This window comes from Faecalicatena contorta, assembly GCF_001404335.1.
GTDB classification, from domain to species: Bacteria; Bacillota; Clostridia; order Lachnospirales; family Lachnospiraceae; genus Faecalicatena; species Faecalicatena contortus_B.
Genome location: NZ_CYZU01000005.1, coordinates 1 through 57,671, shown reverse-complemented (window position 1 = coordinate 57,671; position 57,671 = coordinate 1). Strand labels below are relative to the sequence as shown.

Below are 57,671 nucleotides of genomic sequence, written 5' to 3'. Positions count from 1 at the left end.
TACAGGGAGCTGATCATGGTGAAGGTTCGTGCCAGCGCAGCACAGCGGCCGGAAGTGATTTCCATCGCAGATATATTCAGGGCCAAGATCGTTGATGTTGAGAAGGAATCTATGATGATCGAGCTGACAGGGAACCAGTCCAAGCTGGAAGCGTTTCTGAACCTGCTCGACGGCTATGAGATACTGGAGCTGGCAAGGACGGGGATCACGGGGCTTGCGCGTGGGATCAAGGATGTCACATTTATAGACTGACATGCAGTACATAGGGACGGGAAGCTAGAGGCTGACAGCCTTTAACTCATATAAAAAGCAATTTATCATCAGTTAATGCACACGAAAGCACATTGATGAAAGAGGAATTAGGAGGAATATCAAGATGGCAGCAAAAATTTATTATCAGGAAGACTGCAACCTTTCGATGCTGGAAGGAAAAACAATCGCAATTATCGGTTACGGAAGCCAGGGCCATGCACATGCACTGAATCTAAAAGAATCAGGCTGCAATGTGATCATCGGTCTGTATGAAGGAAGTAAGTCCTGGGCAAAAGCAGAGGCACAGGGATTTGAAGTATTTACAGCCGCTGAGGCAGCTAAAAAAGCGGATATCATCATGATTCTGATCAACGATGAGAAGCAGGCTGCAATGTATAAGAAAGATATCGAGCCAAATCTGGAAGAGGGCAATATGCTGATGTTCGCACACGGTTTTGCAATCCACTTCGGCCAGATTGTACCTCCTCCGTATGTAGATGTTACTATGATTGCACCGAAGGGACCGGGACACACAGTACGAAGTGAGTATCAGGTTGGCAAGGGTGTACCTTGTTTGGTGGCTGTACAGCAGGATGCAACGGGCAAGGCTTTGGATAAAGCGCTTGCATATGCGCTGGGAATCGGCGGTGCCAGAGCCGGCGTACTGGAGACTACGTTCAGAACAGAGACGGAGACAGACCTGTTCGGCGAGCAGGCAGTACTCTGCGGCGGCGTATGCGCATTGATGCAGGCAGGCTTCGAGACTCTGACCGAGGCCGGATATGATCCGAGAAACGCATACTTCGAGTGTATTCATGAGATGAAGCTGATTGTAGATCTGATCTATCAGTCAGGCTTTGCAGGAATGAGATATTCTATCTCCAATACGGCTGAATTCGGCGATTACATAACAGGACCAAAGATTATCACGGAAGATACCAAGAAAGCAATGAAGAAGATTCTTAGCGATATCCAGGACGGATCTTTTGCAAAGGAATTCTTGCTTGATATGTCCGACGCAGGCGGCCAGGCTCACTTCAGAGCAATGAGAAAGCTTGCAGCAGAACATCCGGCAGAGAAGATCGGTGAGGAAGTAAGAAAACTTTACAGCTGGAGCGATGAAGATAAGTTGATCAATAACTAATCAAAGAGACAGCATAGTAATCATAGGATATAGACCCCGGCGTTTCTAAAGACGTGCCGGGGTTTTCCGTTACTGTAATTTGGCGAGGAGAGATTTTTTTGACTGATAAGAATGATTTCAGCCAGGGCAGTATTGCGCGTAATATTATGGGCCTGGCACTGCCCATGACGCTGGCCCAGCTGATTAATGTGCTGTACAGTATTGTGGACAGAATCTACATTGGCCATATCCCGCATACCTCGGCGGAGGCGCTCACGGGAATCGGCCTGGCGCTGCCAGTGATCACAATTATTATGGCTTTTGCCAATCTGTTTGGAATGGGCGGGGCGCCGCTGTGCTCGATTGCGCGGGGCGGCCATGAGGAGGAGAAGGCCAGAAAAGTAATGGGCAATTCTTTTTCCATGCTCCTGCTTTCGGGAGTGGTTTTAATGGCTGGGTGCCTGCTGTTTAAAAAGCCTTTGTTGTATCTGTTTGGTGCAAGTGAAGTTACATTTCCCTATGCAGATGCTTATATTACCATTTATTTGTGCGGAACATTGTTTGTGATGATCAGCCTGGGGATGAACAATTTCATCAATGCACAGGGGTTTGGTAAGATCGGGATGCTGACAGTCACTCTGGGTGCAATCACGAATATTATCCTGGATCCTATTCTGATCTTTGTATTCCAGATGGGTGTCCGGGGAGCCGCCATTGCAACTGTGATATCCCAGGGGCTTTCTGCCTTTTGGGTGATGCGTTTTCTGACGGGTAAAAAAACAATTTTGAAGCTGAACCGTGACTCCATGCGTCTGGATAAAAAACTGGTAAAGGAGATTACGGCGCTGGGAACATCGGGATTTGTGATGTCTGTGACGAACGGGGCCGTACAGATCGTATGCAATGCTACGCTGCATCGCTATGGCGGGGATCTGTATGTGGGAATTATGACGGTAATCAATTCCGTCCGGGAGATTATTACAATGCCCATCATGGGACTTACTTCCGGGGCTCAGCCTGTGATCGGATATAATTATGGGGCAGAGTGTTATGACAGAGTGAAGTCGGCTATCAAGTTCATGTCCTGGTGCGGGATTGTATTTACTTTTTTGATGTGGGCGGTTCTCTTTTTCGAGCCTGCATTTTTCCTGCGGCTTTTTACAAAAGAGGAGGAACTGATCAGAGCCGGTATACCTGCTATGCGGATCTATTTCTGCGGAATCTTCATGATGTCACTGCAATTTGCAGGGCAGTCCACTTATGTGGCTTTGAACAGGGCAAAGCAGGCGGTCTTCTTTTCCCTGTTCAGGAAAGTAATCATTGTAATTCCGCTGACCCTACTGTTGCCGCTGATAGGAAATCTGGGAACAGCGGGAGTATTTTGGGCGGAGCCAGTGTCCAATGTCATTGGCGGAACGGCCAGTTTCGTGACAATGCTGATTACCGTGTGGCCTTCCTTAAAGAAAAAGGAAACGAAGTTATAACAGTTTCGGACTGGCCGAACGGTTATGTGCTATTTTGTTATCATGCGCGGCACATAGGCCGTGCATAGCGATAATATTTTCAGAAAATTACCTGAAATACAACCATTATACTGCATATTTTGGGCCGGTGTGGTAAAATAAAAACAACAATAACACGGATGTTTTCTATTTTATCAGAAAGGAGATGACAGTATGGATGAAAGACTATCCAATCTTCGGTCAACGAAGAATCCCAAAGCCCGCATTAAAATAATGAGCGGCCATTTTGCGACGAGACATTCCCATGTGAATACATATATTGATATGTCCACGGTAAAGACCCGTCACAACAATGCACGGGAGACGGCCAGGACGCTGGCGGCAGAATACATGACGAATACTTTGATAGACACGATTGTCTGCCTCAAGAATACCGAAGTGATCGGCGCATTTATGGCGGAGGCTTTGTCGGACAGCGTGCATGCATCCCTGAGCGGCGGCAATAATATCTCTGTCGTAACGCCGGAATTTGATTCCTCAGGGCAGATCCTGTTTCGGGATAACAATCAGAGAATGATTGAGGCAAAGCAGGTGCTGATTCTCACGGATTCCCTGGCAACCGGGGCGCTTGCCTATCAGGCGATAGAGTCGGTGCTTTATTATGGGGGCACGGTCTGCGGGATCTGTGCGGTATTCAGTGCGATCTCAAAGGTGGCGGGATTGGAAGTAAAGACCATCTTTACCAGCTCTGATCTGCCGGACTATCATGTGTATAGGTCCTATGAATGCCCGATGTGCAAGGCCGGTCAAAAGTTGGAAGGCATTATTAATAGTTTTGGGTATTCGAAGCTTTAAAGGCGGCTGGAAGCCTGTCCGGGGCGGAGAACAGCGATATTGAATAAATCTGAACGAAAATCTTTTTGAGAGTGAAATATTGACGCAGAAAGGAGACGCCCATGATTGTATGGGCGCCTCCTTTATTAATACATGCGTATCCCCCGGAGGGTTTTTGTGATATAGGAAATTCCTTTGGGATTTCCTATATCACAAAAAACACCCGCCTGACGGGAGCGGATGTCTTGCTTTTATCTATTAAGCAATGTCGTTAACTGCTTTGGTTAAGCGGGAAATTTTTCTTCCAACTGTGTTTTTGTGATAAACACCTTTGCTTCCTGCCTTAGAAATCTCAGCGATTGCAGCCTGTAATGCTGTCTTAGCAGCCGCTGCATCTTTCTGTGCCACTGCAGTCTCAACTTTCTTTACGGATGTCTTTACTTTAGATTTGATTGATTTGTTTCTTGCAGCTTTTGTTTCGTTAACTAAAATTCTTTTTTTAGCAGATTTAATGTTAGCCAATCTGTACACCTCCAAATATGTGAAATTTTCAAATAGTGAATTCATAATTCCGTTAAAATCGGACACGGACGTTTAAACGGAACATACTCATTTATTTTATGCTAAGGAACAAGGGTTGTCAATACATATTTCTCAAAATATTGCAAAAACTACCTGTAAATTCAAATGATGTTATGGAAAAGTGAGGACTTGAAGATGGTGGAAAAGTATAGTATTAGGACTGACCTTGCGCTTGAGGAGAAAGAACGGTTTGAATCAGACAACGTGGAGGTCCAGGGGGTTGTTCTCGAGGAGGAATTTGATGAGGAACGTGAAATACGTATTTCACGGGTACGCATTGAGACAGAAAAGGGCGCCAAGGTCATGGGCAAGCCGGTCGGTACTTACCTTACTGTGGAGGCGCCGAATCTGGGTGTGCCGGATGAAGGGTATCACAGGGAGATCTCGGAAGAACTTTCGGGTTACATTAAGGAACTGATAGAGAAACTGGGACTGCTTGACAAAGAAGACTTATCCGTTCTGATCGTAGGGCTTGGAAACCGTCAGGTGACGCCGGACGCGCTTGGACCATATGTCGTGGAGAACTTATGTGTGACGAGGCATATCGTGAAAGAATACGGGAAATATGCTATGGGAATGGAACATGCCAATCTGGTTAGCGCCATAATACCGGGTGTCATGGGGCAGACCGGGATGGAGACAGTAGAGATTGTCAAAGGAGTCGTGGACGAGACCAGCCCCGATCTGGTAATAGCCATAGACGCGTTGGCGGCCAGAAACAGCAGAAGGCTGAACCGAACCGTGCAGATCGCGGATACGGGGATCCATCCGGGCTCCGGGGTGGGCAACCACCGCAATGGACTGACGAAGGAATCACTGGGAGTTCCTGTAATTGGTATTGGTGTTCCGACGGTTGTTGCTGCGGCAACTATCGTGAATGACACGATGGAGAATCTGATCAACGCGCTGGAGACCTCTGAAATGTTGAAGGGCGTGGGAGATGTGCTGCGCACTTACAGCGCCGCGGAGAAGTATGAGCTGGTAAAAGAATTGATTTCCCCTCATCTGAACGGAATGTTTATGACCCCGAAAGACGTAGATGAAATGGTAAAGCAGATCAGTTATACCATCTCGGAGGGGCTGAACATATTGTTTACCAATGCAGGGCAGGCATAATAAGGAAACAAGGCTCATATATATGAAAGTGTGCAAGGGGGTCAGACCCCTCCGACGGAGGGGTCTGACCCCCTTGCATCTGTCACTGGAGTTTTACTTTTGAAAGAAGGCGGTTTATGAAGCAATCGGCATTCATACGGGTGGTGCTTACTGCCATCGGAGGGATAGCATGTATCTGCCTGCTCTGCATGAGCGGAAAAGGTATTATGAAGGAATGGAGATACGACAGCCAGGAGGCTGTTTTGAAATATACGGAGGAAATGTACATGCCAGGCCTGGCTTATCTGAAAGAGGATCCGGGACCCACGGCCGTTCAGTGGATCAAGAAAAATGCGATGTCATGGCTCCCGCTGATACAATATGTGGAGCAGAAGCAGCCCTATGATTCTGTGATGGAGGATGAGGAGACGATCGCAAAGATTCTGGAAAATCAAGCCAATGACGAGAACATGATCGATGAAAACGGTAATCTGATAGGGAACAAAACGGCGGCAGTTCAGGAACCTTCCGTGGAGCAGGGGCAGTCCCCAATCGACATGTCGATTGAAAGGCTGCGGGATTTTGATTATCTGATCAGCAATTTTTATATCGTGGACAGTACCACGATGATCGGGCCGGAGCAGCTGAATGTGGATGATCTTCTGGGAAGAAGCATGAAGATAGACCAGAGTACGGGCGGCCCCAAAGTTCTGATATTCCATACACATTCCCAGGAAACGTTTGTTGACTCCACGCCTGGGGACACGAATACGAGTATCGTGGGAGTGGGCGAGTATCTGACAAAACTTTTAAATGAAAAAGGAATTGAGACGATCCATGATACCGGTGTTTATGATATTATCAATGGACAGCTCGACAGGAGCAATGCCTATGAAAATGCGGAGGCATCCATACGTCCGATTCTGGAGGCAAATCCGTCGGTTGAGGTAGTCATAGACCTTCACCGGGACGGTGTAGCGGAAGACACCCATCTGGTCACGGAGATAAACGGAAAACAGACGGCGAAAATCATGTATTTTAATGGGCTGAGCCGAACCAGGACAAATGGAGACATCGCCTACCTTTATAATCCTTATATACAGGATAATCTGGCGTTCTCCCTGCAGATGGAGCTTGCTTCCGAGAGCAATTATCCGGGATTCGCGAGACATATCTATCTGGGGGGCTACAGATACAACCTTCATCTGGTACCGAAATCCCTTTTGGTTGAAGCGGGAGCACAGACAAATACGGTGGAAGAAATGATGAATGCCATGGAAGTTCTGGCAGATACACTACATCATGTACTGACGGAATAACTTTTATTTGAATAACCCTACATTTTGTGATAATATGAAATGAATGTAAAAAGGAGAGAGACACATGGGAAATAAAAATACATATGATGCGGACAGTATTGCCGTATTGGAGGGACTTGAAGCGGTCAGAAAAAGACCCGGTATGTATATAGGAAGCGTTTCAACAAAAGGTCTGAATCATCTGATTTACGAGATTGTTGATAACGCTGTTGATGAACATCTTGTCGGTTACTGTACACAGATTCATGTCACACTGGAAAAGGACGGCTCGGCCACTATTGAGGATAATGGCCGGGGCGTCCCTGTCGGTATGCACAAAAAAGGGGTGTCTGCGGAGCGGATTGTATACACCACACTGCATGCAGGGGGCAAGTTTGACGATTCTGCCTATAAGACAAGCGGCGGCCTCCACGGTGTGGGGTCTTCCGTAGTAAATGCATTGTCCGCCTATATGGACGTACAGGTCAGCAGGGAGGGCCAGATCCACCATGACAGATATGAGAGGGGGATTCCGGTAATCGAACTGAAGGATGGTCTGCTTCCGGTCATCGGGAAATCAAGAAAGACCGGCACCAAGATTAATTTCCTGCCGGATGATACGATCTTTGAAAAGACCAGGTTCCGGGCCGAGGAGGTTAAGAGCCGTCTGCACGAGACGGCTTACCTGAATCCGGAACTGACGATTATATTTGACGATAAAAGGCAGGAATCACCGGAGCACATCGTCTATCATGAGCCGGACGGAATCCTCGGATTCATAAAGGACCTGAACCAGAAAAAGGAAACCCTCCATGAGCCGATTTATTATAAAGGAGAATCAGAAGGAATTGAGGTCGAAGTCGCACTGCAGTATGTGAACGAATTCCACGAAAATGTTCTGGGATTCTGCAACAATATCTATAATGCAGAAGGCGGAACGCATCTCACTGGATTTAAGACCACGTTTACGACGGTTATGAATCAGTATGCTCGGGAATTAGGCATTCTTAAGGAGAAGGATGCCAACTTTACAGGTGCAGATATCCGTAACGGGATGACTGCCATCGTATCCATTAAACATCCGGATCCGAGATTTGAGGGGCAGACCAAGACAAAGCTGGACAACCCCGATGCTGCCAAAGCCACCGGCAAAGTAACCGGAGACGAGATTGTTCTGTACTTCGACAGAAATCTGGAAACCTTAAAGTCGGTACTTTCCTGTGCAGAAAAAGCGGCTAAGATTCGCAAAACAGAGGAAAAGGCAAAGACAAATCTTCTGACTAAGCAGAAATACTCCTTTGACAGCAACGGAAAGCTGGCGAACTGTGAAAGCAGGGATGCTAAAAAGTGCGAGATATTTATTGTGGAGGGAGATTCCGCCGGAGGATCTGCAAAGACGGCCAGGGACAGGAATTACCAGGCTATCCTGCCGATCCGGGGCAAGATTCTGAATGTGGAAAAGGCAAGCATCGATAAGGTGCTGGCAAATGCGGAGATAAAAACGATGATCAACGCATTTGGCTGTGGGTTTTCCGAAGGATACGGCAATGATTTTGATATCTCCAAACTGCGCTACGATAAGATCATTATCATGGCCGATGCCGACGTGGACGGCGCGCATATATCCACGCTGCTTCTGACGCTGTTCTACCGTTTTATGCCGGAACTGATCTATGAGGGACATGTTTATATTGCAATGCCGCCCCTCTATAAGGTCATGCCGAAGAAAGGCGACGAAGAGTATCTGTACGACGATAAGGCGTTGGAGAAATACAGAAAGACACATGAAGGCCCATTTACCCTGCAGAGATACAAAGGTCTGGGAGAGATGGATGCGCAGCAGCTCTGGGAGACCACACTGGATCCGGAGACAAGGCTCCTCAAACTTGTCGAGATCGAGGATGCGCGGATGGCATCCAGTGTGACGGAGATGCTGATGGGCACGGAAGTGCCGCCGCGCCGCATGTTTATCTACGAAAATGCTGCGGATGCAGAGCTTGATATATAGGTAAGAGGAGATAGAGAATGAGCAGTAGTGAATCACAGATTATCAGAACCGAATATTCCGAGGTTATGAAAAAATCTTATATCGATTACGCCATGAGCGTGATCATTGCCAGAGCCCTGCCGGATGTGAGGGACGGACTGAAGCCGGTGCAGCGCAGAACCCTGTACGACATGTATGAACTTGGGATCCGTTATGACAAACCGTACAGGAAGTGTGCCCGAATCGTAGGCGATACCATGGGTAAGTACCACCCCCACGGAGACAGTTCCATATACGAATCTCTTGTGGTCATGGCACAGGATTTTAAAAAAGGGATGATTCTTGTAGACGGACACGGGAACTTCGGTTCCATCGAGGGGGATGGGGCTGCCGCCATGCGTTATACAGAGGCCAGGCTGGCCAAGTTTACCCAGGAGGCCTATCTGGGCGATCTGGACAAGAATATTATCGATTTTGGGCCAAACTTTGATGAGACCGAAAAAGAGCCGCTTGTGCTCCCGGTGCGCGTACCAAACCTCCTGATTAACGGTGCGGAGGGAATTGCAGTGGGAATGGCAACCAGTATTCCCACCCACAACCTCTGTGAGGTGCTGGATGCTGTTAAAGCATACATGAAGAACGACCAGATCAGCACAAAACAGTTAATGAAATACATTAAGGGGCCTGATTTTCCGACCGGAGGCATTGTCGTCAACAAAGATGACCTGCTGAACATCTATGAGACAGGGCAGGGAAAGATCAAAGTCCGGGGAAAAGTAGAGGTAGAGGAACAAAAAGGCGGTAAAAAGCTGCTGGTAATAACAGAGATCCCATATACCATGATCGGAAGCGGTATCGGAAAGTTCCTGAATGATGTCTGCGGGCTGGTGGAGTCCAAGAAAACCAGTGATATTGTGGACATTTCAAATCAGTCTTCGAAAGAAGGTATCCGGATTGTACTGGAGCTGAAAAAAGGGGCGGATGTTGAGAACCTGAAAAACATGCTCTACAGGAAGACAAGGCTGGAAGATACTTTTGGCGTAAACATGCTGGCGGTAGCCAATGACAGACCTGAGACGCTGGGACTCAAAGCAATCATTGAACACCATGTGGATTTCCAGTTTGAGCTGATGACGAGAAAGTACACCACCATGCTTGCCAAAGAGCAGGAAAAGAGTGAAGTGCAGGAAGGCCTGATCAAAGCCTGCGATGTCATCGACCTGATCATAGAGATCCTGCGTGGAAGTAAATCTGTAAAGGATGCCCGTGCCTGCCTGGTAAGCGGTGTGACCGAGAACATCAAATTCAAGTCCAGTATTTCCAAAAAAATGGCCGCCCTTCTAAGGTTCACCGAGCGTCAGGCGACAGCAATCCTGGAAATGCGTCTCTACAAGCTGATCGGCCTGGAGATCGAGGCCCTTCAGAAAGAGCACGAAGAGACCCTGAAAAATATTATGCTCTATGAGGATATACTGAACAATTACGACTCTATGGCAAATCTGATTATGGAAGAGCTGGATTCTTATAAGAAGGAATATGGCAGAAAACGCCGCACCGCAATCGAGAACGCGGAGGAAGCAGTTTTCGAGGAAAAGAAAATAGAAGAGCAGGAAGTGGTATTTCTGATGGATCGCTTTGGATATGCAAAAACCATAGATGTCACTACTTACGAACGGAACAAAGAGGCGGCTGACAGCGAGAATAAGTACGTAGTCCACTGCATGAACACCGGTAAAATCTGCATTTTCACCGATACGGGCAAAATGCATCAGGCCAAGGTTCTGGACCTGCCCTACGGAAAGTTCAGAGACAAAGGGATACCGATTGATAACCTGACAAACTATTCCAGCAGCGAGGAGCAGATCGTCATGGTCTGTGATGCTGAACAAATGCGTTTCGCAAAACTGCTGTTTGCTACAAAACAGGGCATGATCAAAAAGGTAGAAGGAACGGAGTTCCAGGTGGCAAAGCGGACCATAGCAGCCACAAAACTGCAGGAAGAAGATGCACTGATTCATGTCAGCGTAGTAACCGAAAACCAAAATATCGTCCTCCAGACAAAAGGAGGATATTTCCTGCGATTCCCGGCGGATGAAATCCCGGAGAAAAAGAAGGGTGCGGTTGGCGTTAGAGGAATTAAGCTCCAGAAAAAAGATGAGCTGGAGAACGTGTACTTGTTTGAAGAAGGAACGGAACAGAAGATTGTCTATGGTGAAAAAGAAGTGACACTGAACCGGCTGAGACAGGCCAGAAGAGATACTCAGGGGACAAAGAGCCGTAATTAGAACTTGATTTATACAAACACGTTATAGCGACTGCCATAAAATTGAACTACAAACTGCTTGTCTGTAAATACGGCACATATTATAATTGTTTTATGATCTTGGGATATGATCTGGTAATTGCGTTGGGATGTCAAAACATAGATGGAGTCTAACGGCGTAATTACATAAGATATGTTGGTGTACAAGGTATATTTATCAAACAATATGGCGTATTTAAGGGATAAAATCACGACGAAAGGATGTTATTTTATGGTAGAAAAAGAATTATTAAATGCAATATCGGATATGATGGATGCTAAATTTGATGAATTTAAAATGAATTTAGCAACGAAGGACGACATAGCGAATATGGCGACGAAGGACGACATAGCGAATATGGCGACGAAAGACGACATAGCGAATATGGCGACGAAAGACGACATAGCGAATATGGCGACGAAAGACGACATAGCGAATATGGCAACGAAAGACGACATAGCAAATATGGCGACGAAGGACGATATAGCCTGCATATGGAAAGTGATTTCTAAGCTGCCGACCAAAGCCGACTTAAGGGAAGTTGAGAACAACGTTCTTACCGAAGTAGACAGAGTACAGGAGATTGGTACAAGACATTACCATGAAGTAAAGAGAGAAATGAGCCAGTTGAGAGCAGAAGTCAGGTCATATCAAATAGGCAGCTTAAAGCTTAGAGTTGATAGATTGGAAAGAATGCTCGAACTGTAAGAGTTACTTATTTTATGATGGGCAGCCACTGTTCAGACCGTGGTGTGTACCTGTTGCACGGCATCGGAGCCGTTACTATGCGCGGCCTATGGGCCGTGAATGGTAACTCGGAGCCAATAGGACAGTGTTATTTCTTGAAATCTTCCTTGCATTTACCAAAAAAAGGTGTTATACTCAATGATAGTTACATAAGGAACCCGGCAGAAGAGTGAACGAAAGTTCACTCTTCTTTGTTGCTAAGATGCAGCATTGCAGTTTATACAAAACCGCTTATGACCGGAACGCTTATTATAACAGTTTTGTTGCCTTGTTGAACATAAGCAGTTCAATAAGTATTAAAAACAGTGCAGAGAAAGGAAGTTTAGTGTGTCGAGAAGAGAACAGTATGAACAGCAGACCGAGGAACTTATGATACCGATTGTTACGGAGTTCGGGTTTGAACTGGTGGATGTAGAATATGTAAAAGAGGCCGGAACGTGGTATCTGCGTGCTTATATTGATAAGCCGGGGGGGATTACCGTGGATGACTGTGAGGCAGTTAGCAGGAAGTTCTCGGATATTCTGGATGAAAAGGATTATATTGAAGATACTTATATTTTTGAGGTGAGTTCCCCTGGGCTGGGCAGGCCGCTGAAGAAAGAAAAAGATTTTAAACGCAGTCTGGGTGAAGAGGTCGAGATAAAAACATACCGGGCCATCAACAGACAGAAAGAATTCGTTGGAATATTGAAGGATTACGACAAAGACACTGTGACGATAGAATATGAGGATGAAACGACACAGGTATTTGATAAAAGTGAAATTGCGCTTATCCGTTTGGCTTTGGATTTTTAATTTAGGAGGAAATAATAATGAATACAGAATTATTGGAAGCATTGAATATTCTTGAACAGGAAAAGAACATCAGTAAAGATACAATGATGGATGCAATCGAGAATTCTCTTATCAGTGCGTGTAAGAACCATTTTGGGACGGCTGAGAATATTAAGGTGATCATGGACCGCGAAACCTGTGATTATGCAGTATATGCCGAAAAAGAAGTGGTTGAGGAAGTATTTGACCCGGCATTGGAAATCAGCCTGGAGGATGCGGAACAGATTGATTCGGCTCTCCAGATCGGAGATATCGCGCAGATCCCGATTGAATCAAAGTCTTTCGGGAGAATCGCAACCCAGAATGCAAAGAACCTTATTCTTCAAAAGATCAGGGAAGAAGAACGTAAGGTTGTGTACGATCAGTATTTTGAGAAAGAAAAGGATATTGTGACTGGAATTGTCCAGCGTTATGTGGGAAGAAATATCAGTATCAACCTGGGAAGAGCAGACGCTATGCTGACGGAGAATGAACAGGTAAAAGGCGAGGTATTTAAACCGACTGAAAGAATTAAACTATACGTAGTAGAGGTCAAGAACACACCGAAAGGTCCGAAGATCCTGGTGTCCAGAACCCATCCGGAACTCGTGAAGCGCCTGTTTGAGGCGGAAGTGGCAGAGGTAAAGGATGGCACGGTGGAGATCAAGAGCATTGCCCGTGAAGCCGGATCACGTACAAAGATGGCAGTATGGTCTAACGATGAAAATGTAGATCCTGTGGGAGCATGTGTCGGGATGAACGGGGCAAGAGTCAACGCGGTTGTCAATGAGCTGCGCGGAGAGAAGATCGATATTATCAACTGGAGCGATAACCCGGCTTTATTGATTGAAAATGCACTGAGCCCGGCCAAGGTGATTTCTGTTATGGCGGATCCGGATGAAAAATCGGCAAGTGTAATCGTACCTGATTACCAGTTGTCGCTGGCAATCGGAAAAGAAGGCCAGAATGCAAGGCTTGCTGCACGCCTGACCGGATATAAAATCGATATAAAGAGTGAGACGCAGGCAATTGAGTCAGGAGAACTTCCTGAAGATTATATGGAACAGATGGCGATGATGGAAGAAGGCTACGATGGCGGTTACGAGGAAGCGTATCCGCAGGAGTATGAAGGAAACTATGAAGAACCGTTTGCGGAAGATACAGAAGAACCGTCCGTTGAAGACTATGAGGAAATAGAATTCATTGAGACCGAAGATGAATAATAACCTTATGAGAGGTGGAATAATTGAGCAATAGGAAGATACCGATGCGCAAATGCGTTGGCTGCGGCGAGATGAAGCCGAAGAAAGAGATGCTGCGCGTTCTGCGCACTACGGAAGAAGAATTTGTACTGGATGCTACCGGAAAAAAGAATGGGCGCGGCGCCTATCTGTGCTGCTCAAACGCTTGTTTTTTGAAAGCAGTGAAGAACAAAGGGCTGGAGCGTTCTTTTAAGCAGGCAATTCCTGCGGAAGTGTATGAGCGCCTGGAAAAGGAGATGAATGAGATTGATACAGAGTAAAGCTTTATCTCTGGTCGGGCTTGCTACTAAGGCAGGAAAGACAGTGAGCGGTGAGTTTATGACAGAAAAGGAAGTGAAGTCGGGAAGAGCCGCTCTTGTGATTGTCGCTGACGATGCGTCGGACAACACGAAAAAGAAATTTCGTGATATGTGTGAATTTTATAAGGTTCCAATTTATTTTTACGCAGATAAAGATACCTTAGGGCATGCAATGGGAAAAGAGTTCCGTGCATCTCTGGCGATATTGGACGAAGGATTTGCAAAAGGAATTCGAAAACATTTTGAAACGAAAGACAATACAATTGCATAAGGGAGGTAGTTGAATATGACAAAAATGAGAGTACACGAACTGGCCAAGGAGCTGGGAATGGACAATAAAGAACTGATGGAAATGCTGGAAAAGAAGAATGTAGAGGTGAAGACCCATATGAGTTCGCTGGAAGACAATGTAGTAAATGACATCAGAAAAAATGTAAAGAAAGGCACGGATGCCGGAAAGTCTGTGGAGGCAGATAAGGCAGCCGAGGCGGCAAAACCGGTGGAAGAAGCGCCTAAAAAGAAGAATATCGTGCAGGTGTTCCGTCCGCAAAATTCTAAGAGCGGGAGCCGCATGCAGCAGGGAGGCCGCCAGGGCCAGCGCCCGCAGGGAGGCCATCAGGGGCAGCGTCCGGCAGGTTCCGCACCGGGGCAGCGACCAGCAGGTTCCGCACAAGCACAGCGCCCGGCAGCATCAGGCCAGCGCCCGGCAGGAAATACACCAGGCCAGCGTCCGGCAGGTTCCGCACCAGCGCAGCGCCCGGCAGGAACAACACCAGGCCAGCGTCCGGCGGGAGCAACAGCAGGCCAGCGCCCGTCAGGCACGTCACCGGGACAACGCCCGGCAGGAACAACACCAGGCCAACGTCCATCAGGTTCCGTACCGGCACAACGCCCGTCAGGAACGACTTCTGGCCAGCGACCAGCAGGTTCTGCACCAACACAGCGCCCGGCAGCATCAGGCCAGCGCCCGTCAGGAAATACACAGGGCCAGCGTCCGCAGGGAGGCCAGCGTCCGCCTTATCAGGGCGGTCAGCGTCAGCCGTATCAGGGCAATCAGAGAAATTCTGGTTCCATGTCTTCACAGGAGACAAGACAGAATGGCGGCAATTCTTCTGACCAGAGAAATTCCGGTTACCAAAATCAGAGATACAACAACAACCGCGGTCAGCGGCCGGCCGGTGGACAGGGCGGAAACTTCGGCAGAAACCAGAACGGAGAAAGAAGCTATAATAACCAGGGCGGTGACAGAAACTATGGCGGCCAGGGCGGAAGAAATGCAGGAGGAGGCCAGCGCACAGGCAACGGCCCGTCCAGAGGAACGGAACGCCGTGACAGCAGAAGGGATGACAGAGATGCAATTCCAACACCATTAGTAGAACAGCAGAAGGTGCAGAGGAATAAAGCAAAGGATAAAGAGAAAGACTATAAGAAAAAAGAATATAAAGATGGTGACTTTGACAGCAAGAACAAAAAAGGAAAACGCCAGAAACCTGCTGTGGAGGTTGCAAAACCGCAGCCAAAACCAGTTGAGAAGAAAGAAGAGATCAAACAGATAGTGCTTCCGGAAGTTCTGACAATCAAGGAACTCGCTGATAAGATGAAAATAGTACCTGCCGTAATTATTAAAAAACTTTTCCTTCAGGGTAAAGTTGTTACGGTAAATCAGGAAGTAGACTATGACACGGCAGAAGAAATCGCAATGGAATTTGATGTTCTCTGCGAAAAAGAGGTCGTGATCGATGTAATTGAAGAACTTCTCAAAGAAGAGGAAGAAGACGAAGGCGCTATGGTAAAACGTCCTCCGGTAGTCTGTGTCATGGGTCATGTTGATCATGGTAAGACATCACTTCTGGATGCAATCCGCCATACAAATGTCATTGGCCGCGAGGCAGGCGGAATCACACAGCATATCGGTGCTTATGTAGTAGAGGCAAACGGTGAAAAAATCACATTCCTGGATACACCGGGACACGAGGCATTTACAGCCATGCGTATGAGAGGGGCTAACTCTACAGATATTGCCATTTTGGTGGTAGCTGCCGACGACGGCGTAATGCCGCAGACCGTAGAGGCAATTAACCATGCCAAAGCAGCAGGCATTGAGATTATCGTTGCCATCAATAAGATTGATAAGCCAAGCGCAAATATCGACAGGGTAAAACAAGAACTGGCAGAATACGAGCTCATTCCGGAAGACTGGGGCGGCAGCACTATCTTTGTGCCTGTATCTGCACATACAAAAGAGGGCATCACAGATCTGTTGGAGATGATTCTTCTGACAGCAGAGGTGATGGAACTGAAGGCGAATCCGGACCGCTTTGCAAGAGGTCTTATTATCGAAGCAGAGTTGGATAAAGGAAAAGGATCCGTTGCAACTGTACTTGTACAGAAGGGGACGCTCCATGTAGGAGACGCTATCGCAGCGGGTTCCGCACACGGTAAAGTCAGGGCTATGATGGATGATAAGGGCCGCAGAGTCAAAGAAGCCGGACCTTCCCAGCCGGTTGAGATACTCGGTCTGAACGATGTGCCGAATGCGGGCGAAGTATTTGTGGGATGCGAGACCGAAAAAGAGGCAAGAAATTTTGCAGAAACATTTATTTCCCAGAACAGAGTGAAGCTGTTGGATGATACCAAGGCGAAGATGTCACTGGATGATCTGTTTACGCAGATTAAGGAAGGAAACCTGAAAGAATTGAATATCGTTGTAAAAGCAGACGTACAGGGTTCTGTAGAGGCATTGAAACAGAGCCTGCTGAAGCTTTCCAACGATGAGGTGGTCATCAAAATTATCCATGGCGGAGTAGGCGCCATCAATGAGTCTGATGTAATCCTGTCTTCCGCATCCAATGCAATTATCATTGGCTTCAATGTAAGGCCGGATGCTACCGCAAAAGAGATTGCAGACCGCGAGGGCGTAGACCTGAGACTGTACAGAGTCATCTACAATGCAATCGAAGACGTGGAGGCTGCCATGAAGGGCATGCTGGATCCGATCTTTGAGGAGAAAGTACTCGGCCACGCAGAAGTGCGTCAGACATTCAAGGCTTCCGGAGTAGGAACCATTGCCGGTTCCTACGTGCTGGACGGAACATTTGAGAGAAACTGTTCCGTACGCCTTACACGCGACGGAATCGTAATCTTCGACGGACCGCTGGCATCTCTGAAGCGTTTTAAAGATGATGTGAAGGAAGTAAGGACAGGATACGAGTGCGGCTTTGTATTCGAGAACTTTAATGATATTAAAGAAGGCGATCTTGTAGAGGCATACAAGATGGTGGAAATTGAAAGAAAATAAAACCGTTTCGTTTACGGCGGCTATGTGAAGGAGCAATTATGAGAAAAAACAGCATTAAGAATACACGGATTAATACAGAGGTTCAGCGTGAACTGAGCAACATACTGCGGGGAGGCATCAAGGATCCGCGTGTGGCGCCGATGACTTCCGTTGTAGCAGTAGAAGTGGCTCCTGACCTGAAGACCTGTAAAGCATATATCAGTGTGCTGGGAGACGCGAAGGCACAGGAGGATACAATCAAGGGACTCCAGAGCGCCGAGGGCTATATCAGGCGCGAACTGGCCCGGACTATTAATATGAGAAACACGCCGGAAATCCGGTTTATCATGGATCAGTCTATTGAGTACGGCGTAAATATGAGTAAAAAGATTGATGAGCTGACCAGAGATTTGAAAGACGAGGCTGAATAATATGAGCGTAGATTATTCCACAGTAAAATGCGGATCTGCCGGCGAGGCAGACTCTGCAGACGACTCTTTGGGAGTTGGGTTATCTGAGATACTGAAGGGAAAACAGTCTGTAGCGCTGGGCGGGCATATCCGTCCGGACGGGGACTGTGTGGGCTCCAGTATGGGCCTCTACCTGTATCTTACGGAACAGTATCCTCAAATAGAAACCGACGTATTTCTGGAGGAAATTCCCGAGGCCTACCGCCTGATTCAGAAGACGGAAGAGGCTAGAAATTGCATTCCGGATGGAAAACAATATGATCTGTTCATCTGCCTGGACTGCGGCGATGAAAAACGCCTTGGATTTTCCGCGCCCTTGTTTCAGAATGCAAAACAGACATTTTGCATCGATCATCACGTAAGCAATGCTGCATTTGCGGATATCAACTATATAGTACCGGATGCCAGTTCCACGTCAGAGCTGGTATTTGGACTTCTGGATAAGGAAAAAATTGAAAAATCTGCGGCGGAGGCTCTTTACATGGGAATCGCGCATGATACCGGTGTGTTTCAGTATTCTTGCACCTCACCGGAGACGATGGAAGTTGCGGCAGAATTGCTGCGCAAGGGAATTGACGGGAACAATATTATAGAGAAGACTTTTTATGAAAAGACCTATATTCAGAATCAGATCCTGGGAAGAGCCCTTCTGGAGAGTATTCTGATTTTGGATAAAAGATGTATAGTAAGCGCCGTGAGCAAGAAAGAAATGGAATTTTACGGAGCGAAGCCGAGCGATCTGGAAGGGATTGTCAGCCAGATGAAGCTGACCCAGGGGACCGAGACGGCGCTTTTTATGTATGAACTGGAGACGCAGAATTATAAAGTAAGCCTGCGTTCGAAAGGAAAGGTGGATGTAAGCATAATCGCCCAGTATTTTGGGGGAGGCGGCCACGCAAGAGCGGCGGGATTCACGATGAAAGGCTCATTCCACGATGTGATCAATAACGTCAGCATCCAGATTGCGCGTCAGCTGGATCAGGAAGAGACACAGGTATAACGGTTTATGGTAAACGGTATTATTAACATATATAAAGAAAAGGGTTATACATCCCATGATGTAGTTGCGAAGCTCAGAGGGATCGTGGGCCAGAAAAAAATAGGGCACACCGGCACTCTGGATCCGGATGCAGAAGGGGTTCTCCCGGTATGTCTGGGCAGAGCGACAAAACTCTGTGATATGCTGACAGATAAGAATAAGACCTATGAGGCCGTACTTTTGTTTGGGAAGATGACAGATACACAGGATATTACAGGGAAAATACTGGAAGAACAGGATACATCGTTACTGACAGATGAATTTGCAAAAGAGTGTATACAAAAGTACATTGGGGAATATGAACAGCTTCCGCCGATGTATTCTGCGCTGAAAGTAAACGGGAAAAAGCTGTATGAGCTTGCACGGGAAGGCATCGAAGTAGAACGGAAAACAAGAAGGGTTCATATTTTCGATATAAAGATAAACAAAATTGATCTTCCAAGAGTACATATGGAAGTTAAGTGTTCAAAGGGCACCTACATTCGTACACTATGCCACGACATTGGCAGAAAAGCAGGGACGGGTGCCTGTATGGAAGCCCTTAGAAGGACAAAGGTAAGCTGTTTTGAGATCAAAGACAGCCTGAAGCTCTCTCAGATTGAAGAATATAAAAAAACGGGAAAGCTTATGGATATTGTAACGCCTGTAGATGCCATGTTCCTGAATCTGCCTGAATTAGTGGTGGCAAAGGAGTATGAGGCACTGGCCTATAACGGAAATCCGCTGCGCCGGGAGTTTATGACAAAAGAGAATGTTTTTACGGACGGGCAATCTGTAAGAGTATACGACCGAAACAAACAGTTTATAGGTGTTTACCGTTACTTTACTGAAAAACAGGAATACCGGCTTGAGAAGATGTTCCTCATATCGGATTAATAAGCAGGCATATCCATGCAAGTGATAAAGGAAGAATTACGGGGAAAGACATGCGGTACTATACAGATATTAATTCTTATCAGGAAACTGAAAAAACAGCCGTTACTCTGGGCAAATTCGACAGCCTTCACAGAGGCCATCAGAAACTGATCAGCAGGGTAAGGGATTGCGCGGAGAAAGAAAAATTAAAAAGCGTTGTATTTGCATTTGACATGAAAAAAGAGACGCTGCTTACAAACAAGGAGCGCAGACAGCATCTGGAAGAGCAGGTAGATTGTATGATACAGTGCCCCTTTACGAAGGAAATCAGGGAGATGGAAGCGGAGACATTCATTGAGAAAATATTGGTGAATACGCTTCACGCCTCCCATATTGTCGTGGGTACAGATTTTTACTTTGGACATGGCAAGCGGGGGGATGCCGGCATGCTTGCGGAGTTGGCCCCAAAGTACGGCTACCGGCTGGGTGTTGTGGAGAAAGAGCTGTATGGGGACAGAGAAATCAGCAGCACCTATGTGAGAGAAGCTCTGGAAGAAGGCGATGCCATGCTTGCAAATCAGCTGCTGGGTTACCCTTATCACATGACGGGGATCGTGGAACATGGGAGGCAGCTGGGACGTACACTGGGATTTCCCACGATGAACATTGCGCCCAAAGAACGAAAAATTATGCCCAGATTCGGAGTATATACCTGCAGAATCCTGGTGGACGGCATGTGGTATCACGGTATTGGAAATGTAGGGATCAAGCCGACAGTGACAGATGAGCCAAGGCTCCTGGCGGAGGTGTTTGTATTTGGTTACAAAGGCGATGCCTACGGCAAAGAGATTACGGTGGAATTCTGTTCTTTCGTGCGCCCGGAAACTAAGTTTTGTTCTGTGGAAGAACTGAAACAGCAGGTGGACCGGGATATCCAATCCGGAAAAGCATATTTTCGGGAGAAAAGCTTGACAAACTAGAGAAAGAGTTAGGGGAAATACAAATGAGTGTAACGACAATATTTCTGCTGCTGGGAGGACTGGGATTATTCCTGTTCGGCATGAAGATGATGAGCGACGGCCTGGAACAGGTTGCCGGCGCACGGATGAGGTCAATTCTGGAGTTCTTCACACAAAACAGATTTGTGGGGATGCTGGTCGGTATCTTGTTCACTGCAGTTGTGCAGTCGTCCAGCGCGACGACAGTTATGGTTGTAAGCTTTGTGAATTCCGGGCTTATGAACCTTTATCAGGCTGCCGGGGTAATACTTGGCGCCAATATCGGTACAACAATCACCGGACAGTTGATTGCATTTAATTTGTCAGATGTTGCACCTCTGTTCGTGATCACCGGCGTTGTAATGTTCATGTTCAGCAAAAAACAGAATACCAAGAAAATCGGCGGAGTGATCCTTGGATTTGGTATCCTGTTTATGGGCTTGAGTACAATGGGAGATGCCATGTCTTCCCTGCGTGAATCTCCGCATATCGTAGGCCTGCTCAAATCATTAAGCAATCCCTTTGCGGCGATCCTGGTTGGATTTGCTATAACAGCAATTCTGCAGAGCTCATCGGCTACCGTAGGTATCGTAATCCTGCTGGCGTCCCAGGGATTTCTACAGTTTACGATCTGCTTCTATCTTATTCTGGGATGCAACATGGGCTCCTGTGTCTCTGCGCTGCTTGCCAGCCTGGGAGGCAAAAAAGATGCGAAAAGGGCGGCCTGGATCCATTTCCTATTTAATATCATCGGATCTGTCGCAATTTTCATTGTACTATTGTTTGCGCTGCAGCCAATTGCGGATGCAATTATGAAGGTATCCGGGGGCAATATGGGCAGGGCAGTAGCAAATGCCCATACCCTAATTAAAATATGTGAGGTGATTTTACTCTTCCCGTTTATGAAATGGGTAGTCAGGGTAACTTATTTCATTATACCGGGGAAAGATGCTTCGCCGGATGATGAGTACGAGTTGAAGTATATCGGGAACAGTACGATGATTACACCTACCACGGCGGTTATATCAGGTATCTACGAACTGGAACATATGGGCTGCCTGGCGATTGAGAACCTAAAAAGAGGTATGGATGCGCTTTGTACACTGAATGAGGAAAAGATCGCCGAGGTATACCGGCAGGAGGCGTACATTGATTATCTGAACAGGGAGATTACCGACTACCTGGTCAGGATTAACAGCATGGAGATTCCTACCGCAGATGCGATGCTGGTAGGCGGTCTGTTCCACGTTGTAAACGATATCGAAAGGATCGGGGACCATGCGGAGAACTTTGCGGATTCTGCAAAGATGAGGATCGACAGACATGTTACATTCAGTGAAAAAGGAATCCGGCAGCTCCAGGATATGATGGATCTGGTGGAAAAAACACTGGTATACTCCTTAGAGATGTTTTCCAACCGCAGCCAGGAACACATGCAGGAGGTCATGGCTCTGGAGGATGAGGTCGACGATAGAGAGAAGAAGCTTCAGAAAGCACATATAAAGCGTCTGACAAAGGGCAAGTGTTCGCCAGAGGCAGGCATGATTTTCTCCGATACTATATCCGGGCTGGAACGTGTGGCCGATCATGCGACCAATATTGCATTTGCTATATTAGAACCGCAGAACAATGATGAGTTTGAAGACGAAGAAGAATAGTTAGAAAGAACGGAAAGAATACAATAGTGTACATGGTTGTTTCACGAAGAATAATTCAAACTTTAAAAAAGTATTGCTTTACATAGAATTTGAGTTATGCTATACTATTTAAGTATGAATTCAGCCGGTGTTCGGTAATAGGAACACTCCAACCATTACTTAATGCCAGGCGGTTTTATAAAAGAAAATAAAAGGAGGAAACGTAAGATGATCGCAAAGGAAAAGAAACAGGCAATCATTGCAGAGTATGGCAGAAGTGAAGGGGACACAGGATCTCCGGAAGTACAGATCGCAATTCTTACAGCAAGAATCAACGAACTGACAGATCACTTCAAAGCTAACCCGAAGGATCACCACTCAAGAAGAGGACTTCTTAAGATGGTAGGACAGAGACGTGGTCTGCTGGCATACCTGAAAAAGTCAGATATCGAAAGATACCGTACTTTGATCGAAAGACTTGGATTAAGAAAATAATCTCAAATCCACAAGGATCTTCCCGGGAGGGGGGATCCTTTTTTTATGTTTGAAGGAGGGGCGCCGAGGGGTCTGTAAGCCGCAGGCCTTCCTGCCTGTATGGTCGGTTTAAAATCCTGACCGCTTGACGAAGAAGATCTAATAGAGCCAGAGGCACCCGGAAGGGCACATCCGGCATGCGACGAAAAAATTGATATTTTTTCGTCACAGGCCGGATTGAAACTTGATTTCGGTGAATCAAGTTTCATCCCTTCCGGGTGCCTCTGGCTCTATAAGATCTTCTAATCGTCCGCTATACGGAAGTTTTAAACCGACCATACAGGCAGGAAGGCCTGCGGCTTACAGCCCCCTCGGCTATGCTCATCCGACCAGAATGAAAAAACGACCCGATGCCTCTAAGACGGGGGCAGCGTATGGAATTGGCTTCACGGGATTTGATTGGTAAGGATAGTGAATTCCGTGTTGTTTAAGGGATTTCCATTCATACTAAAAGGCCAAAATGAAACTTGTATGCTTCTGTCTCCAACATACATACTTCTAACATAAATATAGCTCAAGTAAGCCAAGACAAATCCGCTGCCCCCCTTAAGAAGCCCTCCAAGGAATGACGCCTTATCTTCCGCCAGGAGCCGGAAGATCCTTGACTTCAGCGTCCCCCTCCGCGCCAACCCCCAAGCGCATTCCCAGGCGCATTCCCAAAACTTCATTCTTGATTTAAGAGGGCGACTATGCTATAATATTTAAGATTGTGGTCAGGAAAGTAAAACCCGAGACCACTGAAAAGGATATTAGCGGATTCTAATGTGTTTTTCAGTAGTTTCGGAGTCTCCTGCCACGAATTATGTGAATAGAAAAAAAGGAGAATGATATGTTTAAAAAGTTTGAAATGGAACTTGCCGGCAGAACTCTGCGTGTAGACATCGGAAGAGTCGCAAAACAGGCGAATGGAGCTGCTCTGATGCATTATGGGGATACAACAGTGCTTTGTACTGCAACTGCATCCGAGAAGCCGAGAGAAGGGATCGACTTCTTCCCTCTGAGCGTAGAATACAACGAAAGATTATATTCTGTAGGCAAGATTCCTGGAGGATTTAATAAGAGAGAGGGAAAGGCTTCAGAAAATGCCGTACTAACATGCCGTGTCATCGACAGACCGATGAGACCTCTGTTCCCGAAGGATTACAGAAATGATGTGACTCTGGAAAATCTGGTTATGTCCGTAGACCAGGACTGCAGTCCGGAACTGACAGCTATGCTGGGATCCGCAATTGCAACCAGTATTTCAGATATCCCGTTTGACGGCCCGATTTCTACAACACAGGTTGGCCTTGTAAACGGTGAGTTTGTATTTAATCCAACAGCAGAACAGAAAGATATCTCAGATCTGACGCTGACAGTTGCTTCTACCAAGGAAAAGGTGATTATGATTGAGGCTGGCGCCAATGAAGTGCCGGAGGCTCAGATGATTGATGCCATTTTTGCAGCACACGAGCTGAACCAGAAGGTGATCGCATTTATCGAGACTATTGTAGCAGAGTGCGGCAAGCCAAAACACTCTTATGAGAGTTGTGCAGTGCCGGAAGAGCTGTTTGCTGCGATCAAAACGATTGTAACACCGGCAGAGATGGAAGAAGCTGTATTTACAGACGATAAGCAGACCAGAGAAGAGAATATCCGTGTGATCACAGCAAAACTGGAAGAGGCTTTTGCAGAGAACGAAGAATGGCTTGCAGTGCTGAGTGAAGCGGTATACCAGTATCAGAAAAAGACGGTACGAAAGATGATACTGAAAGATCAGAAGCGTCCCGACGGAAGGGCAATCGACCAGATCCGCCACCTGGCTGCAGAGACTGATCTGATCCCGAGAGTCCACGGATCCGCTATGTTTACCCGCGGACAGACACAGATCTGTACCGTGACAACTCTGGCGCCATTGTCTGATGCACAGAGAATCGACGGACTGGACGAGGCTGAGACCTCTAAGAGGTATATGCACCACTACAATTTCCCTTCCTACTCCGTAGGCGAGACAAGACCATCCAGAGGACCCGGACGCCGCGAGATCGGCCATGGTGCTCTTGCTGAGAAGGCACTGATACCGGTACTTCCGGATGCGTCAGAGTTCCCGTACGCAATCCGTACGGTATCCGAGACATTTGAGTCCAACGGTTCCACATCGCAGGCAAGTATCTGCGCCTCCAGTATGTCGCTGATGGCTGCCGGCGTTCCGATCAAAGCAGCAGTAGCCGGTATCTCCGCTGGTCTTGTGACAGGAGATACAGACGACGATTATCTGGTGCTGACAGATATCCAGGGGCTGGAAGACTTCTTCGGCGACATGGACTTCAAGGTTGCCGGAACCCACAAGGGAATTACCGCAATCCAGATGGATATCAAGATTCACGGACTCACAAGGCCAATCATCGAGGAAGCAATCGCTGCGACAAAGAAGGCAAGAACCTATATCCTGGATGAAGTCATGAACAAGACAATTGCAGAGCCAAGGCCGGAGGTAGGCCCATACGCTCCTAAGATCGTACAGATGCAGATCGATCCGCAGAAGATCGGCGATGTAGTCGGCCAGCGCGGAAAGACAATCAATGCGATCATTGAGCAGACAGGCGTAAAAATAGACATTACAGATGACGGCGCAGTATCCGTCTGCGGAACAGACAAAGCAGGCATGGATGCGGCAATGAAGATGATAGCAACCATCACCACAGACTTCGAGGCCGGCCAGGTATTCGAAGGAAAAGTCATCAGCATCAAAGAATTCGGTGCATTCCTCGAATTTGCACCAGGAAAAGAAGGAATGGTACACATTTCCAAAATTTCCAAAGAAAGAATCAACAAAGTAGAAGACGTACTCAAACTGGGCGATGTAGTAAAAGTAGTCTGCTTAGGAAAAGACAAAATGGGCAGATTTAGTTTCAGTATGAGAGATGTAGCGGAGTAGTTCGCTGGTATGGGGCCGCCTTCCCGGATACACCTGACAGTTTCCGGGGGCTGGCCGTTTGCGGGGAAGTACTAACGGTAAAAAAGCAGAAGCGTATAGCCCGGCGGCATTCACTGAGAAATCTTGATGATTTCTCAGCTCAGGCCGCCTTGAGGATTGATTCGGAATCAATCCTCAGCTATACGCTTCTGCTTTTTTACCGTAAGTACTTCCAGCCGCGCACTATGAAGCCCCCGGAAACTGTCAGGTGTATCCGGGAAGGCTGCTCGCATCATGCGTTAAATGATTCGGCTACAAGGGAGCTCTCTGGCGGGAGCGGCGGGTGTGGCCTGCCTGAAGCGGACATTTGTATCAGTGTTAGGCCGCTTTTGGTTAGGAAAGGAAAATTATCAAGACACAACAAAAAAAGCGTTCCTATAAGTCGGACACGCTCCCCAGCCATTTCCGTTCAGAAACCCATCTGATTTGAGTACAAAAGCAGATGCAGGCACACATGGGGCGGAAAGGCTTCTGGATGCGGGTTAGGGGGAGTTAAGGGAAAAAACAGAAAAACCGGGACAAAATGCGTGATTCCGAATCACGCATTTTCCTGTACCCAGCGCGTGAAATCCATCAGGATTTGACGTGATGTGTGCAGGTTGTTCCGGTTTTTCTGTTTTTTCCCTTTACTCCCCCTTACCCGCAAACACAGTCTTTCCGCCCCATGTGTGCCTGCATCTGCGACCCCCCTGCCACTCAACTCCAGATTTTCAAGTCATAAATTTGAGATGGGGACATATATTGTTTAAAGAGGTGGACAAGATGAATACAGCCAACAGAAAACAGCAGGTCCTGCAGGTGCTTGCGAAACCGGTCCGGTCTGCCGTTGAGGCGGAAGGGCTGGATTTTGAAAAGGTACAGGAGATCCGGATGCGGATTGGTAAGCCTCTTATTCTGGTTTATGACAATGAGGAAAGGCTGCTTCCTTCGGGAGAGCCTGCGGGGTACCTGATCACCAAGGAGGAGATACGTGAGACGCTGGAATATATCAGCCACTATTCACTGTATGCATATGAACATGAGATGAGACAGGGATTTATTACAATTGAAGGAGGGCATCGCGTGGGGGTGATGGGAAAGGCAATACTGGAAGGCAATAAAGTGAAGAATCTGCAGTATATTTCTTCTGTAAACATAAGAATGTCCCATGAGATTCTGGGGTGTGCGGACAAGGTCCTGCCCTATATTACGAAGAACCGCCAGGTATGCCATACTCTGGTGATTTCACCGCCCTGCTGTGGGAAAACGACGCTGATACGGGATCTGATCCGGCAGATATCGGACGGAAACAGGTACGTGAAGGGCTGTACGGTGGGTGTTGTGGATGAACGTTCAGAGATCGGGGGCTGCTATCTGGGAGTCGCCCAGAACCAGCTGGGTATGCGCACGGATGTGCTGGACTGTTGTCCGAAGGCGGAGGGGATGATTATGCTGATCCGCTCCATGGCCCCCCAGGTGATTGCGGTAGATGAAATCGGTTCTCCGGAGGATGTACATGCTATCGAGTATGCCATGCAGTGCGGGTGTAAAATGATTGCCAGCGTACACGGCCTGTCAATGGCTGAGGCGGCGGATAAGCCGGTGCTTGGCAGGATGATCAGGGAACGCAGGTTTGAGCGCTATATCATACTCGGCAATGAGAAAAGGCCCGGGGAGGTGCGGGAAGTATATGACGAACGGGGGAGCCTGCTATGCAGAGATTTATAGGATGCCTGCTGATCTTAGGGGCAACAACGGGGGCGGGGATCGCCTACGGAACAGAGCTCCAGCGGTATCTGGAAAAACTCCTCTATATCCGGCATATCGTTTATATGCTCAAAGGAGAACTGGAGTACTCCAATGCACCGCTGGGGGAAATATTCGGAAGAGTAGCGGTAAGAGTAAAAGAGCCTTACCGTAAATGGCTGCGTGTGATGGAGCGGCAGGTAGAAGAGCGCGAGGAGGATGAGTTTGCAAAAATATGGAACCGGTCCGTAGACCGTAACCTGAGTGAACTTCATCTCAAGAGCGTTCATTCTATACAGCTGAAAGAACTGGGAACATTTCTGGGACAGCTGGACGGGGACACATCCAGCAGGACCATGCAGCTTTACCTGAACAGGCTGGAGCTGGAAATCGAAAAAGTAAGAGAAGGGATGGCAGCAAAGAAAAGGATCGGGAACTGTCTTGGCGTGATGGGAGGAATTTTTCTGGTTGTCATACTAATATAACTCACGGGAGGATTCCATGACCATAAATCTGATATTTAAAATTGCGGCTGTCGGAATACTGGTCTCTATTCTGAGCCAGGTGCTCAAGCACAGCGGGCGGGATGAACAGGCATTTCTTACAAGCTTTGCGGGGCTGATACTGGTACTGTCATGGGTACTGCCATACATATACGATTTGTTTACATCCATTAAACAATTGTTTTCTCTGTAACAGCGGCAGTGTATAGGAAAGGGGAGCTTATATGTGAGCATGATTCAGATCGGAATTATCGGCGTAATAGGCGCACTGCTGTCGATTCAGTTTAAAAGCGGCAAATCGGAATATGGAATCTATATGAGTGTGGCCATCAGTATCCTTATTTTCGCCTGTATTGTAGACAGGCTTGAACTGTTTGTAAGGACGGTGGAACAGGTCAATCAGTATATCAAGATAGATACCAGCTATATCGCAACTATGCTGAAAATGATCGGTATCACCTATATAGCCGAATTTTCCTCAAGCGTCTGCAAAGATGCCGGATATCAGACCATTGCGGTTCAGATCGAGATCTTCAGCAAGCTGACCATACTGGCCCTCGGAATGCCGGTATTGCTCGCCCTGCTGGAGACAATCCGGGAGTTTCTGGCATGAAAAGGGGGCAAAGGATATGGCTGGGTGCCCTGGGGTTCTTGATATCAGTACTTCTTTGCGGCCTGGCAGGGGCTGGGAAAGGCTGTATGACGGTATATGCAGCGGAGGATACGGTAGATTATGATGCCGTGGAAAGCGGCGCCGAGAGCAAATTGTTCTCGGAGTTTGATTTTTCAGAGATTGACAACAGCCTGCAGAAAATATTTCCGGAAGAAAAAATGGATTTTAAGAGCCTGGTTACCTCTCTGATTGAAGGAGACGGAAAAAATGCAGGAGAACTGATTATGGAGTTTATATCGGATCAGTTTGCCTATGAATTCAGGTATAACCGCCAGAATCTGGCATATATGCTGCTGATTGCAGTAATTGCCGCAATTTTCACTAATTTTTCAAATGCGTTTCAGAACAGGCAGGTGTCGGAAATCAGCTTTTACGTATTATACATACTGCTGATTACCATGTGCCTGAATGCCTTCCGGATTGCCATGAGCGGCATCGAAGGGCATCTGGAGACGCTTCTGGATTTTATGCGGGTGCTGTGCCCCAGTTATTTTCTGGCAGTCGCCATCGCCTCGGGAAGCAGCAGCTCGCTGATTTTTTATAACATTGTGCTATTTCTAATCTATGTGGTGGAGGTGCTGATTCTAAGATTTTTGCTCCCCGTCATAAATATCTATATTATGGTGCAGGTGCTGAACTACCTGGCAGGGGAGGAGTATCTGTCGCAGTTTGCGGAGCTTCTGAGCAAGATGGTGACTTGGATCTTAAAAACGCTGGTAACCTGCGTGATTGGAATCAATGTAATCCAGGGGATGCTGGCTCCGGCCATTGACGCTTTGAAGCGCAGCGCACTGACAAAGACTGCCGAGGCCATACCCGGAATCGGCAACGCAATCGGAGGGGTAACGGATGTCGTGCTGGGAACGGCCGTGCTGATCAAAAACGGGATCGGAATGGCGGGAGCCGCGGTTATGATCGCCATCTGTGCCATACCGATTGTACAGATGGCGCTGATGACCCTGATGTACAAACTGACCGCCGCACTGGTCCAGCCGGTGTCGGATAAACGGATTACCGGCTGCATCAGCAGTGTCAGCCAGGGGTATGAACTTCTGATGAAGGTCGTATTTTCTACGGGGCTTTTGTTTCTGCTGACCATAGCAGTTGTTACTGCCAGTACATCATAAAATAAAGGACTGCGCTTAAGCCGGATAAAGGAGAGAGGATGTTTGACTTTATATATGAGTGGATACAGAACCTTGCTTTCTATCTGGTGATCGTTACCGCGGTGCTGCAGATCATACCGGGGAAAGGGTATAAGAAATATGTGCAGTTTTTTTCCGGGATGGTGATGATCCTGCTGATGCTGACGCCGATATTGAAGCTGACGGGAATAGAAAACAGGTTTTATGATCTGTACCACAGCCAGGAATACGAGATGGAAAAGGAAGAAATAGAAAAACAGAAAGATTATTTTGAAGGCCTGGATATCCTGGATTTTCTCCCGGAAGAATACGGGCAGGAGGAACAAAAGGCGGAGAATACCAAAAAGGGAATAGAAGTGGAGGAGATACAGGTTGGAGAATAAATGGAAAGATATCCTGGGCAAAATAAAGGGTAAGAAAATGCTTCCACAGAAAAACCAGCTGCTGATCCTTCTTCTGGTCGGGATTCTTCTGGTAGTGATCGCAATTCCTACATCCAATAAAAAGAAAGGAAGCGCGTCGGATGAGAGCAGGGACAGCGGGGAGGGCAGTACGGCCTCCTATGTGAATACAGATGAGGAATACGAACAGTACCTTGAAAAGCGGGTTGCAAGAGCGCTGGAATACGTACAGGGTGTTGGAAAGGCAGAAGTGATGATTACGCTGAAATCTTCCGGTCAGAAGATCGTGGAGAAGGACCAGCAGAGCAGCAGCCAGAATTCGGATGAGGAAGACAGTTCCGGGGGAACCCGAAGCGTGGAAGAGAGGACAACGGATAAGACGAGCATTTATGAGCAGGGATCGGACGGTTCACAGTCACCTTATGTGAGCAAGGAACTGACTCCGGAAATAGCCGGAGTGCTCGTAGTAGCGGAGGGGGGAGACAATGCGGTTGTAGTGCAGAATATAACTGAGGCAATCCAGGCATTATTCGGTGTAGAGGCGCATAAAATAAAAATAATGAAAAGGACTGATACATAAAAGGAGGATTCCAAGTGAAGCGTTTATTTAAGAAGAATCAGATCATCATTACCACACTGGCAGTTATGATTGCCATCGCCGGATACCTGAATTACTCAGGACGGCTGTTTGGACAGTCAGACAAAGGTACGACAGAGGCAAATGCAGAACTGGCAAACAAGGAGCTTCTGGATATTTCGGAGGAAGACCTGGAAACAGGCTCCGGCGACATTGCAAGCAATGATTCCGAAATAGAAGGGACGCCCGGCGAGGCCGTGCTGACAAACAGCGGAGCAGACACCACGGTTGCACAGGCGAAAGTAGCAAGGGAACAGGTGCGTGCACAGAATAAAGAAACGCTGCAGTCGATCATTGATAATACCAATATCAGCGACGAAGAGAAGCAGGATGCAGTGGCGCAGATGGTAAAGATGACGGAGCTGTCTGAGCAGGAGGTGGCAGTGGAGACACTGATGGCTTCCAAAGGATTTTCAGAGGCGGTTGTAAGCCTTACGGCAGATTCCGCGGACATCGTAGTGGACAGTGCAGAGCTGACGGATGCAAACCGTGCCCAGATCGAAGATATCGTTACGAGAAAGACCGATATTGCACCTGAAAATATTGTAATTACGCCGATCCACGAGGGCGGAACACCAGAAGGGGAGTAAGTGCCCCATGCGCAGATACATATGCTGCCTGTAGAGAATAAGATTTTTTGAAACAGGCAGTATTATTCTGAAAATGTGGGAAGAATATTTCCAGTAAACAATTGCAGGCGATACCTTCTTATGGTAAACTTATTTAATGTGCTTAATTGTAAGAAATACATCGGAATAAGATCAGGTTACATAAAAGAGATGAAAACAGGAGATTACAGATATGTCAGAGACTACAAATGAAATAAAAAAGAGAAGGACCTTCGCGATTATTTCCCACCCGGATGCGGGTAAAACGACACTGACCGAGAAGTTCCTGCTGTACGGCGGGGCGATTAACCAGGCTGGTTCCGTCAAGGGAAAAGCAACGGCGAAGCATGCGGTGTCAGACTGGATGGAGATTGAGAAAGAGAGAGGTATCTCGGTTACTTCTTCGGTTCTTCAGTTTAATTACGGGGGATATTGCATCAATATCCTGGATACTCCGGGACATCAGGACTTCTCTGAAGATACCTACCGGACACTGATGGCGGCGGACTCTGCGGTGATGGTGATTGATGCTTCCAAGGGCGTGGAGGCCCAGACGCGGAAGCTTTTCAAGGTCTGCGTTATGAGGCATATCCCGATTTTTACGTTCATCAATAAGATGGACAGAGAAGCCAAGGATACATTTGATCTGCTGGATGATATTGAGAAGGAACTGGGGATTGCAACGTGCCCCGTGAACTGGCCGATTGGCTCGGGAAAAGCATTTAAAGGCGTATATGACAGACAGAAGCAGGAAGTGGAACTATTCTCTGATACACATAAGGGAACAACCGTGGGGGAAGTCAAAAAGATAGAAGCAAACAATCCGGAACTGGACTGGATACTCGGGACAGAGGCGAAGGTTACGCTGGAGGAGGAGATCGAGCTCCTGGATGGCGCTGCAGCGGAATTTGACCAGGAGCTGGTCAGCAAAGGCGAACTTTCACCGGTTTTCTTCGGCTCTGCCCTGACTAATTTTGGAGTAGAGACGTTTTTGAAGCATTTCTTAAAGATGACCAGTTCTCCGTTGCCGAGAATGTCTGACCACGGGGAGATCGACCCGATGAAAGAGGAAGACTTCTCAGCCTTTGTATTTAAGATACAGGCAAATATGAATAAGGCACACAGGGACCGGATCGCCTTTATGCGGATCTGCTCCGGTGAATTCGAGGCAGGCATGTCCGTCTGCCATATCCAGGGGGGAAAGGATGTGCGCCTGTCCCAGCCGCAGCAGATGATGGCCAGCGAGCGGAAGATGATCGAGAAAGCCTATGGCGGAGATATCATAGGCGTATTTGATCCGGGCATATTTTCCATCGGCGATACGCTGACTACCTCCAAAGAAAAGTTTGCTTATGAGGGCATCCCGACGTTCGCACCCGAACATTTTGCAAGAGTGCGCCAGGTGGATACGATGAAAAGGAAGCAGTTTGTAAAAGGGATCAACCAGATCGCCCAGGAAGGCGCCATCCAGATTTTCCAGGAATTCAATACCGGAATGGAAGAGATTATCGTGGGTGTAGTCGGTGTTCTGCAGTTTGACGTCCTGAAATACCGCCTGGAGAATGAATATAAAGTGGAGATCAGACTGGAAAATCTGCCTTACGAACACATCCGGTGGATTGAAAATGAAGAGGTGGATATGGACAGGCTGGTCGGCACCTCCGATATGAAGAAGATCAAAGATTTAAAGGACAGGCCGCTGCTGCTTTTTGTGCACGAATGGAGTATCCGCATGACCCTTGACAGAAACAAAGACCTGAAGCTCTCCGAATTTGGGCGTTCCTGATATTTCCCTTTGCAAACAGGGGGATATTTGTTATAATGTTTTAAGAGATTAAACCAACAGGAGGTTTTTACGATGGCAAAGGACGAAAGAAATACTTATACAATACAGAACGATTCCAGCATGGGAGAAGTCAAGATTGCAGATGAAGTGGTCGCTATTATCGCGGCGCTTGCGGCTACAGAGGTGGAAGGCGTGGCGTCTATGGCGGGTAATATCACCAACGAGCTGGTCAGCAAGCTGGGAATGAAGAATCTGTCCAAGGGTGTAAAGGTGGACGTGCTGGAAGGCGTAGTTACGGTTTCTCTGGCACTGAACCTGAAATATAACTACAGCATCATGGAGATTTCCACTAAGGTGCAGGAAAAGGTCAAGAATGCGGTTGAGAACATGACCGGCCTGGAAGTGGCCGACGTGAACATCAAGGTTGCAGGCGTGGATATGGAGAACCAGGAATAACCTTTTCGTTGCAAAGAATAGCAGATGTGTAGTATAATAAAGGATGTCGCAAGGCATCCTTTTCTTTATGGGAAAACATGGAGTCTGGGAATGCCAATGGAAAGGAGCCAACATGGTAAGAAGAGAACTTAGGGAGCATATCTTTAAGATGCTGTTTCAGATAGAATTTAATGAAATGGAAGATATGCCGGAACATCTGACACTATACTTTGAAAATTTGCCGAGTGCTGCAGAAGAAGATAAAAAATACATAAAGGATAAGTTTGAAGCAATTGTAAAAAAAGTACCGGAGATTGATATAGAATTGAATGAGAAGACCACGGGGTGGAAGACTACAAGAATGAGCAAGGTAGATCTGACGATCCTGCGTCTTGCGGTCTATGAGATGAAATGGGACGCGGATGTACCCGAAGGCGTTGCGATCAACGAGGCCGTCGAGCTGGCGAAGAGATTCAGCGGGGAAGAGGGCCCCTCTTTTGTAAACGGAGTACTTGCAAAACTGACAGACCAGGAGGCTGGACATGCGTAATGTCTACACGGTAAAGCAGGTAAATGCGTATATCAAAAATATGTTTACCCAGGACTTCATGCTGAACAGAATCTACGTGAAGGGTGAGGTTTCCAACTGTAAATATCATACTTCAGGGCATATATATTTTTCTTTGAAAGATGAGTCCGGCACGATGGCCTGTGTTATGTTCGCAGGCTCACGGTCAGGGCTTTCTTTTCGTATGCGGGAAGGCCAGCAGGTGATCGTGCTGGGATCCGTCAGTGTGTATGAAAGAGACGGCAAATACCAGCTCTATGCAAAAGAGATTATTCTGGACGGGGCGGGGCTTCTCTATGAAAAGTTTGAAGCATTGAAGAGAGAGCTGCAGGAGATGGGCATGTTTGCCCAGGAGTATAAGCAGCCCATCCCGGCCTATGTGAAGACGGTTGGGATTGTGACGGCTCCAACAGGAGCGGCGGTTCGGGATATTATCAACATAGCATCCCGCCGGAATCCTTATGTACAGCTGATCCTTTATCCTGCCCAGGTGCAGGGGGAAGGCGCGGCGGCTAGTATTATCCGCGGCATAGAGATGCTGGAGAAGAAGGGCGTTGACGTCATGATTGTGGGACGCGGGGGCGGGTCTATAGAGGATCTGTGGGCGTTCAATGAAGAGGAGGTGGCCCGGGCTGTATTTAACTGCCGTGTGCCGGTGATTTCGGCGGTGGGACACGAGACGGATACGACAATTATAGACTATGTGTCAGATCTGCGCGCACCGACGCCGTCTGCAGCGGCGGAACTTGCCGTTTATGAGTACCTGGGTACGGCCGGCGCCATGAGGGAGTATGAGGCAAGGCTCAGAAGATCCATGATGCAGAGAATAACCCAGGAACGCGTAAAGAGCAGGCAGGCGGCCATGAAGCTGAAGCTTGCACATCCCCGCCAGAAGCTGCTGGAAAAGCGTCAGAGAGCCGCGGATCTGGAGCAAAGGCTCCGTCTTTTGATGGAGGCCTGCCTGGAGAATAGACGACATCGGTTTGCGATCTATGTGGAGCAGATGAAAGGCCTCTCTCCGCTGGCCAAACTGAATCAGGGATATTCCTATGTGGCGGGCGCGACGGGCGCCAATATCAAATCGGTCCGCCAGGTGAAGCCCGGTGACAAAATCAAAGTTTATATGACGGATGGAAGTGTGCAGGCGGAAGTCCGGGAAATCGAGGAGGAACCAGATGGCAGAAAAGAAGAGTAAAAAAGAAGAAAAACAGCCTTCTCTGGAAGAGCTTTTTGAAGGCCTGGACGAAGTGGTTGCCAGACTGGAAGGAGAGGAGATTACCCTGGAAGAGTCTTTTCAGCTTTACCAGAAGGGGATGAACATGCTCAAGCAATGTAATGAGACGATAGATACCGTAGAGAAAAAAGTACAGATTCTGGATGAGGATGGAGATGCCCATGAATTTTAGTGAAACTTATCAGGCTAAGGTAAAAGCAATTGAAGCGATACTCATCGCATACCTTCCCGAGCGGACGGGCTATCAGGCAGTCATTATGGAGGCGATGGAATACGCCCTTATGGGCGGCGGCAAGCGTCTCCGTCCGATGCTGATGCAGGAGACATACTGCCTGTTCGGAGGAAAGGGCAGAATCATTGAGCCGTTTATGGCAGCTATTGAGATGATTCATACCTATTCGCTGGTACACGATGACCTGCCTGCTATGGATAATGATGATTACCGCCGTGGCAGAAAGACGACGCATGTGGTTTATGGAGAAGACATGGGAATCCTGGTTGGGGATGCCCTGCTGAACTGCGCCTTTGAGACTGCGGCCAGGGCTTTTGACGTGGAACCGCAGGAGAGCCTGCGGATTGGGAAGGCATTGCAGATCCTGGCGGGAAAGGCCGGGATATATGGGATGATCGGCGGTCAGGTGGTAGATGTGACATCCACGGGAAAGATGATTTCGGGTGAAAAACTGGACTTTATCTATCAGCTGAAGACAGGTGCGCTGATCGAAGCTTCTATGACCATAGGGGCAGTACTGGCCGGTGCGGCCTCGGATCAGGTGAAAGCAGTGGAGGAGATTGCGGCTAAGGTGGGGCTGGCTTTCCAGATACAGGATGATATACTGGATGTGACGGGTTCAGCAGAAGAGCTGGGCAAGCCGATCCACAGCGATGAAAAAAACGAAAAGACGACCTATGTGACATGGAAGGGCATCGACGGTGCAAAAGCACTGGTTGACAAGCTTTCCCGCGAGGCGCTTCAGCAGATGGAAGGCCTGGGGGCTCCGGACAAGTATCTCGCACAACTGCTGGAGTCTCTGATAAACAGAAGCAGATAGAGAGGGATTCCTAATGATATTAGAAAAGATCCAAAAGGAAAATGATATAAAGGAGTTACAGCCTGAGGACCTGGATCTGCTGGCGGAGGAGATCCGTGAATTCCTGATTGAAAAGATCAGCAGGACAGGCGGTCATCTGGCCTCGAATCTGGGCGTTGTGGAGCTTACAATGGCCCTGCATCTGGCCTTTGACCTGCCTCAGGACAAGCTGATCTGGGACGTGGGGCACCAGGCATATACGCACAAGCTGCTGACCGGGCGCAGGGCAGGATTCGATGACCTGCGTAAATACGGCGGCATGAGCGGATTTCCGAAGCGCAAAGAAAGTGAGTGCGATGCATTTGATACCGGGCACAGCTCAACTTCTATTTCCGCCGGGCTGGGTTATGTTGCGGCCAGAGATATTCTCGGTGAAGAGCACCATGTCGTCTCTATTATCGGGGACGGTGCAATGACAGGCGGGATGGCATATGAGGCGCTCAACAATGCCTCCAGGCTGAAAAGCAATTTTATTATTGTATTAAATGACAACAACATGTCTATCTCGGAGAATGTAGGCGGCATGTCCAGGTATCTGAATGGCCTGCGCACAGCAGAAGCCTATGTGGGGTTGAAAAAGGGCGTGGAAGATACGCTTTTGAAGATTCCGGTTCAGGGCGAGAAAATTGTCAACCAGATGAAAAAGACTAAGAGCGGCATCAAACAGCTCATTGTACCGGGTATGTTTTTTGAGGACATGGGGATCACTTATCTGGGACCGGTTGACGGGCATGATGTGAAAAAATTATATAAGGCGCTGAATGAGGCAAAGCGTGTAGACCATGCGGTGCTCGTCCATGTACTGACAAAAAAAGGAAAAGGATATGAGCCTGCAGAGCGGAATCCGGCGCGATTTCATGGAACCGGGCCTTTTGACATAGAGACCGGGGCCGCCAGGGATGCTTCGGCCAAGGACAGCTACACAGATGTATTTTCCAAGGTGATCTGTGATGTTGCCAGGCATGACAGTAAGGTGGCGGCGATCACGGCGGCCATGGCAGACGGAACCGGGCTGAACCGTTTTCAGAAGTACTATCCGGACCGGTTCTTTGACGTGGGAATTGCGGAAGAGCACGCGCTGACGTTTGCAGCAGGTCTTGCGGCGGGGGGAATGAAGCCGGTAGTGGCGCTTTATTCTTCCTTCCTGCAGAGGGCTTACGACCAGGCGATCCACGACATCTGCCTGCAGAAGCTGCCGGTTGTGCTGGCGGTGGACAGGGGAGGCCTTGTCGGCAGTGACGGAGAGACGCATCAGGGGCTTTTCGATTTGTCTTTTCTTGCTACGATCCCGAATATGACGATCATGTCGCCAAAAAACCGCTGGGAGATGGCAGATATGGTCAGATATGCAGTGGGCTTTGGGTATCCCATAGCCTTGCGGTATCCAAGAGGATCGGCTTATGAGGGGCTGAAGGAATTCCGTGCTCCTATTACCTATGGTAAAAGTGAAGTTCTCTTTGAGGAAGAGGATATTGCCGTTCTGTTTGTAGGACACATGGCAGCGGTTGCTGAGGCCGTACGCCTCAGCCTGAAAGACATAGGATACAGCTGCAGCCTGGTAAACGCACGCTTTGTAAAGCCGCTGGATACGGAAATGCTGGAGCGGATGGCAAAAGAACACCAGCTGTTCGTTACGATTGAGGAGAACGTCCTCTCCGGAGGCTACGGAGAGCGTGTGCTGGAGTATGTGTCACGTGCGCGCCTGGGGGTGCATGTGCTGAATATCGGGATACCGGATGATTATGTGGAACACGGCAACGTGGATGTACTGCGCCATGAGGTCGGGCTGGACTGTGAAACAATCGTAAAACAGGTAATTACAGACTATGTGACGATAAGGAATGAGTAAAATGAAAGAACGATTAGATGTGTTGCTGGTAAAACGGAATCTGGCGGAATCCAGAGAAAAGGCAAAAGCCATTATCATGGCTGGAAGTGTCTTTGTAGACGGGGAGAGAGAGGATAAGGCAGGTTCGTCTTTTCCGGTGGATGTGCGGATCGAGGTAAAAGGACATGCACTGCCCTATGTCAGCCGCGGCGGGCTGAAGCTGGAGAAGGCTCTTGCCAATTTTGATGTCACTGTCGAGGGGAAAGTCTGTACAGATGTGGGATCCTCCACGGGCGGATTTACGGACTGTATGCTGCAGAACGGCGCTGTGAAAGTCTTCGCCATAGACGTGGGACGCGGCCAGCTGGACTGGAAGCTCCGTCAGGATGAACGGGTCGTCTGCATGGAAAAGACGAATATCCGCTACGTGACCCCTGAAGACATTGGGGAGCCTGTTGATTTTTCTTCGATAGACGTATCTTTCATATCTCTGACAAAAGTACTGGGACCAATCCGCGGCTATCTGCGGTCAGAGGGGGAGATCGTGGCGCTGATCAAACCGCAGTTTGAGGCCGGCCGGGAAAAGGTAGGAAAAAAGGGAGTGGTGCGTGAAAAGAGCACCCACCATGAGGTGATCGAAAAGGTGGCGCAGTATGCGAATTCCATTGGATTTGAAGTGTTGAATATTGACTTTTCCCCGATCAAAGGGCCGGAAGGCAATATTGAATACCTGATCCACCTGCGTAAATGTGAAGGGGACGCCCCGGCAATTGCGGTGGATCTGGTGACTGTAGTAGAGAGGGCTTTTGAGACGCTGGCAAAATAAGAGGAAGCACCATGGATAAATTTTACGTTATTACGAATAAGCTAAAAGATGCTGACTACAGCATAACTAATGAAATCCTGGATTATATCGAACAGCATGGTAAAACCGGGATACTCTCCCAGAAGGACCCGGATGGGCATATTATACCGGGAACCGTCCCGGAAGGGATGGAGTGTGCCCTTGTGCTGGGCGGAGACGGAACGCTGATCCGCGCGGCCAGGGAGCTGGAGGGATATAATATCCCTCTGCTCGGAATCAACCTGGGTACACTGGGCTATCTGACTGAGGTGGAACTGCACGACTTCAGGGGCGCTCTGGACAGGCTGTTTGATAAAACACCTGAGATAGAGGAACGCATGATGATGCATGGCTGTGTGGAGGGCCGGCTGAACGACGTGGCGATGAATGATATTGTAGTGACAAGAGAAGGCGGGCTCAGGGTGATTCATTTTAATATTTCGGTAAACGGTGAACTGCTCAACAGCTATCAGGCTGACGGGGTAATCATCTCCACTCCTACCGGGACAACCGGGTACAACCTTTCAGCCGGAGGACCGATTGTGGAGCCCACGGCAAGCATGTTTGTCATAACCCCGATCTGTTCTCATGCTCTCAATACAAGCAGTATTGTGCTGTCCGCGGAAGATATCATTGAAGTGGAGATTTGCGAGGGGCGTTACGGCAAGACGGAGCATGCTGCCGTTACGTTTGACGGCGCCAGTACCGTGCCGCTGGTGACAGGAGATAGAATTACGATCGAAAAGTCGGGTGAGACTACAAAGCTGATTAAGCTCAGCAAGGAAAGCTTTATGAAGACTATGCGCAAGAAAATGAAAGGAAACTAGTAATATGAAAGTCAGTCGTCATGCAAAAATAATCGAATTAATCAGCCAGAATGATATCGAAACCCAGGAGGAACTGGCCGAGCGTCTGAACGATGCGGGTTTTAAAGTGACACAGGCAACGGTATCCAGAGATATCAGGGATCTGAAGCTTACCAAGGTGTCCGTGGACGGCGGCAGGCAGAAGTATGTGGTTCTGAAGCCGGAGGAAGACGGGATGAGCGAGAAGTATATCCGTGTTTTAAGGGACGGTTATATATCCATGGATATGGCCCAGAATATCCTCGTGATCAAAACGGTATCCGGTATGGCTATGGCAGTCGCAGCCGCCGTGGATGCGATGAAGTGGAAAGAAGTTGTGGGATGCATAGCAGGGGATGATACGATTATGTGTGCGGTCCGCAGTGTGGATGAGACAGTTGCTGTAATGGAGAAGATTCGAAAGATTGTGTCTAAAGGGAATTAGGATAAAAATATGTTGCAAAATCTGCATGTGAAAAATTTAGCGTTAATTGATGAAATAGAAGTAGAATTCCAGCCGGGACTCAATATCCTGACTGGTGAGACGGGAGCCGGGAAATCAATTATTCTGGGCTCTGTAGGCCTTGCCCTGGGGGGCCGGTACAGCGCAGATATGCTGCGCAAGGGCGCACAGTTCGGACTGGTGGAGATGACCTTCACCGTAGAGGACCAAGCGCTTCTAAGACAGCTGGAGGCATTGGATATCTACCCGGAAGAAGGCATGCTCATTCTGTCCAGGAAACTGATGGAGGGACGCAGTGTCAGCAAAATTAACGGGGAGACGGTCAGCATGAGTGTACTCAAAGATGTTGCAAGTATGCTGATTGACATCCACGGGCAGCACGAGCATCAGACGCTGCTGCACAAAAAAAACCATCTGGCGCTTCTGGATGTCTATGCCAGGGATAAGGTGGAAGACTTAAAGAAATCTACATCTGCGGCATATAAAGAATATATAGGCTGCCGCAGAGCACTGGAAGAGTCGGGGATGGATGAAGAAAGCCGGAAAAAGGAGATCTCGCTTGCGGAATTTGAAATCGGAGAGATTGAAGAGGCCGGCCTGCAGGACCACGAAGATGAAGAACTGGAGGCGTTATACCAGCGTATGACAGAGAGCCGCCGTTTTACGGAGAGCATAGCGGAGGCGTATCAGTATACGAGTGAATCAGCCCATGGCAATGCCAGCGATCTGCTGAGCCGGGCCATCCGCGCATTTCAGGATGTGGAAGAATGTGATGAGCAGGGAGCGGGTCTTTATGGGCAGCTGCTGGAAATAGACAGTCTTCTGAATGATTTTAACCGGGAATTGGCGGAATATGCGAAAAGCTTTGAATTTTCCGAGGAAGAGTATTATGAAACCGAGAGCAGGCTGAATCTTGTCAATCATTTAAAAGCAAAATATGGTAATACTGTCAAAGATGTCCTGGAATACTGCAGGACAAAAAGAGAGAGACTAAGTGAACTAAAAGATTACGAAAGTTATATTGCTGATCTGGAAGAAAAATACAGCCGGAGCGAAAAAAAGCTAAAGAAGCACTCAGATGCTTTAAGCAAAGCCAGAGCTGAGGCTTCCCGGGCATTCGCGGCGGAGATAAAACAGGGTCTTGCTGACCTGAATTTTCTGGACGTTAAGTTTGAACTGAGATTGGGAAAGACGGAAACTTTTACTGCCAATGGCATGGATGAGGGGGAATTTTATCTCTCCACAAATCCTGGGGAACCTGTAAAACCGCTTGCCAATGTAGCATCCGGCGGTGAATTATCGAGAATTATGCTTGCGGTAAAAGCAGTTTTAGCAGATAAGGAAGATACGCCGACTTTAATTTTTGATGAGATAGATACGGGAATCAGCGGAATCACGGCAGGAAAAGTGGCAGAAAAAATGCATGTTATCGGGCGAAGCAGACAGGTAATCTGTATCACACACCTTCCCCAGATCGCGGCGATGGCTGATGCACATTATCTGATTCAAAAAGATACAACCTCTAACAGTACCAAAACGGAAATACGATGTCTGGATGAGCAGGAATCGGTTAAAGAGCTGGCACGGCTTCTGGGCGGGGCGAAAGTAACCGGAAAAATAATGGAAAGCGCGGCAGAGATGAAAGAAATGGCAAAGCGTGAAATATAATACCAGTGTGAAAAAGAACATGCAGTCACATACTAAAAACGGATACCAAGTTGGTATCTGTTTTTTGTTTAATAGGATCGTATTTTTTGTGAAATAAGAGAAATTTTTGCGGTTTCTATTTCATGAATTCCTAATTAAAAATGAAAGGGTGTGGTTGCATGGAGAAACGCTGGCAGAACAGAGTTCTTGTACTTTTGTCCGCCGTGCTTTTGTCTGCCTGTTCAGGCTATTTTGGCTGGATAGCCGCAGATGCGGTAGAGCAGACGGAAGTAAGTACAGAGACAATCAGCGAAGACACGGTTCTTGTCGGTGGAATGCCGGTGGGAATCTATATGGAGACAGATGGCGTTATGGTACTGGATACGGAACACATAAAAGGAATAGACGGGGTGGAATACGAGCCGGCCAGCCATCTGGTTAAATGCGGGGATTATATAACTGGAATCAACGGAAAAACAGTTGAGAATAAAAAGGAATTGATGGAAGCCCTCGCCCATCTGAATGAAGACGAGGTGGTCCTCAGCCTTCGAAGAGAGGAAGAGACCATAGATGTGAAAATAAAACCAGTGGAATGCGAACCCGATGAATATAAATTGGGCATCTGGGTGAGGGACAATGTGCAGGGACTTGGGACCATTACCTTTCTGACAGGAAGCAGCGAATTCGGCGCGCTGGGACATGGAATTCATGATTCCGATACAAATGTACTTTTGTCCATTGCGGATGGAACACTTTACAAAACCAGTATCCACTCGATTAAAAAGGGCGAGAATGGAATTCCTGGCAGCATGGAGGGCATCATAGTTTATAACGGATACAATAAGCTGGGAAGTATAAAAAAGAATACTGACGCAGGGATTTATGGTACGATAGATAAGATAGACGACTTATTTACAGAACAGATTCCTGTGCAGATTGCAGCCAAAGAAGAGATAGAAATCGGCGACGCGACGATACGTTGCTTTGTCGACAATGAAGTCAAAGAATATAACATAAAGGTGACAGATATCGACTATTCCGGACACGAAGTGAACAAGGGGCTTGTCATACAGGTGACCGACCCCGGACTCCTTGAAAAGACTGGGGGAATCATACAGGGCATGAGCGGAAGCCCCATCCTGCAGAATGGGAAACTGATAGGCGCGGTAACCCATGTTTTCGTACAGGATTCCACAAAAGGTTACGGCATTTTCATCGAAAATATGCTGGAGAATGTTGGAGATCAGACTTTGTCGAATTAGAGCAACAAATTATCCTTGATTATGGTGTGATTCAAAGATATAATAATCGAGTGGCGTTTCTCAGTCCGGGTCCTTTAGAGGAGAGAGGGATTATGGAACATTTAAACGTGGCCATCGCTGATGATAATGAGAGAATTTTAGATCTGCTCGAAGAAATTATCAACATGGACAAAGAACTGAATGTGGTGGGAAAGGCTAAAAATGGTGAGGAGATGTGTCAAATCATCAAGAATCAACAGCCAGACGTGGTTCTTCTTGATCTAATTATGCCGAAAATGGACGGTTTAACCGTCATGGAACGCATAAATCAAGACAAGACCATGACAAAACGCCCTGATTTCATTGTCGTAACAGCGGTAGGACAGGAGAAAATTACAGAAGACGCTTTCAACAAAGGCGCAAATTACTACATCATGAAACCATTTAATAATGAAATGTTGTTGAATCGTATAAAAACTGTAAGAAAAGTGTTCCGAAATCACGAGAAGAAAAATGAAGAATTATCTGGAAATACCTCGATTAGAGAAGAGGACCTGGAAAATCGTGTCACTAACATGCTGCATGAGATTGGGATACCGGCTCATATCAAAGGATACCATTATCTGAGGGATGCCATTATGATGGCAGTGGAAGATATGGATGTCCTGAACGCAATCACGAAGGTATTATACCCAACGGTTGCCAAAAAGTACCAGACGACATCAAGCAGAGTAGAACGGGCAATACGCCATGCAATTGAAGTTGCATGGAACCGCGGTAAATTGGACACTCTGGACGAATTATTCGGCTATACCGTGAGCACCGGCAAAGGAAAGCCGACAAATTCTGAGTTTATAGCACTGATTGCAGATACCATCCAATTAGAATATAAGCACAGATAATTCTTTCCTTTGTTCAGAAAATGAGTTATAATAATCAGTATATAAGGCTTGTAAGAGGACTCAAGGAAAGTGGAGGGTTTGTTTATGAAAAACATTTTATTTGCATCTTCAGAATGCGTTCCATTTATTAAAACTGGCGGATTGGCAGATGTTGTAGGCTCATTGCCCAAATATTTTGATAGAAAAAAGTATGATGTGAAGGTGGTGCTGCCAAAATACACTTGTATGCTGCAAAAATGGAAAGATATGCTGGAATATGTTGATCATTTCTACATGGATATAGCAGGAACTGACCAATATGTCGGAATTTTAAAATGTGTCCATGACAATATTACATTTTATTTTATCGACAACGAACATTATTTCGGCGGTTATGCTCCATATGACGGCGATCCGAAGTGGAACATCGAGAAGTATGCTTTTTTTTCTAAAGCCGTTTTAAGTATACTTCCTGTGATTGGGTTCCGCCCTGACCTGATTCACTGCCATGACTGGCAGACCGGCCTCATACCGGTATATCTGGATAATTTCCGTTATCTCGGCGAGTATTACAGGGGAATCAAAACAATCATGACGATACATAACCTGAAGTTTCAGGGCGTATGGGATACGAAGACCGTACGCAGTATCACAGGGCTGCCGGAGTACTATTTTGTTCCTGACAAGATGGAAGCATACAAAGATGCGAACCTTCTGAAGGGCGGGATCGTATATGCTGACAAGGTAACAACTGTAAGCCAGACTTATGCAGAAGAGATTAAAACACCATTTTACGGAGAGGCCCTTGACGGCCTGATGAGGGCGAGAGAAAATGCACTGTGCGGAATTGTAAACGGACTTGATTATGAGGAATACTGTCCGTTTCTGGATTCCCGGATTGCCAAGAAGTTTACGGTTGATACATTCCGTAAGAATAAAGTGGCAAACAAGCTGGCCCTCCAGGAAGAACTGGGACTGGATAAAGATTCCAGGACCATGATGATCGGCATGGTATCCAGACTTACCGATCAAAAAGGATTTGACCTTGTAGATTACATTATGGATGAATTGTGTCAGGATGCGGTGCAGATTGTCGTACTCGGCACCGGAGATGCCAAATATGAGAACATGTTCCGTCATTTTGCATGGAAATACTCGGGAAAAGTATCAGCGAATATCTTTTATTCCGAGGACTTATCTCATAGGATTTATGCATCCTGCGATGCGTTTCTGATGCCGTCATTGTTTGAGCCGTGCGGATTGAGCCAGCTGATGAGCCTCAGATACGGAACGATTCCTATCGTTAGGGAGACAGGAGGACTGAAGGACACAGTAGAACCGTACAATGAATTTGAAAAAACCGGAACGGGATTCAGCTTTACGAATTATAATGCACATGAGATGCTGAATACCATCCGTTATGCAGAACGGATCTATTACGATAAGAAACGTGACTGGAATAAAATTGTAGAGCGCGCCATGAACAAAGATTTTTCATGGAAGAACTCTGCAAGGCAATACGATGAATTATACAAAAGCCTGATTGGCGAATAAAGATAACCGTCCAGACAGGTCTGCGCATTTACTGCGCAGACCGTACGAAAACATGGTGGTTGCAGGCATCCAGGTCTTCGCCGCAGGCGAATCTCAATGGGCTGGATGCGTAACAGTTCAGGCTTGCCTGAACTGTTACGAATAAAGCGTATGGGCTGCCCTTTTATGAAGGGCGGCCGCAGGCATTCGTATATGGGAGAAGAAGTACAATATGAAAATAAAAGACAGACTGAATGAGAACCGGATACATATATCGTTCGAGGTGTTTCCGCCCAAGACAGACGCGGGATATGAAAAGGTACAGGAAGCAACCGACAGGATAGCCGCCCTGAACCCTGACTTTATAAGCGTTACATACGGAGCGGGCGGGGGAACCAGTAAAAATACCGCAAAGATTGCGGAGCATATCAAAGAGGATCTGGGAATCGAAAGCCTGGCACATCTGACCTGCGCGTCCTCAACGAAAGACGAGGTGAGGAGCGTAATAGGCAGCCTGAAGGAACTTGGAATCGAGAATATTCTGGCTCTTCGGGGAGACATTCCGGCTGATATGCAGTTCCCGTCGGAGGATCGTTTTCACTATGCCTATGAGCTGGTGGAAGAGATCAGGAAGCATGGAGACTTCTGCATCGGCGCTGCCTGTTATCCGGAAGGACATGTAGAGAACGAACATAAAGCAGATGATATAAAGTATCTGAAACAGAAGGTAGACAGCGGTGTGGATTTTTTGACCACGCAGATGTTTTTTGAAAATGACATCCATTACAACTTTCTGTACCGGATTCGGGAAGCTGGCATAACAGTACCAGTTCTGCCGGGGATCATGCCCATTACAAGCGCAAAACAGATGAAACGCAGCTGCGAACTGTCGGGAACCGTGTTTCCGCGGAGATTCCAGGCCATACTGGACAGATTTGGAGACTGTCCGGACGCAATGGAGCAGGCTGGGATTGCATATGCGACGGACCAGATTATTGACCTGCTTGCCAACGGCGTAAGGAATATCCACATTTATTCCATGAATAAACCGGAGGTGGCAGAGGCAATCATGAGTAATTTATCGGAAATTATTAAATGCTAGGAGTAATAACAGATGGATCATATGACAAAAGAAGCCATCCGTTATCTGGGATATGGAAAACATGCGGTAGATGATAAGACGCTGGCAATGGTGGAAGATTCATTCAGGAATCTCGAGGACATAGCAGGCAGAAGATCCATCTACCGCATCTTTGATTTGCAGCAGACGGCGGATGACAGGTTTACGATAGGCAGAGTAGAAATACAGAGCAGAAGTCTTGGGCGGAACCTGAAAGGGTGCCGTAAGATCATATTATTTGGCGCAACGCTGGGAACAGCGGTAGACCGGATGCTTGCCCGCCTTTCCTTAACGGATATGGCGAAGGCGGTGGTTATGCAGGCCTGCGCGGCTGCTCTGCTGGAAGAATACTGTGATGCGTGCCAGGCGGATATCGCTGCGCAGGTCTCAGCGGAAGGACTATATCTGCGGCCAAGGTTTAGTCCCGGATACGGTGATTTTGACATAAGCTGCCAGGCGCCTTTGATGCAGATGCTGGACTGTGCAAAGACGATAGGCCTGACAATGACTGACAGCTGTATGATGACTCCGTCAAAGTCTGTGACAGCGGTGATAGGAGCAGGCACAACAGAAGAAAAATGCCATATCAAAGGCTGTGAGGCCTGCGAAAAAGAAGACTGTATATACAGAAGGGATAAAATATGATTTTAGACAGATTAGGAAAAGAACTGCTGTTTTTTGACGGCGGAATGGGCACATTACTGCAGGCGGGCGGCTTAAAGCCCGGGGAGCTTCCAGAGACATGGAATATCACACATCCGGAACAGATTACGGAGATACACCGGAATTATATCCAGGCAGGGAGCGATATTATACTGACGAATACATTTGGGGCGAATGCATTGAAGTTTCATGACGACAGCTGTTCGCTGCAGGAGATCGTATCTGCCGCGGTAAGGCACGTGAAAGAAGCGTCTGCGCAGGCGGCGGTGCAGGGGCGGAGCGTTTATGCAGCACTGGATATCGGACCTACAGGAAAGCTGTTAAAGCCCATGGGGGATCTGGAGTTTGAGGAAGCGTACGAGGCATTCGGGGAGGTTGTAAGATACGGAACCGAGGCCGGAGCGGATCTGATTCATATTGAGACAATGAGTGATACATATGAGCTGAAAGCTGCCGTGCTTGCTGCGAAGGAGAATACAGACCTTCCGGTATTTGTGACCACCATTTTTGACGAGCGGGGCAAACTCCTAACAGGGGCGGATGTACCGGCGGTGGTGGCGCTTCTGGAGGGCCTGAGGGTGGATGCCCTGGGAATTAACTGCGGGCTTGGGCCAAAACAGATGCTTCCGATTCTGGATCAGATCCTGGAGTATACGTCCCTTCCCGTGATTGTGAAGCCGAATGCAGGGCTTCCAAAACAAGTACAAGGAGAGACGGTCTATGATGTGCTTCCCCGTGATTTTGCGTCTGTCATGCAGATGATTGTGGACCGCGGCGCGTCCGTGGTGGGCGGATGCTGCGGCACGACGCCGGAACACATCAGGGCGATGGCAAATCTGTGCCGGGGAATGGAACTCCGGCCGGTTACGCAGAAGGAGATCACGATCGTATCTTCTTATGGCAGATCGGTCTGCCTGGGTTCAGGATCGAAGATTATCGGAGAGCGGATCAACCCGACGGGGAAAAAGAAGTTCCGGCAGGCACTAAAGGAACATGACATAGATTATATTCTTAGGGAAGGCATCGCGCAGCAGGATAAAGGCGCGCATATACTGGATGTCAATGTGGGGCTGCCGGACATCGATGAGGTGTCTATGATGCGTGATGTTCTGTCTAACCTGCAGAGCGTGACTAACCTGCCGCTGCAGATTGACACCGTGGACACAAAGGCCATGGAAGCCGGACTGCGGATCTACAACGGAAAAGCCATGGTGAATTCCGTCAGCGGCAAACAGGAATCCATGGACGCTGTATTTCCACTGATCCAGAAGTATGGGGGTGTAGTCATCGGTCTTACGCTGGATGAAAGCGGCATTCCGGATACCGCGGATAAAAGAGTGGATATAGCCCGCCGCATCATTGCGGAAGCTGCAAAATACGGAATTCAGAAAAAAGACATTGTCATTGACGTTCTGGCTATGACAATCAGTTCGGATCCCGAAGGGGCCAGGGTGACGCTGGAAGCATTGAAAAAAGTGCGTGACGGACTTGGAGTCAACACGGTGCTGGGAGTATCCAATATCTCTTTTGGCCTGCCGAACCGCCCGGTTATCAATGCTAATTTCTATACAATGGCCATGCACAATGGTTTGAGTGCGGGGATCATCAATCCCTCCTCCGAGGAAATGATGAAGTCCTATTATGCTTTTCATGCGCTTATGAACCTGGACAGTAACTGTGAAGATTACATTGCGAAATATGCCGGACAGGATACCGGCGCCCCGGCGCCTCCTTCTGTTTCCGGGGAGATGTCCCTGGATCAGGCGATCGAAAAGGGGCTGAAAGAAGAGGCGCATCATATTACCGGCCTGCTTGTAAAGGAGCAGAAACCGCTGGATATCATCAATACGTATCTGATTCCTGCGCTGGACAATGTGGGGAAAGGCTTTGAGAAGGGAACTGTATTTTTGCCCCAGCTGCTGATGAGCGCTGAGGCGGCAAAAGCGGCTTTTACAATTCTAAAAGAATCGCTCGCGGCAGCCGGACAGGATCAGGAGAAGAAGGAGAAGGTGGTGCTTGCGACCGTGAAAGGGGATATTCATGATATCGGAAAGAATATAGTGAAGGTTCTTCTTGAAAACTACAGTTTTGATGTGATTGACCTGGGAAAGGACGTGGCGCCGGAACGGATTGTGGAGACGGTGCTGAAGGAGGACGTGCATCTGGCAGGGCTAAGTGCACTTATGACGACTACCGTTGTGAGCATGGAGGAGACAATCAAGCAATTGAAGCAGAAAGCGCCCGGATGCAGGGTCATGGTCGGCGGGGCTGTCCTGAATCAGGAGTATGCGGATATGATCGGAGCGGATTTCTATGGGAAGGATGCGATGCAGTCTGTTTATTATGCGCAGAAGCTGCTTAAGAATCAGTGAGGAATGTACCTTTTTTTATACAAGAAACCATATTGACTAAATTTTAACAAAAGGGTATAGTGGTAATGCAAATGAAACAGAATGGCAGACAGCTGCCTTTTTGGAGAAAATTCAGGAGGAAGAGAACCTATGATGAGAGGACTGCAGACACCGGTCCGTGCAATACGGAGAAGAGTGTTTACGGAAGTTGCAAAACTGGGATTTAAGGCTAACGCGGACACGCTGTTGGCGGATATGGAAGCGATACCCTATGAGATTGTAAATGACGATACGGAAAAATACCGCGAGAGTACCTACCGTTCACGCGCGATCGTGAGAGAGCGTTTGAGGCTGGCTATGGGTCTGTCGCTGCGGCCGGAGAATAAGCCGGTGCACCTGACTTCCGGAGTGGAAGCCAGCAACATTTCAGAAAAGTATTATGAGCCTCCGCTGATGCAGGTGATACCATCGGCCTGCGAGAGCTGCGAGGAGAACAAATATGAAGTGAGTAATATCTGTAAAGGATGCCTTGCCCATCCTTGCCAGGAAGTATGCCCGAAGGGAGCCATTTCTTTCGTGGACGGCAAGTCCTTTATAGACCAGGAAAAATGTATCAAGTGCGGTAAATGCAAATCGGTCTGTCCGTATGATGCGATCGCGAAGAAGGAAAGGCCTTGTAAAAATGCCTGCGGCGTTAATGCGATTGTCTCCGACAAATATGGAAGAGCTTATATTGATACAGAGAAATGTGTGTCCTGCGGTATGTGTATGGTAAGCTGTCCCTTTGGCGCCATTTCAGACAAGTCCCAGATCTTTCAGCTGACGAACGCGCTGCAGGAGGGCGGAGAGATTGTGGCCGAGATTGCCCCTGCATTCGTCGGTCAGTTTGGGGATAATATTACGCCGAGAAACATTAAGGCCGCCCTGCAGGAGCTGGGATTCTCAGAAGTCTATGAAGTGGCGCTGGGAGCAGACATTGGAGCCATAGCTGAGGCGCATCATTATGTGGATAAAGTGGTATCAGGGGAACTTCCGTTCCTGTTGACATCCTGTTGTCCGTCCTGGGCAGTAATGGCAAAGAAATTCTTCCCTGACCTGATCGACCAGATCTCGCAGGAGCTGACCCCTATGGTGGCGACAGCCAGAACCATTAAGCAGGAGCATCCGAACGCGCGAGTGGTATTCATCGGGCCGTGTGCGGCTAAGAAGCTGGAAGCGTCGAGAAGAACCGTGCGCAGTGATGTGGACTTTGTTGTGACTTACGAAGAGGTGCAGGCAATGTTTGACGCGAAAAACATTGACCTGAAGAAGTACGAAGCAGAGTCTTCATTCCACGACGCGACGGGAGCGGGCCGCGGCTATGCCTGTGCCGGCGGCGTGGCAGAGGCCATCGAGAACTGCATCAATGAGTATTATCCGGATGTGGAAGTGAACATTGAGCATGCAGAGGGGCTTGCCGAATGCAAAAAGATACTGACGCTGGCAAAAGCCGGACGTATGAACGGTTGTCTGATCGAGGGAATGGGCTGTCCGGGAGGCTGCATAGCAGGCGCCGGAACGAATATACCGGTCTCAAAAGCAAAGAAAGCTCTTGCCAACTATGTAAAGAATTCTTCCAACAATATTCCGCCGAAAGAACTGGCAGAAATCGAGCTAAAATAATATTTGAAAAACCGTACCAGCTATGGTATGATAGGTTAGAAATACAGAGTGGATCCGCATCCACTCTGTTTCTGTTGACCATATACTCATCGTTCCGGATATCCGGAGCGTATAAGGGCAGAATCATCATGGCTGCCGCAGATAAAGAAACCGGGAGGAATAGGGTTATGCAACCATATGGAGTGAACCAATTAAGAAAGATGTTTTTGGAGTTTTTTGAGAGCAAAGGGCACCTTGCAATGAAGAGCTTTTCATTAGTACCGCACAATGATAAGAGTCTTCTTCTCATCAATTCGGGAATGGCGCCGATGAAGCCATATTTTACAGGACAGGAGAACCCGCCGAGCAAAAGGGTGACAACCTGTCAGAAGTGTATCAGGACAGGAGATATTGAAAATGTCGGTAAGACAGCGCGTCACGGCACATTTTTTGAGATGCTGGGCAACTTTTCTTTTGGTGACTATTTTAAAGATGACGCAATCAAATGGTCATGGGAGTTTCTGACAGAGGTGGTAGGGCTGGATCCCGACAAACTGTACCCGTCTGTATATTTGGACGATGATGAAGCATTTGAGATTTGGAATAAAAAGATGGGGATTCCGGCGGAACGTATTTTCAAGTTCGGTAAGGAAGATAATTTCTGGGAGCATGGTTCAGGTCCCTGCGGTCCTTGTTCGGAGATCTACTATGACAGGGGAGAAGAGTACGGCTGCAGCCGCCCGGACTGTACGGTTGGGTGTGAGTGCGACCGCTATATGGAGATATGGAACAACGTATTTACCCAGTTTGAAAATGACGGCAAGGGAAATTATACAGAGCTCGAGCAGAAGAACATCGATACAGGCATGGGTCTGGAGAGACTTGCTTCGGTTGTTCAGAATGTGGATTCCATATTTGACGTGGATACGATCAAGGAATTGCGCAGCCATGTATGCAGGATGGCGGATGTTGTTTATGGGAAAGAAGAAGGTACGGATATTTCTATCCGCGTTATAACGGATCACGTACGTTCCGTAACATTTATGATATCCGATGGTATTATGCCTTCCAACGAAGGAAGAGGGTATGTGCTGCGACGTCTGCTCAGAAGAGCCTGCCGCCATGGAAGACTGCTGAATATCGAAGGCAATTTCCTTCCGGCGCTGGCCGAGACTGTAATCGAAGGCTCTAAGGACGGTTATCCGGAGCTGGAAGAGAAAAAAGATTTTATCCTGAAAGTGATTGCAAAGGAAGAAGAGCAGTTTAACAAGACGATTGATCAGGGACTTGTTATTTTATCCGATATGATTGACGGGATGGAGAAGCGCGCTGAAAAGACGCTTTCCGGAGAGGAAGCGTTTAAACTGTATGACACATATGGTTTTCCGATCGATTTGACAAAAGAGATTTTGGAAGAAAAGGGACTGGATGTGGATGAAGAGGGATTCCATGCTGCGATGGAAGTCCAGAGAAAGACAGCTCGCGCCGCCCGCGGCGTTACGAACTATATGGGGGCGGATGTGACCGTATACGAATCCATTGATCCGGGTATTACAAGCACATTTTTGGGATATAATAATTTAGTATATGAATCAGAGATTACGGTGCTGACGACGGAGACGGAGGTAGCAGAAGCCCTGTCAGACGGCGAGAGGGGAACTGTATTTGTAAAAGAGACGCCTTTCTATGCCACCAGCGGCGGACAGGAGGCCGATACGGGCGTTATACGCACTCCGGAAGGGGAATTTAAGGTAGAAGACACAATCAAGCTCCTGGGTGGTAAAATCGGCCATGTGGGACAGGTTGTCAAAGGTATGGTCAAGACAGGGGATAAGGCAGAGCTGGCCGTAGATGCCAGAAAGCGTTCTTTATCCGCAAGAAACCACAGCGCGACCCATCTGCTCCAGAAGGCGCTCAGGACAGTGCTGGGCACTCATGTAGAACAGGCAGGCTCCAGTGTGAATGAAGACAGGCTCCGTTTTGACTTCACACATTTTTCTGCGCTGAGCCAGGACGAACTCAAACAGGTAGAGGAAATTGTTAATGAGCATATTGCCGAGGCTCTGCCTGTGGATATTCAGAATATGCCGATCGAAGAGGCCAGAAAGACCGGTGCGCAGGCCTTGTTCGGTGAAAAGTATGGGGACATCGTAAGGGTGGTTAATATAGGCGGATTCTCGATTGAGTTCTGCGGCGGTACCCACGTAAAGAACACGAGCGAAATTATGGCGTTTAAGATTATTTCCGAGACAGGCGTGGCTGCAGGCGTGCGCCGCATTGAGGCACTGACATCGCAGGGACTTTTAGACTATTATGATACTCTGGAGAAGAAGATGAATGAGGCGGCGAAGCTGTTAAAGGCATCGCCGGATAACCTGGCGGAGAAGATCACACATGTGATGTCCGAGAACAAAACTCTTCACTCAGAGGTGGAAAGCCTGAAGAGCAGACTTGCACAGGATGCCATGGGCGATGTGATGGATCAGGTGCAGGAAGTGAAAGGCGTAAAGCTTCTGGCGGCAGAGGTGGACGGCGTTGATATGAATGGACTCCGCGACCTTGGAGACCAGATGAAGGAAAAACTGGGAGAGGGCGTAGTCGTCCTTGCCTCAGGAAATGAGGGGAAAGTCAGTCTTATGGTAACCGCTACAGAAGGTGCGATGAAACAGGGCGCACATGCCGGGAACCTTATCAAAGCGATTGCCGGCCTCGTAGGAGGAGGAGGCGGCGGCCGTCCGAACATGGCGCAGGCAGGCGGAAAGAACCCGGCAGGCATCAAAGATGCGCTTGCAAAGGCTGTTGAAGCACTGGAAGGACAACTTTCTTAGTTTTTTTGCCGGAAACAGTTGACGTTTAGTGAAAATATGATATAATCTTTTGTAGTGCAATAAATATACCCGAACAGTCGTATGATGCACAATACAAGGCTGGAGGGGAGGTTAGGTGTGAGACTATGTCAAATGTAATCGTTAAAGAAAACGAGACGTTAGATAGCGCTTTACGCAGATTCAAAAGAAACTGTGCAAAGGCTGGCATTCAGCAGGAGATTCGTAAAAGAGAACATTACGAAAAGCCAAGCGTAAGACGTAAGAAAAAATCTGAAGCTGCTAGAAAACGTAAATATAATTAATATGTGCAGATAAATAGAGTGTTGAAAAACACTCTATTTTTGTGTTTTGAGGACAGCGGAGGATGCGAATGGCAAGGACGGCCGGAATACGGGTTAGCTTTGTATTTTCTTTATTTATTTAAGATTTGTTTAAGACTTTCCAAAGTTCGTAGTAATGTCTGTGAAGCTGTGATATGATTACCAAAGGAAACTGATGGGACATTAACATAAGATGGAGATGAGAATATGTGGGATAAGGTGATATTTGGAAGAGATTTATATCATGTGGTACTGTGGTTCCTTACGTACAGTATTCTTGGGTGGATAGTGGAATCTATTTACATGTCCATTTGTAATAAAAAGTGGACAAACCGGGGATTTTCAAAAGGACCGTTCTGCCCGATCTATGGAGTGGGGGCTTTGACAGTATATTTTGTACTGAGTCCTTACAGTCACAACAGAGTGCTGCTTTTCTTTCTGGGAGCCATACTGGCTACAACAATCGAATGGGTGACAGCCAGGATTATGGAGCGGATATTCGGTGAGGTCTGGTGGGATTATACGGACAAGCCGTTTAATTATAAAGGAATTCTCTGTCTGGAAAGCACGCTGGCGTGGGGACTGTACACTTTGATCTTGTTTGGGGTTCTGCACGGGTTTGTTGAGCGGATTGTAAATGCGATACCTTTCCATATTGGAAGAATTGCAGGTACATTACTGATCTTGGTTTATATTATTGATTTTACCTCTTCTTTTTATAAAGAGAAGCGGGAGAACCTGCCGGTCTCGTTCAGTAAGATTAAGAACAGCTTTCGGAACTTGATCGGACGTTAGATGGCTGCTGAGGCCGTTACTGTTCCCCCTGCGGGCGCGCGCAGTACTGATACCAGGGTATACGGTTAGAATTTTTACTTGACGTTAGGAAAAAACTGGTATATACTAAATGAGTGAAATGACAAAGGCGTCATAGACATAGGTCTATGGCGTTTTTTTGCACTTTAACAGGAGATATCAGCTATGTTCATCAGGAAAGAATGAAATATTTTGGCGATATCTTTTACAAGGAATGGGAAAATATAAGAAATGAATAATACAAACAGATTTCCTGCAAAAATGTCATTATCACATAAAACAAGGGATGAGACTGTCCGCATAGTTGTCATCGTTTAAACTAAAGCTAATATTGCAGTAAACACGGATGATATTTAAAATGTTATAAAAGCATTTTGCCGTATACTTTGTCGGGTTTAATACTATACAGTTTTAAAGTTGTAAAAATTATGAAATTTATGATTGACAAAGTTGCAGGCAGCTTTTAAAATAAACGAGTAGACAAAGTTGTCATGATGCGGGGCAGGTTGTCACCCCGCCATTTTTATATTATTTCAGGAGGTAGAAAAGGATGTCATACGTTGATGAGGTAATTGAATTAGTTGTGAAAAAGAACCCTGCAGAACCGGAGTTCCACCAGGCGGTAAAGGAAGTGCTGGAGTCTCTGAGAGCCGTTGTTGAGGCAAATGAGGAGAAGTTCCGCAGAGATGCTCTTCTGGAGAGGCTTGTAGAGCCTGAGAGACAGCTGAAGTTCCGTGTACCATGGGTAGATGACAGCGGTCAGGTTCAGGTTAACACAGGGTACAGGGTTCAGTTCAATAGTGCGATTGGGCCATATAAGGGCGGTCTTCGTCTGCATCCTTCAGTAAACCTTGGCATTATCAAATTTCTGGGATTTGAACAGATCTTCAAGAATTCCCTGACGGGGCTTCCGATCGGCGGGGGAAAAGGCGGTTCTGACTTTGATCCGAAAGGAAAATCAGACAGAGAAGTTATGGCTTTTTGCCAGAGCTTTATGACGGAATTATGTAAATATATTGGAGCAGATACAGATGTACCTGCAGGTGATATCGGCACCGGTGCAAGAGAGATTGGATATATGTATGGACAGTACAAGCGTATCCGCGGATTATCAGAAGGTGTACTTACAGGAAAAGGCTTAAGCTACGGCGGATCTCTGGCCCGCACAGAGGCTACCGGATACGGTCTGCTCTATCTGACAGAAGAGATGCTTAAGCTGAATGGAATTGATATTGCTGGTAAGACAGTAGCAGTATCAGGTTCAGGAAATGTTGCTATTTACGCAACACAGAAAGCTCATCAACTGGGGGCTAAAGTAGTGACAGTCAGTGACTCCAACGGATGGGTATACGATCCGGATGGGATTGACGTAGACACGCTGAAGGAAATCAAGGAAGTTAGGCGTGCAAGACTGACAGAATACAAGAACTACCGTCCAAATTCCGAGTACCACGAAGGAAGAGGGGTTTGGTCAGTAAAAGTTGATATCGCGCTGCCATGTGCAACCCAGAACGAACTCTTGCTGGATGATGCAAAGGCACTTGTTGCAAACGGATGTATTGCAGTAGCCGAGGGCGCTAACATGCCGACAACTCTGGAAGCGACAGAATATCTGCAGAAAAACGGTGTATTATTTGCACCTGGAAAGGCTGCAAATGCAGGCGGTGTTGCAACTTCAGCCCTGGAGATGTCCCAGAACAGCGAGCGTCTTAGCTGGACATTCGAGGAAGTAGACACGCAGCTTCAGAGAATTATGGTGGACATCTGTCATAATATGGCAGATGCTGCTGAAAGATATGATGTAAAAGGAAACTATGTGGTAGGTGCAAACATTGCGGGATTTGAAAAAGTAGTAGACGCAATGACGGCGCAGGGCATCATATAAATCGGGATTTAGTTGACAGGCTTCAGTCCTGTCGACGGACGGGGACGCTTCATGACAGGGAGGCCGGGAAGGTGCTGGGGCTGTATATGCCGTTGCGATATGCACCCATGCTGCTAAGTGATTCTAGAACAGCCGATG

Annotated in this window: 52 protein-coding genes (1 of these 52 running past the window's edge); 51 read left to right on the top strand and 1 reads right to left on the bottom strand. The window is 47.6% G+C overall.

Going from position 1 to position 57,671, the window contains the following annotated elements; translation table 11 throughout:
- The 4 genes from ilvN to ARB69_RS03860 all read left to right on the top strand — a co-directional run.
- Positions 1–252, top strand: partial view of an acetolactate synthase small subunit gene (ilvN, locus tag ARB69_RS03875; protein ID WP_050642799.1) — the 3' portion only. 249 nt of this gene lie to the left of the window's left edge; the window shows 252 of its 501 coding nt (coding positions 250–501); the start codon falls outside the window, past its left edge; the stop codon is at positions 250–252.
- Between the two features lie 124 nt (positions 253–376).
- Positions 377–1,396 carry a ketol-acid reductoisomerase gene (ilvC, locus tag ARB69_RS03870; RefSeq protein ID WP_050642427.1) on the top strand — a complete coding sequence of 340 codons (1,020 nt, stop codon included), beginning with the start codon at positions 377–379 and terminating at the stop codon, positions 1,394–1,396.
- A gap of 98 nt (positions 1,397–1,494) precedes the next feature.
- Complete coding sequence (locus ARB69_RS03865; protein WP_087148793.1) at positions 1,495–2,859, top strand: MATE family efflux transporter; 1,365 nt, start codon at positions 1,495–1,497, stop codon at positions 2,857–2,859.
- A 192-nt stretch (positions 2,860–3,051) separates the two neighbouring features.
- Positions 3,052–3,693, top strand: coding sequence for an orotate phosphoribosyltransferase (locus ARB69_RS03860; RefSeq protein ID WP_025657603.1), 642 nt, complete (start codon positions 3,052–3,054; stop codon positions 3,691–3,693).
- Positions 3,694–3,930: 237 nt separating this feature from the next.
- Here ARB69_RS03860 and rpsT read toward each other — a convergent pair whose 3' ends face one another.
- Positions 3,931–4,194 carry a 30S ribosomal protein S20 gene (gene rpsT / locus ARB69_RS03855; RefSeq protein ID WP_025657602.1) on the bottom strand — a complete coding sequence of 88 codons (264 nt, stop codon included), beginning with the start codon at positions 4,192–4,194 and terminating at the stop codon, positions 3,931–3,933.
- 195 nt (positions 4,195–4,389) lie between these two features.
- On the opposite strand from rpsT, the gene gpr reads away from it, so the two are divergent.
- The 47 genes from gpr to gdhA all read left to right on the top strand — a co-directional run bounded on the left by gpr (position 4,390) and on the right by gdhA (position 57,533).
- Entirely contained in the window at positions 4,390–5,370 is a 981-nt protein-coding gene (gene gpr / locus ARB69_RS03850) for a GPR endopeptidase (protein ID WP_055151209.1), read from the top strand.
- A gap of 116 nt (positions 5,371–5,486) precedes the next feature.
- The gene (spoIIP, locus tag ARB69_RS03845) at positions 5,487–6,668 is read left to right on the top strand and encodes a stage II sporulation protein P (protein WP_050642425.1); all 1,182 of its coding nucleotides are present in this window, start codon (positions 5,487–5,489) and stop codon (positions 6,666–6,668) included.
- A gap of 64 nt (positions 6,669–6,732) precedes the next feature.
- Positions 6,733–8,655 (top strand): DNA gyrase/topoisomerase IV subunit B, encoded by a 1,923-nt coding sequence (locus tag ARB69_RS03840; RefSeq protein ID WP_055151203.1) that lies wholly within the window; start codon positions 6,733–6,735, stop codon positions 8,653–8,655.
- A gap of 17 nt (positions 8,656–8,672) precedes the next feature.
- A complete protein-coding gene (locus tag ARB69_RS03835) occupies positions 8,673–10,919 on the top strand; it encodes a DNA gyrase/topoisomerase IV subunit A (protein ID WP_055151200.1) in 2,247 nt (748 codons plus the stop codon).
- Positions 10,920–11,168: 249 nt separating this feature from the next.
- Positions 11,169–11,645, top strand: a complete 477-nt coding sequence (locus ARB69_RS27465) for a hypothetical protein (RefSeq protein WP_055151197.1) — start codon at positions 11,169–11,171, stop codon at positions 11,643–11,645.
- A gap of 366 nt (positions 11,646–12,011) precedes the next feature.
- A complete protein-coding gene (gene rimP, locus ARB69_RS03825) occupies positions 12,012–12,479 on the top strand; it encodes a ribosome maturation factor RimP (protein WP_050642421.1) in 468 nt (155 codons plus the stop codon).
- A gap of 17 nt (positions 12,480–12,496) precedes the next feature.
- Positions 12,497–13,720 carry a transcription termination factor NusA gene (gene nusA, locus ARB69_RS03820; RefSeq protein WP_055151194.1) on the top strand — a complete coding sequence of 408 codons (1,224 nt, stop codon included), beginning with the start codon at positions 12,497–12,499 and terminating at the stop codon, positions 13,718–13,720.
- 44 nt (positions 13,721–13,764) lie between these two features.
- Positions 13,765–14,019 carry an RNase P modulator RnpM gene (gene rnpM, locus ARB69_RS03815; protein ID WP_173020139.1) on the top strand — a complete coding sequence of 85 codons (255 nt, stop codon included), beginning with the start codon at positions 13,765–13,767 and terminating at the stop codon, positions 14,017–14,019.
- Positions 14,000–14,329, top strand: coding sequence for a L7Ae/L30e/S12e/Gadd45 family ribosomal protein (locus ARB69_RS03810; protein ID WP_050642418.1), 330 nt, complete (start codon positions 14,000–14,002; stop codon positions 14,327–14,329). Before rnpM ends, ARB69_RS03810 begins: the two co-directional genes overlap by 20 nt.
- A 15-nt stretch (positions 14,330–14,344) precedes the next feature.
- Positions 14,345–17,356, top strand: coding sequence for a translation initiation factor IF-2 (gene infB / locus ARB69_RS03805; RefSeq protein ID WP_083487011.1), 3,012 nt, complete (start codon positions 14,345–14,347; stop codon positions 17,354–17,356).
- A gap of 38 nt (positions 17,357–17,394) precedes the next feature.
- Entirely contained in the window at positions 17,395–17,766 is a 372-nt protein-coding gene (gene rbfA, locus ARB69_RS03800) for a 30S ribosome-binding factor RbfA (protein ID WP_050642417.1), read from the top strand.
- A gap of 67 nt (positions 17,767–17,833) precedes the next feature.
- A complete protein-coding gene (locus ARB69_RS03795) occupies positions 17,834–18,805 on the top strand; it encodes a DHH family phosphoesterase (protein ID WP_050642796.1) in 972 nt (323 codons plus the stop codon).
- A gap of 6 nt (positions 18,806–18,811) precedes the next feature.
- Entirely contained in the window at positions 18,812–19,720 is a 909-nt protein-coding gene (gene truB / locus ARB69_RS03790; protein WP_050642416.1) for a tRNA pseudouridine(55) synthase TruB, read from the top strand.
- 50 nt (positions 19,721–19,770) lie between these two features.
- Positions 19,771–20,679, top strand: coding sequence for a bifunctional riboflavin kinase/FAD synthetase (locus ARB69_RS03785; RefSeq protein ID WP_050642415.1), 909 nt, complete (start codon positions 19,771–19,773; stop codon positions 20,677–20,679).
- A gap of 23 nt (positions 20,680–20,702) precedes the next feature.
- Positions 20,703–22,355 carry a Na/Pi cotransporter family protein gene (locus ARB69_RS03780; protein WP_050642414.1) on the top strand — a complete coding sequence of 551 codons (1,653 nt, stop codon included), beginning with the start codon at positions 20,703–20,705 and terminating at the stop codon, positions 22,353–22,355.
- 207 nt (positions 22,356–22,562) lie between these two features.
- Positions 22,563–22,829 carry a 30S ribosomal protein S15 gene (gene rpsO / locus ARB69_RS03775; RefSeq protein WP_025657590.1) on the top strand — a complete coding sequence of 89 codons (267 nt, stop codon included), beginning with the start codon at positions 22,563–22,565 and terminating at the stop codon, positions 22,827–22,829.
- 868 nt (positions 22,830–23,697) lie between these two features.
- Positions 23,698–25,785 (top strand): polyribonucleotide nucleotidyltransferase, encoded by a 2,088-nt coding sequence (locus ARB69_RS03770; RefSeq protein ID WP_050642413.1) that lies wholly within the window; start codon positions 23,698–23,700, stop codon positions 25,783–25,785.
- 801 nt (positions 25,786–26,586) lie between these two features.
- Positions 26,587–27,531 (top strand): stage III sporulation protein AA, encoded by a 945-nt coding sequence (spoIIIAA, locus tag ARB69_RS03765; RefSeq protein ID WP_050642412.1) that lies wholly within the window; start codon positions 26,587–26,589, stop codon positions 27,529–27,531.
- Positions 27,516–28,034, top strand: coding sequence for a stage III sporulation protein AB (locus tag ARB69_RS03760; protein ID WP_025657587.1), 519 nt, complete (start codon positions 27,516–27,518; stop codon positions 28,032–28,034). Before spoIIIAA ends, ARB69_RS03760 begins: the two co-directional genes overlap by 16 nt.
- A 16-nt stretch (positions 28,035–28,050) precedes the next feature.
- The gene (gene spoIIIAC, locus ARB69_RS03755; RefSeq protein ID WP_009005678.1) at positions 28,051–28,245 is read left to right on the top strand and encodes a stage III sporulation protein AC; all 195 of its coding nucleotides are present in this window, start codon (positions 28,051–28,053) and stop codon (positions 28,243–28,245) included.
- Positions 28,246–28,278: 33 nt separating this feature from the next.
- Positions 28,279–28,665 carry a SpoIIIAC/SpoIIIAD family protein gene (locus tag ARB69_RS03750; protein WP_009005679.1) on the top strand — a complete coding sequence of 129 codons (387 nt, stop codon included), beginning with the start codon at positions 28,279–28,281 and terminating at the stop codon, positions 28,663–28,665.
- On the top strand, positions 28,662–29,852 hold the full coding sequence (locus ARB69_RS03745; RefSeq protein WP_050642411.1) for a stage III sporulation protein AE: 1,191 nt from the start codon (positions 28,662–28,664) through the stop codon (positions 29,850–29,852). Before ARB69_RS03750 ends, ARB69_RS03745 begins: the two co-directional genes overlap by 4 nt.
- A 38-nt stretch (positions 29,853–29,890) precedes the next feature.
- A complete protein-coding gene (locus ARB69_RS03740; RefSeq protein ID WP_050642410.1) occupies positions 29,891–30,253 on the top strand; it encodes a stage III sporulation protein AF in 363 nt (120 codons plus the stop codon).
- Positions 30,243–30,851 (top strand): stage III sporulation protein AG, encoded by a 609-nt coding sequence (locus ARB69_RS03735; RefSeq protein WP_050642409.1) that lies wholly within the window; start codon positions 30,243–30,245, stop codon positions 30,849–30,851. The genes ARB69_RS03740 and ARB69_RS03735 overlap by 11 nt, the downstream gene beginning before the upstream one ends.
- A gap of 14 nt (positions 30,852–30,865) precedes the next feature.
- A complete protein-coding gene (locus ARB69_RS03730) occupies positions 30,866–31,498 on the top strand; it encodes a SpoIIIAH-like family protein (protein ID WP_050642408.1) in 633 nt (210 codons plus the stop codon).
- Between the two features lie 211 nt (positions 31,499–31,709).
- Positions 31,710–33,302, top strand: a complete 1,593-nt coding sequence (locus ARB69_RS03725) for a peptide chain release factor 3 (RefSeq protein WP_050642407.1) — start codon at positions 31,710–31,712, stop codon at positions 33,300–33,302.
- A 72-nt stretch (positions 33,303–33,374) separates the two neighbouring features.
- Complete coding sequence (locus ARB69_RS03720) at positions 33,375–33,758, top strand: Asp23/Gls24 family envelope stress response protein (RefSeq protein ID WP_050642406.1); 384 nt, start codon at positions 33,375–33,377, stop codon at positions 33,756–33,758.
- A gap of 112 nt (positions 33,759–33,870) precedes the next feature.
- On the top strand, positions 33,871–34,287 hold the full coding sequence (nusB, locus tag ARB69_RS03715) for a transcription antitermination factor NusB (protein WP_050642405.1): 417 nt from the start codon (positions 33,871–33,873) through the stop codon (positions 34,285–34,287).
- Positions 34,280–35,500: an exodeoxyribonuclease VII large subunit gene (gene xseA / locus ARB69_RS03710; RefSeq protein ID WP_050642404.1), complete on the top strand. Its 1,221-nt coding sequence runs from the start codon at positions 34,280–34,282 to the stop codon at positions 35,498–35,500. Before nusB ends, xseA begins: the two co-directional genes overlap by 8 nt.
- Positions 35,481–35,711, top strand: coding sequence for an exodeoxyribonuclease VII small subunit (gene xseB, locus ARB69_RS03705; protein ID WP_050642403.1), 231 nt, complete (start codon positions 35,481–35,483; stop codon positions 35,709–35,711). Before xseA ends, xseB begins: the two co-directional genes overlap by 20 nt.
- Entirely contained in the window at positions 35,701–36,591 is an 891-nt protein-coding gene (locus tag ARB69_RS03700) for a polyprenyl synthetase family protein (protein ID WP_055151190.1), read from the top strand. Before xseB ends, ARB69_RS03700 begins: the two co-directional genes overlap by 11 nt.
- Before the next feature lie 13 nt (positions 36,592–36,604).
- Positions 36,605–38,479 (top strand): 1-deoxy-D-xylulose-5-phosphate synthase, encoded by a 1,875-nt coding sequence (gene dxs, locus ARB69_RS03695; RefSeq protein ID WP_055151187.1) that lies wholly within the window; start codon positions 36,605–36,607, stop codon positions 38,477–38,479.
- A 1-nt stretch (position 38,480) separates the two neighbouring features.
- Entirely contained in the window at positions 38,481–39,284 is an 804-nt protein-coding gene (locus ARB69_RS03690; protein ID WP_055151184.1) for a TlyA family RNA methyltransferase, read from the top strand.
- Positions 39,285–39,295: 11 nt separating this feature from the next.
- Positions 39,296–40,129: an NAD(+)/NADH kinase gene (locus ARB69_RS03685; protein WP_025657575.1), complete on the top strand. Its 834-nt coding sequence runs from the start codon at positions 39,296–39,298 to the stop codon at positions 40,127–40,129.
- Between the two features lie 4 nt (positions 40,130–40,133).
- Positions 40,134–40,592 (top strand): arginine repressor, encoded by a 459-nt coding sequence (gene argR, locus ARB69_RS03680; RefSeq protein WP_050642399.1) that lies wholly within the window; start codon positions 40,134–40,136, stop codon positions 40,590–40,592.
- A 9-nt stretch (positions 40,593–40,601) separates the two neighbouring features.
- Positions 40,602–42,278, top strand: coding sequence for a DNA repair protein RecN (gene recN, locus ARB69_RS03675; protein WP_055151181.1), 1,677 nt, complete (start codon positions 40,602–40,604; stop codon positions 42,276–42,278).
- A 158-nt stretch (positions 42,279–42,436) separates the two neighbouring features.
- Positions 42,437–43,519: a SpoIVB peptidase gene (spoIVB, locus tag ARB69_RS03670; protein ID WP_050642397.1), complete on the top strand. Its 1,083-nt coding sequence runs from the start codon at positions 42,437–42,439 to the stop codon at positions 43,517–43,519.
- A 92-nt stretch (positions 43,520–43,611) separates the two neighbouring features.
- The gene (spo0A, locus tag ARB69_RS03665; RefSeq protein ID WP_025657571.1) at positions 43,612–44,400 is read left to right on the top strand and encodes a sporulation transcription factor Spo0A; all 789 of its coding nucleotides are present in this window, start codon (positions 43,612–43,614) and stop codon (positions 44,398–44,400) included.
- Between the two features lie 84 nt (positions 44,401–44,484).
- Complete coding sequence (glgA, locus tag ARB69_RS03660; RefSeq protein ID WP_050642396.1) at positions 44,485–45,933, top strand: glycogen synthase GlgA; 1,449 nt, start codon at positions 44,485–44,487, stop codon at positions 45,931–45,933.
- A 211-nt stretch (positions 45,934–46,144) separates the two neighbouring features.
- Positions 46,145–47,014, top strand: coding sequence for a methylenetetrahydrofolate reductase [NAD(P)H] (gene metF / locus ARB69_RS03655; protein WP_025657570.1), 870 nt, complete (start codon positions 46,145–46,147; stop codon positions 47,012–47,014).
- A gap of 12 nt (positions 47,015–47,026) precedes the next feature.
- Entirely contained in the window at positions 47,027–47,677 is a 651-nt protein-coding gene (locus ARB69_RS03650; RefSeq protein WP_050642395.1) for a vitamin B12 dependent-methionine synthase activation domain-containing protein, read from the top strand.
- On the top strand, positions 47,674–50,067 hold the full coding sequence (locus tag ARB69_RS03645) for a homocysteine S-methyltransferase family protein (protein ID WP_055151178.1): 2,394 nt from the start codon (positions 47,674–47,676) through the stop codon (positions 50,065–50,067). The genes ARB69_RS03650 and ARB69_RS03645 overlap by 4 nt, the downstream gene beginning before the upstream one ends.
- A gap of 129 nt (positions 50,068–50,196) precedes the next feature.
- Positions 50,197–51,708, top strand: a complete 1,512-nt coding sequence (locus tag ARB69_RS03640; protein WP_050642393.1) for a 4Fe-4S dicluster domain-containing protein — start codon at positions 50,197–50,199, stop codon at positions 51,706–51,708.
- Positions 51,709–51,875: 167 nt separating this feature from the next.
- Positions 51,876–54,515, top strand: coding sequence for an alanine--tRNA ligase (gene alaS, locus ARB69_RS03635; protein ID WP_055151175.1), 2,640 nt, complete (start codon positions 51,876–51,878; stop codon positions 54,513–54,515).
- A 125-nt stretch (positions 54,516–54,640) separates the two neighbouring features.
- Positions 54,641–54,817 (top strand): 30S ribosomal protein S21, encoded by a 177-nt coding sequence (gene rpsU, locus ARB69_RS03630; RefSeq protein ID WP_004054229.1) that lies wholly within the window; start codon positions 54,641–54,643, stop codon positions 54,815–54,817.
- 225 nt (positions 54,818–55,042) lie between these two features.
- Entirely contained in the window at positions 55,043–55,630 is a 588-nt protein-coding gene (locus ARB69_RS03625) for a putative ABC transporter permease (protein WP_050642391.1), read from the top strand.
- Between the two features lie 568 nt (positions 55,631–56,198).
- A complete protein-coding gene (gene gdhA, locus ARB69_RS03620) occupies positions 56,199–57,533 on the top strand; it encodes an NADP-specific glutamate dehydrogenase (RefSeq protein WP_025657566.1) in 1,335 nt (444 codons plus the stop codon).
- The last annotated feature ends 138 nt before the right edge of the window (positions 57,534–57,671 follow it).

What these genes read in the sequence shown, in the direction of transcription:
- ilvC (WP_050642427.1), top strand. Translation starts at nt 377, where the DNA reads ATGGCAGCAAAAATTTATTATCAGGAAGACTGCAACCTTTCGATGCTG.
- ARB69_RS03860 (WP_025657603.1), top strand. Translation starts at nt 3,052, where the DNA reads ATGGATGAAAGACTATCCAATCTTCGGTCAACGAAGAATCCCAAAGCC.
- gpr (WP_055151209.1), top strand. Translation starts at nt 4,390, where the DNA reads ATGGTGGAAAAGTATAGTATTAGGACTGACCTTGCGCTTGAGGAGAAA.
- spoIIP (WP_050642425.1), top strand. Translation starts at nt 5,487, where the DNA reads ATGAAGCAATCGGCATTCATACGGGTGGTGCTTACTGCCATCGGAGGG.
- ARB69_RS03840 (WP_055151203.1), top strand. Translation starts at nt 6,733, where the DNA reads ATGGGAAATAAAAATACATATGATGCGGACAGTATTGCCGTATTGGAG.
- ARB69_RS03835 (WP_055151200.1), top strand. Translation starts at nt 8,673, where the DNA reads ATGAGCAGTAGTGAATCACAGATTATCAGAACCGAATATTCCGAGGTT.
- ARB69_RS27465 (WP_055151197.1), top strand. Translation starts at nt 11,169, where the DNA reads ATGGTAGAAAAAGAATTATTAAATGCAATATCGGATATGATGGATGCT.
- nusA (WP_055151194.1), top strand. Translation starts at nt 12,497, where the DNA reads ATGAATACAGAATTATTGGAAGCATTGAATATTCTTGAACAGGAAAAG.
- rnpM (WP_173020139.1), top strand. Translation starts at nt 13,765, where the DNA reads ATGCGCAAATGCGTTGGCTGCGGCGAGATGAAGCCGAAGAAAGAGATG.
- ARB69_RS03810 (WP_050642418.1), top strand. Translation starts at nt 14,000, where the DNA reads ATGAGATTGATACAGAGTAAAGCTTTATCTCTGGTCGGGCTTGCTACT.
- infB (WP_083487011.1), top strand. Translation starts at nt 14,345, where the DNA reads ATGACAAAAATGAGAGTACACGAACTGGCCAAGGAGCTGGGAATGGAC.
- rbfA (WP_050642417.1), top strand. Translation starts at nt 17,395, where the DNA reads ATGAGAAAAAACAGCATTAAGAATACACGGATTAATACAGAGGTTCAG.
- truB (WP_050642416.1), top strand. Translation starts at nt 18,812, where the DNA reads ATGGTAAACGGTATTATTAACATATATAAAGAAAAGGGTTATACATCC.
- ARB69_RS03785 (WP_050642415.1), top strand. Translation starts at nt 19,771, where the DNA reads ATGCGGTACTATACAGATATTAATTCTTATCAGGAAACTGAAAAAACA.
- ARB69_RS03780 (WP_050642414.1), top strand. Translation starts at nt 20,703, where the DNA reads ATGAGTGTAACGACAATATTTCTGCTGCTGGGAGGACTGGGATTATTC.
- rpsO (WP_025657590.1), top strand. Translation starts at nt 22,563, where the DNA reads ATGATCGCAAAGGAAAAGAAACAGGCAATCATTGCAGAGTATGGCAGA.
- ARB69_RS03770 (WP_050642413.1), top strand. Translation starts at nt 23,698, where the DNA reads ATGTTTAAAAAGTTTGAAATGGAACTTGCCGGCAGAACTCTGCGTGTA.
- spoIIIAA (WP_050642412.1), top strand. Translation starts at nt 26,587, where the DNA reads ATGAATACAGCCAACAGAAAACAGCAGGTCCTGCAGGTGCTTGCGAAA.
- ARB69_RS03760 (WP_025657587.1), top strand. Translation starts at nt 27,516, where the DNA reads ATGCAGAGATTTATAGGATGCCTGCTGATCTTAGGGGCAACAACGGGG.
- spoIIIAC (WP_009005678.1), top strand. Translation starts at nt 28,051, where the DNA reads ATGACCATAAATCTGATATTTAAAATTGCGGCTGTCGGAATACTGGTC.
- ARB69_RS03745 (WP_050642411.1), top strand. Translation starts at nt 28,662, where the DNA reads ATGAAAAGGGGGCAAAGGATATGGCTGGGTGCCCTGGGGTTCTTGATA.
- ARB69_RS03740 (WP_050642410.1), top strand. Translation starts at nt 29,891, where the DNA reads ATGTTTGACTTTATATATGAGTGGATACAGAACCTTGCTTTCTATCTG.
- ARB69_RS03725 (WP_050642407.1), top strand. Translation starts at nt 31,710, where the DNA reads ATGTCAGAGACTACAAATGAAATAAAAAAGAGAAGGACCTTCGCGATT.
- ARB69_RS03720 (WP_050642406.1), top strand. Translation starts at nt 33,375, where the DNA reads ATGGCAAAGGACGAAAGAAATACTTATACAATACAGAACGATTCCAGC.
- nusB (WP_050642405.1), top strand. Translation starts at nt 33,871, where the DNA reads ATGGTAAGAAGAGAACTTAGGGAGCATATCTTTAAGATGCTGTTTCAG.
- xseA (WP_050642404.1), top strand. Translation starts at nt 34,280, where the DNA reads ATGCGTAATGTCTACACGGTAAAGCAGGTAAATGCGTATATCAAAAAT.
- xseB (WP_050642403.1), top strand. Translation starts at nt 35,481, where the DNA reads ATGGCAGAAAAGAAGAGTAAAAAAGAAGAAAAACAGCCTTCTCTGGAA.
- ARB69_RS03700 (WP_055151190.1), top strand. Translation starts at nt 35,701, where the DNA reads ATGAATTTTAGTGAAACTTATCAGGCTAAGGTAAAAGCAATTGAAGCG.
- dxs (WP_055151187.1), top strand. Translation starts at nt 36,605, where the DNA reads ATGATATTAGAAAAGATCCAAAAGGAAAATGATATAAAGGAGTTACAG.
- ARB69_RS03690 (WP_055151184.1), top strand. Translation starts at nt 38,481, where the DNA reads ATGAAAGAACGATTAGATGTGTTGCTGGTAAAACGGAATCTGGCGGAA.
- ARB69_RS03685 (WP_025657575.1), top strand. Translation starts at nt 39,296, where the DNA reads ATGGATAAATTTTACGTTATTACGAATAAGCTAAAAGATGCTGACTAC.
- argR (WP_050642399.1), top strand. Translation starts at nt 40,134, where the DNA reads ATGAAAGTCAGTCGTCATGCAAAAATAATCGAATTAATCAGCCAGAAT.
- recN (WP_055151181.1), top strand. Translation starts at nt 40,602, where the DNA reads ATGTTGCAAAATCTGCATGTGAAAAATTTAGCGTTAATTGATGAAATA.
- spoIVB (WP_050642397.1), top strand. Translation starts at nt 42,437, where the DNA reads ATGGAGAAACGCTGGCAGAACAGAGTTCTTGTACTTTTGTCCGCCGTG.
- spo0A (WP_025657571.1), top strand. Translation starts at nt 43,612, where the DNA reads ATGGAACATTTAAACGTGGCCATCGCTGATGATAATGAGAGAATTTTA.
- glgA (WP_050642396.1), top strand. Translation starts at nt 44,485, where the DNA reads ATGAAAAACATTTTATTTGCATCTTCAGAATGCGTTCCATTTATTAAA.
- metF (WP_025657570.1), top strand. Translation starts at nt 46,145, where the DNA reads ATGAAAATAAAAGACAGACTGAATGAGAACCGGATACATATATCGTTC.
- ARB69_RS03650 (WP_050642395.1), top strand. Translation starts at nt 47,027, where the DNA reads ATGGATCATATGACAAAAGAAGCCATCCGTTATCTGGGATATGGAAAA.
- ARB69_RS03645 (WP_055151178.1), top strand. Translation starts at nt 47,674, where the DNA reads ATGATTTTAGACAGATTAGGAAAAGAACTGCTGTTTTTTGACGGCGGA.
- ARB69_RS03640 (WP_050642393.1), top strand. Translation starts at nt 50,197, where the DNA reads ATGATGAGAGGACTGCAGACACCGGTCCGTGCAATACGGAGAAGAGTG.
- alaS (WP_055151175.1), top strand. Translation starts at nt 51,876, where the DNA reads ATGCAACCATATGGAGTGAACCAATTAAGAAAGATGTTTTTGGAGTTT.
- rpsU (WP_004054229.1), top strand. Translation starts at nt 54,641, where the DNA reads ATGTCAAATGTAATCGTTAAAGAAAACGAGACGTTAGATAGCGCTTTA.
- ARB69_RS03625 (WP_050642391.1), top strand. Translation starts at nt 55,043, where the DNA reads ATGTGGGATAAGGTGATATTTGGAAGAGATTTATATCATGTGGTACTG.
- gdhA (WP_025657566.1), top strand. Translation starts at nt 56,199, where the DNA reads ATGTCATACGTTGATGAGGTAATTGAATTAGTTGTGAAAAAGAACCCT.